Raw genomic sequence first — 57,052 nt, 5'->3', positions numbered from 1 at the left:
CCTTCCACCCCTCTTCCGCATGCACCGAAGGACGTCATCGGCGTCATGAACCTTCGCGGCTCGGTTATTCCAATTATCGATCTCGCCTACAAGCTTGGCATGAAGAGCACCGTTGCCAATGAGCGCAGCGCGATTGTCGTGGCAGAAGTTCATAACATGGTCATCGGCATGCTGGTGGACCGCGTTTCCGACATTCTGACCATTCCTGCAAGCCAGGTTCAGCCGGTTCCGGAAGTGTCCGCATCGTTCGACAAGTCCTTCTCCGAAGGCATCATTGCCAATGAGCATGGCATGATCTGCTTCCTCAACCTCGCCAAGATGTTCAAGGGCTCGGATCTGGACGATCTGGCCGCATAAGCACCAGGCTCCACAGGAACTTCACTATCAAAAACGCTGCCCGACAACGGGCGGCGTTTTTTTGTTTTCGCGAAATAAAATGAGAAAGTTATCGAATATAACTATAGACTAAAACTAATAAAAATATGAATAAATTCGATTGCTATCAATCTATACTTATTTTGACTAACTAATAAATCGAAAATTAATGCAGGTGATGTCTAATGCAACCTAGAAGACGTAAGAAGCTGATAACTCTACGAAACGCACGCGGCTACTGATGTGTACTGCCGCAGCATGACCGTTTATTGGGAGACCATATGCTTTGGCTTGGGAAAAACGCGGATGCCCGCCACGTTCTGGAAGCTCTATCGAGCTCTCAAGCCGTGATCGAGTTCGACCTAAAAGGTAACATCCTCCACGCGAACAAGAATTTCTGTTCCGCACTGGGGTATGAACTTTCCGAAATCGTTGGCAAGCATCACCGCATATTCTGCGACAAGGACTATGTCACCTCTCCAACATATGCCAATTTCTGGGCATCCCTCGCCAAAGGCAAATATGATGCCGGTGAGTACAAGCGCATCCGCAAGGATGGCAGCGAGGCATGGATCGAAGCGTCCTACAATCCGGTTTTCCGTGGCGGACGCCCCTACAAAGTCGTCAAGACTGCAACCGTCATTACCGAGAAAAAGGTCAGGGCTGCGGAAGACAACAGCAAATTGGAAGCGATTTCCCGCTCACAAGCAGTTATCGAATTCACACCGACGGGTGAAATCATCACCGCAAATGAGAATTTTTGCGGCACTCTGAGATACAGCCTCAACGAGATAGTGGGAAAACATCATAGAATTTTCTGCGACCCTGCCTACACCGCCTCTAGCAAATATCCAGAGTTCTGGAGCCGTCTAGCTGCGGGTGAGTTCATTTCCGATGAATTCGTACGTTTTGGAAAAAACGGTGAGGAGGTCTGGATTCAAGCCGCTTACAATCCGATTATCGACAGCAGCGGCAAAGTCCTCAAGGTCGTCAAATTCGCAACGGATGTCACGCCACGCATGAGCGCCATATCCACATTGGGCGAAGCGCTTCGCATGCTGGCAGATGGTGAGCTGCGCCAGCACCTCGACAAGCCCTTTGTTCCCAGCATGGAAAAGCTGAGGGCGGATTTCAACGACGTGATCGAAAAACTGCGCTCCACGATGCAGACCGTCGCGCACAATTCCGCAACCATTGCCTCCGGTTCGGCAGAAATCCGCACAGGTGCAGACCAACTGGCCACCCGCACAGAGCAGCAAGCGGCTTCGCTTGAAGAAACGGCGGCGGCACTGGAAGAGATTACCACGGCGGTCAAAGATTCGAGCATGCGGGCCGATGAGGCTGGAAAGCTTGTGGTCTCCACCAAGAAAAGCGCTGAAGTGTCAGGTGCTATCGTGCACCGCGCTATCGGAGCCATGGACGAGATTTCCCAATCTTCCGGCCAGATCACCAACATCATCGGCGTCATCGACGACATCGCCTTCCAGACCAACCTTTTGGCGCTGAACGCTGGCGTAGAAGCAGCAAGAGCGGGTGAGGCTGGCAAGGGCTTTGCGGTGGTTGCGCAGGAAGTGCGTGAGCTGGCGCAACGCTCGGCAAGTGCCGCTAAGGAAATCAAGAACCTCATCAACACCTCGCGCCAACAGGTCGCCAACGGTGTCAATCTTGTTGGCCAGACAGGCGATGCCCTGAAAGACATCGTCAATCAGGTCGGGCTCATTGAAATGAATGTTTCCGCTATCGTCGACGCATCAAAAGAACAGGCAAACGGCCTGGCTGAGATCAACGATGCGGTCAACCTGATGGACCAGGCGACGCAGAAAAATGCTGCGATGGTGGAAGAAACCACGGCGGCAAGCCATGGTCTGGCGCGTGAAGCAGAAAGTCTTCGTCAGCTGCTACTCCAGTTCAATGTGGGCAACGACACATCGCGCGCGTCACAATCCACGCCAGTTGCGCCACCAAAGGCGCCATCGAGGCCCAGACTGGCTGCTGCCTCCCGGGGATCTGCCGCGGCGGCTCCGCAATGGTCCGAGTTCTGAACCAACCGAACCCATAAAAAAAGGCGGCCTCAAAGCCGCCTTTTCCCGTTTTAAAGTGCCTGCACGATCAGGTGAACAGAACGAATGTCTTCTGTAGGGTGATCCAGATACCCCAGACGATCGGAATACCGACCACTGCCCAGGCAATCAGGGCCTTGGCGTCAAAGCCGCCCTTGCCGATGCCGAAGGAGCCTGTTGGACCGCTGCTGGCAGCACTCGTCTTGGCCTGAAGGGCTGCGACTTCCTCGTCGGACATGTACCACTTGTCTTCAAGCGGCTTGACCATGAGGTTGGCGATAAGACCCAGCACCAGCATTCCTGCCAGAATATACATCGTGAAATCGTAGACCTGGGCGCGCGGAATGCCCGCAGCGATCTGTGCTTCACGAATGTAGTTGACGACGACAGGACCAATGATACCCGCTGTTGCCCATGCCGTCAGCAGACGACCGTGGATCGCGCCGACAAACTGCGTGCCGAAGATATCGGCAAGGTAAGCCGGGATCGTCGCAAAGCCACCGCCATACATCGAAACGATGATGCAAAGCATGCCGACAAACAGCGCCTTGTTGCCAAGACCTGCAGCCCATGGCGACAGGGCGTAAAGGAAGATGCCCAGCGCAAAGAACGTGAAGTAGGTTGCCTTGCGGCCGATGCGGTCGGAAAGCGACGCCCAGAAGAAACGACCAGCAATGTTGAAGACAGACAGCAAACCAGTGAAGCCAGCCGCAATCGCTGCGATCTGACCCAGTTGCTCGGGCGTCAGATCTGCAAACTTCACGTCCGGAAGACCGATCAGCGAACCAGCGAAGATTTCCTGCAGCATGGGCGATGCCATGCCGAGAACGCCGATACCAGCCGAAACGTTGAGGCAGAGAACCAGCCAGATCATCCAGAACTGCTTCGTCTTGTGCGCGTTCTTGAGGTGCACGTGACGTGTGGTGATCATGGAGTTCTTGGCAGCAGGTGCAGTCCAGCCTTCAGGCTTCCAGCCAGCAGGAGGAATGCGGTAGCCAAATGCACCAGCCATCATGAACACGAAATAGATCGCCGCCATCACGAGGAAGGTTTCCCACACGCCGATGGAAACATCGGTGCGGAAATGGCGCATCAGTGCATCCGCAAGCGGTGCACCAATCATCGCGCCGCCACCAAAGCCCATGATGGCCATGCCGGTCGCCATGCCGCGACGGTCAGGGAACCACTTGATAAGGGTCGATACGGGGGAGATATAGCCAAGACCAAGGCCGATACCGCCGATGACACCGGCGCCGAACCACATCAGCCACAGCTGGTGCGTCATGATGCCGACAGCCGCAATGGCCATGCCACCGCACCAGCAGATAGCCGAGACGAAACCTGCCTTGCGCGGGCCAGCGCGTTCCAGCCAGCCGCCCCAGATGGCAGCCGAGCAGCCAAGCAGAACGAAGAATAGGGTGTAGATCCAGCCAAGGTCGCTGACGCGCCAGTCGCAGGTCGTCGTAAACAGTGCAGAGGCCAGATTGAGATCGGCGCAGGCAACTGTCGAGGTAATGCCGATGGCCTTGGTCAAAGGCAGCCAGAACACCGAGAAGCCATAAGCCATGCCGATGCAAAGGTGAATGGCAAGCGCTGCCGGTGGAACCAGCCAGCGGTTGAAGCCAGGTTTTGCGATAATTCTTTCGCGGTCCAGAAGACCTGCACCCGCAGCCCCCGGCGCGAATGTTTCGTTCGTCGCAGTCATTGTGTGTCCCTCCATTCACGACGTAAGGCCGTGAATTTCGATGTTGTTATTCGTCTCGTGGTCGGCCGCGCGGCCTGCAAGAACAAGCAGGCCACGCTGTTTTCCATCCGAAACAATGTCCCAAGCCCACAGACCGGATTGCGCGGGCGGCTCCTTCTTCGGGACGCTCACACGCAAAGGCCATTTGTGTTGCCGACAACAACACAGCAAATTGCATGCCAGATTATAAAGTCATACATTTCAATGGGATGAGAATAAAGCTATCAAGCCGTCAGACAACTTGTCCACGTTGCTGCGACAAAATGTCCATAATTCCGCTTGGATTTCGCCGTATTTGATGCCGCTGAAACGGGGCACCCGGCGTCAAATGGCCTGCGGGAGCCAGATGGTGAACACCGTGCCGGAGCTAGGCGCACTTTCCACACTGATCTCCCCGCCCTGGCGCGCAACCAGCATCTGACTAACGGAAAGACCAAGGCCGGTGCCTTCCTGTTGTTTGGTCGTGAAGAACGGATCGAAAATCCGGTTCACAACGTCTTCGGCCATTCCGACGCCCGTATCGGTGACAGTGACCGCCACGCCGCGAGAGCCATGACGTTCCTCATCCCGGCTTCCAAGCGTCAGCGTTCCGCCTTGCGGCATGGCATGGGCCGCATTGACGATGAGGTTGACCAGCACCTGCTGAAGCTCCGTGCGGTTCATTGCCAGAAGCCCGCTCGCTTCGTCTTTTCTGACAACGTCGATGCCTGCGCGACCCAGCACATGTTTGACCAGTGGCATGCAATCGGAGATGACCGCTTCGGGGCTTTGCCGCTCAACATAGCCTGCGAACTCTTCAGGCCGTGCAAATTGCAGCAATTTGCCAACAATACGGCTGATGCGATCGACCTGCTCGTCAATCAGATTGAACTCGGTCCTGGCAACATCCGCCTGCCCGCCCAGCATGCTGCGTGCGACTTCCAGATTGCCCTGAATGACGGCGATGGGATTGTTGATTTCATGCGCAACGCCTGCGGTGATCTCGCCAATCGTCGCCAGCTTTTCTGACATGACGAGCTGCTTCGTCGTCGCTTCAAGACGCAGATTGGCAAGTTCAAGCTCCTGCGTCCGCTCTCCCACGCGTCCGTTCAGCTCCTCGTTCCACGCCCTCAGCTCGCCCTCGCGCTGTTGCAGCCGTGCCAGCAACTCATCCAGATGCACCGCAACCTGCCCGATTTCATCGCCAGTCGGGGCCAAACCGGTACGAGCTCCCAGGTCGCCGTCATCAACCCTGGAGATTGTCTGCGTCATGCGCTCCAGCGGTTTGAAAATGCCGCGCGCCCATCGCAGGAAAACCGGAATACTGATGATGGTTATGCCAAGAAACGCAGCAATGACCGAACTCAAGGTTTCATATTTTGCACTGGCAAAGGGCGCCTCCAGAAAGCCGACATAGAGCATGCCGATGCGCTTGCCGTAACTATCCACCAGCGGTTCATAGGCGGAAATATACCAGTCGTTGACGACGAAGGCGCTGTCGAGCCATACCTGTCCAGCACCCAGCACGGCGCTACGCACAGCCTCCGACACGCGCGTTCCCAAAGCGCGGCGATTCTCAAACAGCCGAACATTGGTGCTGACGCGGACATCATCCAGAAAAAGTGTTGCGGTTCCCTGACTTCCCTCGGGCAAACTGGCTTGCCGATAGACGAGGTCATTGATCGTATCGATGAAATCAAGGTTCTGATTGAGAAGCCTGCCGCCAACCAGCACGCGCGCGGGAGCGCCCTCAAGACGCAGCGGGCTTGCCGCATGGATCATCATACCCCGCGTTTCAAACGTTCCGCCACCTTGCGTCTGTGGCGCAGACACAAGCTCGATACGCGCACGCTCCGCCAGCATCGGAGAAAGCGCGGCCATATCTTGCCCTGAGAAGACATCCAATGCGTAGGATGCCTTCCCACCAAGCGCGGTTGCCCGCACGGGCCAATCCACACGGGTATTCTGCGCCTCAGCTCCGGCACTTGCAGAGACATAGCCATTGCCATCCACAACCAGCAGAAAATCGAGCCCCAGCTTTTTACGTTTTTCTTCCAGAAGGCTCGCGAGCCGCGCAGCATCGCCAGTCTCGACGACATCGCGTAGCTCGGCCGAATTGGTAGTGGCTTCCAGTCGCTCTCCCGTATTTTCGAGAATTGTTGCCAGATATTGATGCGCGAGCGTAAGATCGCTGCTGACCTTGGTGATCAACAGCGCGTCGAACTTGCCACTCCACCGCGACATTGTAACACCGAGGAGAAGCGGCAAAATGACGAGCGTCGGCAAAAGGGCAATCGCCAGAAGCCGGAAACGAACCGATTTCAACGTTTCAAAAAGGGTTGAGATACCGTCTTTTCTAGCCATGCCAGGACGACATTTTGCGATCGATGGTCTTGCGGGAGATGCCGAGACGCCGCGATGCCTCATCCCTGTTGCCCGCCACGTCGCTCAAAACAGCTAAAATATGGCGGCGCTCGACATCTTCCAACGTGCCGGTTGGCGCAGCCACAGGTGCCGCACCTCGCAAATCCATCGGGAAGCGACCGAGAATGAGGCTGCGCTCAATGAAGTTGCGGAGCTCACGGACGTTGCCGGGCCAATGATAGGCCAGCAACATGGCACGCACCGTATCATCAATGGCAACCGGCGGCATGCCGAGCTGCCGCGAGAGCTTATGCATGAAGAGGTCAGTTAGCTCGATGACATCGCGCTCACGGTCGCGCAGTGGTGCGAGATAGATCTCCATCACGTTGATGCGGTAAAACAGATCCGCACGGAAGCGGCCCTTTTCCACATCCGCTGCCAGATCCGCATTGGTGGCGAAGATGAAGCGTATATCGACGGGCACTTCCCGCTCGGCACCAACAGGGCGCACCTTGCGATCCTCGATCACACGCAGGAGCTTGCTTTGCAAAGCGGGTGGCATCTCGCCAATTTCATCCAGAAACAGAGTTCCGCCCTGCGCGTGCAGAAACAAACCTTCCCGCCGCGTCTCGGCGCCGGTGAAAGCGCCTTTGACGTGACCGAACAATTCGGTTTCGAGCATATCGGCCGGAATGGCCGCGCAGTTGATCGGCACGAAAGGCTTGCCGGCGCGGTCGGATAGTTCATGAATGGAGCGCGCCAGCACCTCCTTGCCGGTGCCGGACTCCCCCGTTAGCAAAACCGAGGTCGGGAGCGGTGCCACACGGCTGATCATATCGCGCGTCTGCTGAATGGTCGCGGAACTGCCGACGAGCCGATCACGCAGGAAAAGATGATCTGAAGCTGTTTTCAATTGATATTTCAATGCGGAATTCTCACGCTGCAGATTGGAGCGGTCGAGAGTGCGTGAGATTGCATTGAGGATCTGATTGGAACGGAACGGCTTCAACACGAAATCTGCCGCACCGGCACGAATTGCCTGAATGGCCGTGTCGAGATCCGCAAAGGCCGTCATCAGAATGGCATCGGCGTAAAAGCCGATGGCCCTTTGTTCAGCCAGCCATTCCAACCCGGTTTTTTTTGGCATGATATTATCAAGAATGACGATATCGAAATGCCGCTCATCCATTTTCTTCGTCGCTTCAGCCGTGTCTGCGGCCTCATCCACGAAAGCGCAACGGACCTCGAGTGTCCGCATCAGAAAATTGCGCATTCCCGGCTCATCATCGACGATGAGAATAGAGGCTTTGGCAAGCCACGGCCCAAAATCAGTCTCAGACAATGCCACCCTCATCTCCGCGTTGACGTCATGCTGCATTGTGCTCTCCCGACACCCCGCATGGGGGTTCGTTGGCCGGGCCTAAGGACCGTTTCGAGTTGACGAATATCAAAGCTCTACGGGTTTGCAAAATGAATGATGGGTCCTGTCCAGCTATAAGCTTTCAGCACCATCGAGCGTGATGCGGTCAGGCCGCGTGAAAATCTCTAGATCCTCACCCCGCAACAGTGCCACCAGTGTCATTCCTGCCTCTTGCGCCGTTTCAATGGCCAGAGCAGTTGGCGCTGAAACCGCTGCCAGAACGGGGCTGCCGAGGATGGCCGCCTTCTGCACCATCTCGACCGAGATACGGCTTGTTACGACAACCGCTCCCTCGCTCCCTCTTTCGCCGTTGCGCAAGACAGCGCCTGCGAGCTTGTCCAATGCATTGTGCCGCCCAACGTCCTCGCGCGCTGCGATGAGACCCTTTGCAGGACTGTAAAAGGCAGCGCCATGCACCGCCCGCGTCTGGCGAAAGATGGGCTGCGCTCCCTGTAGCGCATCCATGGCAGCAACCAGATCATTCACACTGAGCGACATTTGATGATTGGACACATCCGCGACAGTCCGAACCGCCTGCTCTATCGACTCAATACCACACAACCCGCAGCCCACAGGCCCCGCCATCTGTCGGCGGCGCGTCCGCAATGCGTCCGCCTGCTCATCGAAGAGCGTAATCTGGACATCAAAACCCTTCTCGCTTCTGATCACATCGATGGCTTCAATCTGGCTGGCTTGAACGATAATGCCCTCCGTCAGGCTGAAGCCGACCGCGAAATCCTCAAGATCGACAGGCGATGCCATCATCACAGCATGGGTGGAGCCACCATAGGAGAAGGCGACAGGCACTTCTTCGGCGACATTGCGGTCACCAGTCGTTACCAGACCATCGCGCTTGGATATCCGCTTAACCGATTGATAGGCTGACAATGCCGACATGTTCAAACCTCTGTTGGCTGGAAGAAAGGGAATGAGGGTCGCTTTTGCTAAACTTCACGCGGTCAAAAAACCAGTATGTGTAGCCATTGCGCGAAAACTGACACGTCAAATGACCTGAAACCAATGGCCGACCCAAAATACAAAAAAGCGGCCCGAAGGCCGCTTGAGGTTTATTCGCTTGTGGACGGCATTCTTAAGAACCCGCCCGGTGCTTTCAAGCGGCGACGAGAACCTCATGAAGGTTCGTCAACTCATAAAGGTGTTTCTCGAGCTTGGTCAGGTGCTCGTGATGATGACTTCCGTCCTGAATTTCAGCACGCGCCGCATCGATGCGCTTCTGCAAATCATCAGGCGTGATGTCGTCGGCAGATGTTGCAGATTCGGCGAGCAGCGTGCAGCCGCTCTGAACGATGTCTGCGAAGCCACCGAAAACGACGTATTTATGCGTCTCGCCGGTTGCGGTCTTAAGCGTCACGAGGCCTGGCTTGATGGTGGTCATCACAGGCGCATGGTTCGGCAGAACTGTCATTTCGCCAAGCGTGGCCGGAATGACAACTTCAGTGACCGTCTCGGATACGAGCAGACGCTCGGGAGAAACAAGTTCGAATTTGAAAGTGTCGGCCATGGCTATTCACTTCTTCTTTGTTGCGCGACAGACAAGGGCGCGTGGTTGGCCGCGCGCCCTTTTGTTGGATTAGGCGACTTCAGCAGCCATCTTCTTTGCCTTTTCGATGGCTTCTTCCATCGAACCGACCATGTAGAAGGCAGCTTCTGGCAGGTGGTCATACTCGCCGTTAACGAGACCCTTGAAGCCCTTGATCGTGTCTTCGAGAGCAACCAGCTTACCAGGCGCGCCAGTGAAGATTTCGGCCACGAAGAACGGCTGGGACAGGAAGCGTTCGATCTTACGAGCGCGCGCAACGGCCAGACGGTCTTCTTCAGACAGTTCATCCATACCAAGGATGGCGATGATGTCCTGGAGAGCCTTGTAGCGCTGCAGGGTCATCTGAACCTTACGGGCAACTTCATAGTGCTCTTCGCCAACGATCAGCGGGTCGAGCATGCGCGACGTGGAGTCGAGCGGGTCAACAGCAGGGTAGATACCCTTTTCGGCGATCGAACGCGACAGAACCGTCGTTGCGTCCAAGTGGGCGAACGATGTTGCTGGCGCTGGGTCGGTCAAGTCGTCGGCAGGGACGTAAATGGCCTGAACCGAAGTGATAGAACCCTTCGTCGTTGTCGTGATGCGTTCCTGCATCTGGCCCATGTCGGTTGCCAGCGTTGGCTGATAACCCACAGCGGAAGGAATACGACCCAGAAGAGCCGACACTTCGGAACCAGCCTGCGTGAAGCGGAAGATGTTGTCCACGAAGAACAGAACGTCCTGGCCCTTGTCGCGGAAGTCTTCAGCGATGGTCAGACCGGTCAGAGCAACGCGAGCGCGCGCACCTGGCGGTTCGTTCATCTGGCCGTAAACGAGCGCAGCCTTGGAGCCTTCGCCGCCGCCATGCTTGTTCACGCCGGATTCGATCATTTCGTGGTAAAGGTCGTTGCCTTCGCGGGTACGTTCACCGACGCCAGCGAATACCGAGTAACCACCGTGCGCCTTGGCGACGTTGTTGATCAGTTCCATGATCAGAACGGTCTTGCCAACGCCAGCTCCGCCGAACAGACCGATCTTACCACCCTTTGCGTAAGGAGCGAGAAGGTCGACGACCTTAATGCCCGTTACCAGGATCTGGCCATCGGTGGACTGCTCAACATAGGAAGGCGCTTCCTGGTGGATAGCGCGCATGCCGGATGTGACCAGAGGACCTGCTTCGTCAACGGGCTCGCCGATGACGTTCATGATACGACCGAGCGTCTCAGGACCGACAGGCACAGTGATAGGAGCGCCCGTATCACGGACCGCCTGACCGCGAACCAGACCTTCGGTCGAGTCCATGGCGATTGTACGCACGACGTTTTCGCCGAGGTGCTGAGCGACTTCGAGAACCAGACGGTTGCCGTTGTTGTCAGTTTCAACCGCGTTCAGGATCGCAGGCAGGTCGCCTTCGAACGCCACGTCGACAACAGCGCCGATAACCTGCGTAACCTTGCCGGTCGCGCCAGTGATCGATGCGGTTTTCTTTGGGGTAGCTGCCTTAGCCATTATCCTTACCCTCTTTCCTTAACCTCAGAGCGCTTCCGCGCCCGAAATGATTTCAATCAGTTCCTTGGTGATCTGAGCCTGGCGCTGACGGTTATAGGAAAGCGTCAGCTTGTTGATCATTTCACCGGCGTTGCGCGTGGCATTATCCATCGCGCTCATCTTGGCACCCATTTCGCCAGCAACGTTTTCGAGCAGAGCCCGGAAAACCTGAACCGAAATGTTGCGCGGAATAAGGTCTTCCAGAATGGAAGCCGCATCCGGCTCGTATTCGTAAATCGCTGTCTTTGCAGACTGTTCGGCCTCGACCGCAGGAGCCGCAGCAGGAATGAGCTGCAGACCTGTCGGGATCTGGCTGATCACCGATTTGAACTCGGAATAGATCAGAGTGCAGACATCGAATTCACCGGCGTTGAAACGCGCAATGATCTTCTTTGCTATACCATCGGCATTCTCGAAACCGACCCGCTTCACCTCACGCAGTTCAATGCGCTCGATGATGTTGGATGCGAATTCGCGACGCAGGCTATCGTAGCCTTTTTTGCCGACAGTCATGATCTTGACCGTCTTGCCTTCTGCGATCAGCTTACGGGCACGATCACGGGCAAAGCGGGAAATCTGCGCATTGAAACCACCGCAAAGACCACGGTCGGCAGTGCAGACGACGAGCAGATGCACGTCGTCCTTGCCCGTACCGGTCATCAGAAGCGGAGCAACATCTGCCTCAACCGCCTGAGCGATATTGGCAAGAACGGCGCCCATGCGCTGCGAATAAGGCCGGGCGGCCTCCGCAGCTTCCTGGGCGCGCCGAAGCTTCGCCGCGGCGACCATTTTCATCGCCTTGGTAATCTTCTGCGTCGCCTTTACGGAGGCAATGCGGTTTTTCAGATCCTTTAGTGAAGGCATCCGTTATCCGTCCCAGTCACGAGTCTAATCAGGAGAAAGACTTGGCGAAGTTCTCAAGAGCAGTCTTCAACTTGCTCTTGGTGTCGTCGCTGACAGCCTTTTCCGTGCGGATTGTGTCGAGAATGTCCTTACCTTCCGAACGGAGGTAAGACAGCAGACCCTGCTCGAACTTGCTGATGTCGGAAACAGCGACCTTGTCCAGGTAACCGTTCACACCAGCGAAGATCACCGCAACCTGCTCTTCCGTCTTGAGCGGAGAGAACTGTGGCTGCTTGAGCAATTCCGTCAGACGTGCACCACGGTTCAGCAAGCGCTGTGTGGAGGCGTCAAGGTCGGAACCGAACTGGGCGAACGCTGCCATTTCGCGATACTGGGCAAGCTCGCCCTTGATCGAACCGGCAACCTGCTTCATGGCCTTGATCTGGGCGGCAGAACCAACGCGAGACACCGACAGACCGACGTTAACAGCCGGACGGATACCCTGATAGAACAGGTCGGTTTCAAGGAAGATCTGGCCGTCGGTGATCGAGATCACGTTGGTCGGAATAAACGCGGAAACGTCGTTACCCTGCGTTTCGATGACAGGCAGAGCTGTCAGCGAACCATTACCAGCATCGTCGCCCATCTTGGCGGCGCGCTCGAGAAGACGCGAGTGAAGGTAGAAAACGTCACCAGGGTAAGCTTCGCGGCCCGGAGGACGACGCAGAAGAAGCGACATCTGACGGTAGGCAACAGCCTGCTTGGAAAGGTCATCGTAACCGATCAGCGCGTGCTGGCCGTTGTCACGGAAATATTCGCCCATCGCGCAACCGGCAAATGGTGCCAGATACTGCATTGGAGCAGGATCGGAAGCCGTTGCAGCAACGATGATGGAGTACTGCAGAGCGCCACGCTCTTCCAGAACCTTCACGAACTGCGCAACAGTCGAACGCTTCTGACCGATGGCCACGTAAACGCAGTACAGCTTTTCGCTGTCAGGACCATTGTCGTGAATGGCCTTCTGGTTCAGGATCGTGTCCAGAATGATGGCTGTCTTGCCGGTCTGACGGTCACCGATGACAAGCTCGCGCTGGCCACGACCGACAGGAATGAGAGCATCGATAGCCTTGAGGCCTGTCGACATTGGCTCATGAACCGACTTACGCGGAATGATACCAGGAGCCTTCACGTCAACGCGCGAACGGCGCGTAGCGTTGATTGGGCCCTTGCCGTCAATCGGATTACCGAGAGCGTCGACAACGCGGCCGAGAAGCTCTGGACCAACAGGAACGTCAACGATAGCGCCGGTCCGCTTAACGGTGTCGCCTTCCTTGATGTCACGGTCAGAACCGAAAATAACAACACCAACGTTGTCGTTTTCGAGGTTCAGGGCCATGCCGCGAATGCCGCCTGGGAATTCGACCATTTCACCGGCCTGGACATTGTCGAGGCCGTAAACGCGCGCAATACCGTCACCGACGGAAAGCACCTGGCCGACTTCCGAGACTTCTGCCTCGTTGCCGAAATTTTTGATCTGGTCTTTTAGAATTGCGGAAATTTCCGCGGCGCGGATATCCATCAGCCAACCTCTTTCAGTGCAAGCTTAAGGGTGGAAAGTTTGGTGCGAAGAGACGTGTCTGTCTGGCGTGAACCAACCTTGACGATAAGACCGCCAAGAATGGATGGATCGATGGTCAAAGCGACCTTCACATCCTTACCAGTAACGCTCTTCAGCGCCGCCTTCAGTTCAGTTTCCTGCGCTTCATCCAGCGCATGGGCCGAGGTAACCTCGGCTGTAATCTCACCGCGATGTGCGGCAACGAATTCACGATAGGCAACGATCATGCCGGGAATGGCAAACAGACGGCGATTGCCAGCAACGACCTTTAGAAAATTTGCAGCAAGGCCGGAAATACCAGCCTTCTCTGTAATGGCAGCAATCGCACTCGACTGCTCCTTTGCCGAAAAGACCGGGCTCGTAACCAGTCGCTTCAGATCATCGCTCTCATTGAGCATGGCCTGAAACTTGTCGAGGTCGGCACCAACCGGTTCTACGACACCAGCTCCCAAGGCAAGCTCGAAAAGCGACGACGCATACCTTTCCGCTACACCGGATGTTCCATGGGAGGTATCTGCCACGGGCACTCTTTCCCTGCTAATCGTCCAAGAAAGGGGAGCTGATTCATCAGCTTTCCAAATTCTTGAAATCGTTTCAATTTCCCCGAAAAAGGCCGGAATTCCCCCCTGCCTTATCTCGATTTCGCGGTCCGTCTAGCATAGGACGCTGGGACTCGCAACACGCGTAGTAACGGAAACTGTCTTTTGGGCAAGAGGGTTGGCGTTTAATTTTCTGAGTTCCGGCAAAAAAGCACGTGAATAAGGACAAGTTCTCGTCAGGCAGCGTCTCAGACCAGTCCAAACACATAGATCAAAGGCAGTGCAGCGAGGAAAAGGTGGACAACCATAAGTAGGCAATTGCGCACAGTTGGGCCACCATCAGACAGAATCGACAGCACCGCTCCGAAGGTCGCCAGCGCAAAAGTCGCTCCAAATGCCAGGTAGACCATAGGCTGTGCCAGAAGAAGCGCACTTGCGCCAAAGCCCAGATAGGAGCCGCCAAGCGATGAGCGAAGCAGGACGAGACCGTCTCGGCGATCAGACATGTAGCTCAGGCCGAACATCCGAAAGGTCAGCCCCGGCGCAAACATCACGACAAGGCCGATGACCGCAGATATGGCAGCAGCCAAAAAGGCCAGTTGCTCACCAAACTCGGTCGGAAAATAGAATTCCATGTGGTCTCCCCAAATAGCGTTTTCCTGCCGCCTTATGGCATGCCGCATGGATGATCGGAAGAATCCTAGAGAAAACTTTGTGGATCGATGTCAACCTGGACATGGATCGAGCCGCGCTCTTTCGGTCCGCTGCCCAGCATGGCGCGCATGAAGGACTGCATGTCAGAATTTCTCTTGCCATGCACCAGCAGGCGGAACCGGTATCGCCCCCGGATCAGCGCAAGCGGCGCTTCGGCGGGCCCAAGCAACATGATGCCCGCAGCGGGCGGCGCCGCTGCGCGCAAGCCGCGCGCATGTGTTTCGGCCTCGCCGCGCGTATCGGCTGATACAATGACAGATGCGAGCCTGCCGAATGGCGGCAACAGCGCCTTTTCCCGCTCGATCACTTCCCGCTCATAAAAGGCGGCGGCATCGCCCGAAACGATGGCCTGCATGACGGGATGTTGTGGCTGGTATGTCTGTAAAAGACCATGGCTTTTGAGGCCGGTTCGGCCTGCGCGGCCCGTCACCTGCGAGAGAAGCTGAAACGTGCGCTCGGCAGCCCGTGGATCGCCATTGGCAAGCCCGATATCCGCGTCGACAATGCCGACCAGCGTCATCAAGGGAAAGTTATGTCCCTTGGCGACAAGCTGTGTGCCGATGACGATATCCGCCTCGCCTTTGACGATGGCTTCCAGTTCCAGCCGCAGGCGCTTGACGCCCATGAGATCGGAAGACAGCACGATGGTCCGCGCCTCAGGGAAGTGCTTTTCCACCTCCTCGGCAATACGCTCCACCCCGGGACCACAGGCCGCCAGGTGATCGAAGGTGCCACATTCCGGGCAATGATCCGGGGTTGGCTGGTTGTGGCCGCATTGGTGGCACTGAAGTTGGCTGCGAAACCGGTGCTCGACCAGCCAGCTGGAACATTGGGGGCACTGGAAGCGATGGCCGCAGACACGGCACAGCGTGAGCGGGGCGTAACCACGGCGGTTCAGAAACAGCAGGGATTGCTCACCCTTTTCCAGCGTCTTGGCAATGCCGCGCAACAGCACCGGCGATAGAAATCCACCTTTCTCCGGCGGGTGACGGCGCATATCGACCAGATGAAGATCCGGCATCGCCGCATCGCCAAACCGCGTGTGTAGATGGATGGTATTGTAGCGGCCCGATGTGCCATTGACCTGACTTTCCACCGATGGCGTGGCAGACACCAGCACCACGGGGAAATCGGCTATGCGCGCGCGCACCACCGCCATGTCCCGCGCATTGTAATAGACGCGGTCTTCCTGCTTGTAGGCAGGGTCGTGCTCTTCATCGACAATGATGAGGCCAAGATTATCGAAGGGCAGGAAAAGAGCCGAGCGCGCACCTGCGACCACCCGCACCTCACCCGTCACCGTCTGCCGCCAGACTTTCTCACGCATACGCGGTGAAATATCCGAATGCCATTCCGCCGGTTTGGAACCGAAGCGATCCTGAAAACGGTCAAGAAAGGACGCTGTCAGCGCGATTTCCGGCAGCAGAATCAACACCTGCTTGCCCTGCCTCAATGTCTCGGCAACGGCCTCGAAATAGACCTCGGTCTTGCCGGAACCCGTCACGCCATCAATCAACGAAACGGCAAAACCGCCCTTTCTCACATCCTCCAGAATTTCGGATGCGGCCTGCTTCTGCGGACCTTCCAGCCGGGGTTCGGTATAGTCAGGGTCCGGCTCTGCCACGACGGCGGGCGCGGGCAGAAAAACGGTTTCGAAAATGCCCTGCTTGGCCAGACCATCGATAACGCTGGTGGACACACCGGCTGCATTGGCAAGACCGCTTTTGGTCCAGGCGGTGCCTTCAGCCGCAAGGGAAAGCACCCGCTCTCGTGCTGGCGTCGAACGTTCCGGGCGCGCTTCCGTCAACCGCATGCCTTCGATCATCGGTTCGGGATCGAAGGCCGCAGGCGCACGCAGCGCCATGCGCGCCACCAGACCCGGCGGTGAGAGTGTGTAGGCCGCAACCCAGTCTATGAAACGGCGCATTTCCGCGCGCATGGGCGGGCAATCGAAGGTCTTTGTGATGGGCCGAAGCTTTTTGGGATCGACAGACGCCCCGTCGCTCTTATCCCAGACCACGCCAATGACCTGTCGCGGGCCCAGTGGCACCTGCACGATAGAACCAGGCTCGACGACCATATCCGCTGGCACCGCATAGCTGTAGGGTCCGGGCGCGGGCAATGGCACCAGAACGGGTACAGCCGACACAGGGTCAGCCAAGGCGGGCTTGCGCTGATCAAACAGCGCCCCGAACAGATCGGTCGATTCTTTTGCCATGATGCTGGCGACAATGCCCTCTGGAGGTGGAAAAGGGAACCTTTAGCGCAACGAACCGAAAATCGGAATCGATTTTCAAAGAGCGCTATCTTCCTTTTGGATGAGCCCACCTCATGCTTTTAACCAAATGCAGACAACGATCATATAGAGTCTGTTTGACATTATGGGATATACGCCTTGGAAGAAATCCTCACCTTTGCCGATCCGGAACTCCTAAGCGAGCGGCAAGCCTGGTTGTCATCGCTGGAGGGCGAACGGCGGCTGGCGGACAATACGCTGGAAGCCTATGAGCGCGATACACGCCAATATCTCATCTTCATGACGGGCTATATCGGCCATCCGACTCGCATCAAGGATATCACCAATCTGCGGCCCGTCGATCTTCGCGCCTTTCTGGCATCCCGGCGAAAGGAAGGTGCGGGCGCCCGCTCACTCGGCCGCCACCTCGCTGGCCTGCGGTCTTTCCTGCGCTATCTGGAAAAGAAGGGCATTGTGAATGCTGCGGGCGCAACCGCCATGCGCTCGCCAAAACAGCCCAAATCCTTGCCCAAACCGCTGACGGACCGTCAGGCGCTGGAAATCACCACAGCAGACGCACAATTGGCAGAGGAGCCATGGATTGCAGCGCGCAACGCAGCCGTTCTGGCGCTGCTCTATGGCTGCGGCCTGCGCATTTCAGAAGCACTCAATTTGACACCCGCCGATCTGACCTCGGGAACCCGCAGCCTGCGCGTGACGGGCAAGGGCAACAAGATGCGCATCGTGCCGCTTCTGCCGGTGGTTCTGGAGGCCGTGGAAGCGTATAGCAAACTCTGCCCCTATCACGTGGCCCCGAACGAGCCGCTGTTTCTTGGCGCGCGAGGCGGCAAGCTTCAGCCAGCGATCATCCAGCGGGAAATGCAGAAATTGCGCGGCGCATTCGGCCTGCCGGACAATGCCACGCCGCATGCCCTGCGCCATTCCTTCGCCACCCATCTTCTGGCGGGCGGAGGCGATCTGCGCACCATTCAGGAATTGTTGGGCCACGCCAGCCTTTCCACAACGCAGATCTATACGGGTGTCGATACGGCAAGATTGCTGGAGATTTACGATAACGCCCACCCTCGCGCTTAAGGCGAGGCTTGCTGGCGATGCTTAAGAGAAAAAGACCGGTAACCCATTGTTAACCAAGCACGTTAACCGTCCATGCAAATACACCCTCTTATAAGCGACGGCAGCAAATGTGGGTGATTCGATGATTGTTCTTTCCAGACCGCAAAACATGACATCGCTGCTGATGGGCCGCATCGGAGATGCGCTGCTGTGGCTGTTTGCATCCGTGCACGTCGTTGCCATCGCCGTCCTCGTCCTGACGCTCCTGTCGCTGACGGAGGCGCACGCTTCCGAACCAGCCATCACCTGCTCCGGCAGTGACATTCTCGCCGACATGCAGAGTAAAAATCCCGTAGCCTATGACGCGATTGTCGCCGAGGCCAACTCGGTGCCAAACGGCAAAGGCACATTCTGGAAAATTGAAAAGACGGGCGTTGAGCCATCCTGGCTGCTCGGCACCATGCATATCTCCGATCCCCGCGTGCTGGCCATGCCTGCGGGTGCCCAGGCCGCCTTCGATAAGGCCGCAACCGTCATTGTCGAATCCGATGAGATCACCGACGAAAAGCAGGCATCCGCCAAGCTTCTTGCCAAGCCCGAATTGATGATGTTTCTCGATGGCAAATCCATCACCGACCTGCTGCCGAAGGATGATGTTGCAAAGCTCGAAGCAGGCCTCAAAGAGCGCGGAATCCCGCTGAACGCGGTGATGAAAATGAAGCCGTGGATATTGTCGAGCTTCGTTGCGCTTCCCGCCTGCGAATTCGCCCGCAAGGCACGGGGCGCTAGCTTTCTGGACATGAAGCTTGCCAATGAAGCGCTTGCCGATGGCAAAGAGCTGGTAGGACTTGAGACCATTCTGGAGCAGATTCAGGCCCTGTCTGATCTGCCCATGGCCTTTCACGTTCAATCGCTGATCGACATGCTTGAACTGGGTGATCGCATGGAAGACGTCATGGCGACGATGATCGACCTCTACCTCAAAGGCGAGATAGCAATGATCATGCCGATGATGAAGAGCATCGATGACAATGTTGCCAAGCGCCAGAATGAGTATGATGCGTTTGAGCAACGCGTCATCAATGACCGGAACCATGTGATGGCAGATGGCGCCACGCCGCATCTGGAGAAAGGCAATGTGTTCATGGCTGTGGGCGCGCTGCACTTGCCCGGCAAGGTCGGTGTCGTGGAGCTTCTGCGTGAAAATGGCTTTACGCTGACTGTTGTTCAGTAAGGCATAATATTTCCGTAACCCACTGTAAAATTAGAATATTCTAATTTTGAAAATTCGCGCCGCATGCAACTTTCTCGCGCGCAATTCATTCCCCTTGCTAACGGCGCGCTTCGCGTTGCTGAACGCATGACTTTTTGTATGGGGAATAACCAATGGCAGAAGAGGAACCAGCCGGCCAAAAGCGTGTAGGCTTGACGGAGGGCGTCAATAAAACTGTTTTCATATGGTCGGTCGCGCTGACGCTGGCCTTCGTCATCGCCGGGGTTGTCGCGCCGGAAGGCTCGGCAGCCGTGTTCAGCGGGGCGCAGTCCTGGATCGTGACTGAGCTCGGCTGGGTCTATCTGCTATCGGTCGCCGTTTTTCTCATTTTCATGCTCTATCTGGGCTTTTCCAGCCACGGAAAAATCAAGCTCGGCCCGAACCATTCCGAACCCGATTACAGCTATGGCGCATGGTTTTCCATGCTGTTCGCAGCAGGCATGGGTATCGGCCTCGTATTCTTTGGCGTTGCAGAGCCGGTCAAGCATTTTACCACACCGCCGGTCGGGGATGCCGCAACGGTGGAAGCCGCCCGAACCGCCATGGAAATCAGCTATTTCCACTGGGGCCTGCACGCATGGGCGGTTTATGCCGTTATTGGTCTCTCGCTTGCCTATTTCTCTTTTCGCCATGGTCTGCCACTCACCATGCGCTCGGCGCTCTACCCACTGATCGGCGACCGGATCTACGGCCCGATCGGCAACGCAGTTGATATCTTCGCCGTCATCGGCACGCTCTTCGGCGTCGCGACATCGCTCGGCCTCGGAGTGCTGCAGGTCAACGCAGGCTTCAACCACATCCTCGGCTGGCCGATCAGTTTCTGGATCCAGTTGCCGCTGATTGTCGTGATTACGGGCATGGCGACACTCTCCGTCGCGACTGGTCTCGATAAGGGCATCAAGTTTCTGTCCAACCTGAACATGATGATGGCGGTCGCCCTCATGCTGTTCGTCTTTGTCATGGGACCAACGACGTTTCTTTTGCGCGCATTTGTGCAGAATCTCGGCGCCTATCTCGACCAGTTCGTTCTGCGCACCTTTTACATGTATGCCTATGCGCCTAATACGGGTCCAAGCGAATGGCTGGGTGACTGGACCTTGTTCTACTGGGGCTGGTGGATCGCATGGTCGCCCTTTGTCGGCATGTTCATTGCTCGCATCTCGCGGGGACGCACCATCAGAGAGTTTATCGCCGGAGTCTTGCTTGTTCCAACAGGCTTCAGCTTCGCATGGATGACGGTCTTCGGCGATACGGCGATTTCCATGCACCTGACCGGAGCAACCACTGCGGTATCAGAGGCGGTTGGACAGGATGTGACGCTGGCACTCTTCGTCTTCCTCGAACAATTCCCGTTCGGCGTTTACGTTTCGTGGTTTGCCATGGTGTTGATCGTGTTCTTCTTCGTCACAGGGGCTGATTCATCCGCTCTCGTCATCGATACGCTGACATCCGGCGGGCGCGACGACGGGCCGACGGCACGCCGTGTGTTCTGGGCCGTCGTCTCTGGCGTCATCGGCGCAATTCTCTTGTCGACCGGAGGGCTGGATGCGCTTCAAACGGCCTCCATTGCCGGGGCGCTACCCTTCACCTTCGTCATGCTGTTGATGTGTTGGGGCCTTTGGAAAGGGCTGCAACGTGAAGGCCTGCGTCAAAACGCATTGGTCCAGAGCCTGCGTCCCCGCCAGTCTGCCAACTGGCAGAGGCAGTTGCAGGGCATTCTCCACCACCCGGGCAAGGCTGAGACCGAAAACTTCTTGAGCAATACGGTCACGCCGGCGCTTGAAGCCGTGGCGCTTGAGCTTGAGAAGCGTTCCCTCGTGTCAAACGTGGACAAGGGAGAGGACAGAATGAAACTCACTGTCATGCCGGGCGAAACGGAAGAGTTCATCTATGGCATTCGCCTGCGCCGCTATGCAACGCCTGGCTACAGTTTCTTCGAAAGCCAGTCGAGTCGCAAGAAAGCCGAGTTTTACTATAGGGCAGAAGTGTTTCTTTCGGATGGCGGGCAGGATTACGATGTGATGGGCTTCACAAAAGAAGAGCTCATTCAGGACGTGCTGCTGCAATATGACCGGCACTTCCAGTATCTTCACGCCATCAGAAGCTGACGCTGGAATGAGATACGGCGCATAAAAAAGGCCGCAATCCCCAGGGATTGCGGCCTTTTCGTTAGAGTCAGAGCTTACATGTGGATTGGCTTGAAGAAGGTTGCGAGTGCTGCTTCCTTCACCGCCTCAGACATGGTCGGGTGTGCGTGGCAGGTGCGGCCCAGATCTTCCGAAGAACCGCCAAATTCCATCAGCACCGAGATTTCCTGGATCAGTTCGCCAGCGCCGAAGCTGACAATATGCCCGCCCAGAACGCGATCTGTTTCCTTGTCGGCGAGGATCTTCACGAAACCGTCCGTGACCTGCATGGCGCGTGCGCGACCATTGGCCGTGAAGGGGAACTTGCCGACCTTGTAGGCAATGCCTGCAGCCTTGAGTTCTTCTTCCGTCTTGCCGACCGAAGCGACTTCCGGCTGGGTGTAAACGACACCGGGAATGACATCGTAATTCACATGGCCATGCTGACCGGCGAGAATTTCTGCAAGCGCCACGCCTTCGTCTTCTGCCTTGTGCGCCAGCATCGGACCCTTGACCACGTCGCCGATGGCGTAAATGCCTTCGACATTGGTCTTGTAGTGGCCATCGATTTCAACGCGGTTACGGCTGTCGAGAACCACGCCGGCTTCGGCCAGACCTAGGCCTTCTGTGTAAGGCTTACGGCCTGTGGCAATCAATACGACGTTTGCGTCGAGCGTTTCAGCTGCGCCGCCCTTGACCGGCTCGAACACGACCTTGGCGCCATCGCCAGACTTTTCGACGGCAGTGACCTTCGCGCCCATCTTGAAATCGATGCCCTGCTTGGCAAACAGACGCTGTGCCTGCTTGGAAAGCTCGCCATCCATGCCAGCTAGGATGTTGTCGAGATATTCAACAACCGTGACCTTCGCGCCCAGACGCGACCAGACCGAGCCAAGCTCCAGGCCGATAACACCACCGCCAACAACGATCATCTTTTCCGGCACCTTAGACAGCGCAATGCCGCCGGTGGAGGACACGATAACCTGCTCATCAATATCGACCTGAACGCCCGGAATGCCTGCAATGTCGGAACCGGTTGCGATCACGATATTCTTGGTTTCGATTTCCTGCACGTCACCATTGTCGCTTGTGACGGAAACCTTGCCAGTGCCGACAACCTTGCCGAGACCCTGGAATGTGTCGATCTTGTTCTTCTTGAACAGGAATGCGACGCCATCGACATTGGCCTTCACCACGCCGTCCTTATGCGCCATCATCTTGTCGAGGTTCAGCGTAGGAGGTGAAACCTCAACGCCGAGGCTGTCCACACCATGGGCAACATGCGCGAAGACCTCGGATGCGTGCAGCAGGGCCTTGGACGGAATGCAGCCGACATTGAGGCAAGTGCCGCCATAGGTCGCACGCTTTTCGATTACGGCAACCTTCAGTCCGAGCTGCGCTGCCTTGACGGCGCAAACATATCCGCCGGGGCCGGTACCGATAACAACTACATCATAAGCCATTGTAATTTCCTTCGTTATTGGCGTCTATCTGCCGCCACTCACATTCAATATTGCCCCAGTGACATAAGATGCCTCTGGCGAGAGCAGGTATAAAACCGAATCTGCAATTTCACTGGCCGTTCCGGGGCGCTGCATAGGCACCAGATGGGCCAGATCTCTGGCGCGATCCGGCAAGCCGCCGGATGCGTGTATGTCCGTATCGATGATGCCGGGACGGATCGCATTGACGCGAATGCCCTCATTGGCGACTTCGCGAGCAAGGCCAATTGTGAATGTATCCACCGCGCCCTTCGAGGCAGCGTAATCCACATATTGGCCGGGGCTGCCCAGCACCGCTGCGGCGGAGGATATGTTGACGATGGAACCGCCCTTCCCACCATGCCGCGTGGACATGCGCTTGACCGCCTCGGATGCGCAGCGAATCTTGCCAATCACATTGATGGCGAACATGCGATCCAGTCGCTCACGCGAAAATTCGTCGACACGTGCTGTCACATCGACCACACCGGCATTGTTGACCAGCCCGTCTATACGGCCAAACTCAGTGTCAACCGCATTGTAAATAGCAGCAATGCCGTCTTCATGGCCTGTATCGCCTTGCACGATTCGGGCCACGCCGCCCTTGTCGACAATCTCGTTGGCAACGGCTTGCGCCGCCGCTTCGTTGGAAACGTAATTGATCAGAACACGCCAGCCGCGCTCAGCCGCTTTCAAAGCGACGGACGCGCCAATGCCACGGCTGCCACCGGTGACAACGAGAACGGGTCCATCGATCATGAGTTCAATCCTCCGGGCCGCAATATCAGGCAGCTTTTTCCGTTGCCAGCTTGATGCCGAGAGCAATGAAGACCACACCGCTGGTGCGATCGATCCATTGGCTGGCGCGACCGAAAGCGGCGCGCATGCGCGGCGTCGTCATGAACATGCTGACAGCGATGAACCAGACGATCAGGCAACTGGCCATGACAAGGCCATAACCGAATTTGATGGCGATGGGCGTGTGAGCTCCGACCACCGTCGAGAAAATGGACAGAAAGAAAAACACCGGCTTCGGGTTCAGCGCATTGGCAGCAAACCCCAGCGTGAACGCCTTGAATGCAGATTGCTCGCTGAGGCGCGGTTCATCACCTGCAGTCGTTGTGACTGTCATATCTGTCTTGCTGGCGCGCAATGACTTGACGCCGATATAGATCAGGTAAGCGACACCGAACCATTTGACGATGTTGAACAAGTAGACGGATTGGGAAATGATCAGCCCGAGCCCAAGGATGGTATAGGTCACATGGAACATCAACGATGTGCCGATGCCAAAGCTCGTGACGATGGCCTGGCGGCGTCCATGCACGATCGCCTGGCGCATGACCATGGCAAGGTCAGCGCCCGGAGACACAATCGCAAATGAGAAGATCGCCATCAGGGATGCGAGCTCGATCAGATATGGATGCATCAAACGCCCCCTAGAACAGCAACACGAACAGCATCAACAAAAGTCCGATCATCGAGCCGATCCAGACCAGAGACCTGATATATGGAATGCCTGCGAGATAGAGCGGGATATAGACGATGCGGCAGATGATCCATAGCCACGCACCGATCAGCGCCAGTCCAGCCGGATCGCCCGCCATGACCACGCCAAAGGCCAATGCGATGAATGCCGGGTAGGTTTCCCGGAAGTTTGCACTGGCACGTTCGGCTCTGCCCGCCAGCTTGCCCTCGACTGTTTTACCCTCGTCCCGGGGACCGGCATTCCACTGCGAACCGAACTCCTTCGTCGCGGCCATGGCCTGCAAGACGATATGGGCGATCAGAATAAGGACGCTTATCCCGACGAGCGGGAGAAAAGGGGACGCGGCAAGAAAAGTGGGCTGCATATGCAAGCTCCTGAAACAGTATCAGCGGGACTCCAGTTGAAACCCCGCTGATGGAAAAAGCAAGTTCGATCAGAGATCGAGAACCAGACGCTCCGGATCCTCAAGGCTTTCCTTGACGCGAACGAGGAATGTCACGGCTTCCTTGCCATCAACGATGCGGTGATCGTAGGAGAGCGCGAGATACATCATCGGACGGATCACGACCTGACCGCCAATGGCAACCGGACGATCCTGGATCTTGTGCATGCCCAGAATACCAGACTGTGGAGCGTTGAGGATCGGTGAGGACATCAGCGAACCATAGACACCACCATTGGTGATGGTGAAGGTGCCGCCCTGCATGTCTGCCATGCCCAGCGAACCATCGCGTGCTGCCTTGGCAAGACGACCCAGTTCCTTTTCAACGCCAGCGATGGAGCGCTGATCGGCATCGCGAATAACAGGGACAACAAGGCCCTTATCCGTGCCGACAGCCATGCCGACGTGACAATAGTTCTTGTAGATGATGTCGTTGCCATCGATTTCAGCGTTGACGGCTGGCAGTTCCTTCAGAGCGTGCGTCACAGCCTTTGTGAAGAAGCCCATGAAGCCCAGCTTGACGCCATGCTTCTTCTCGAACACGTCCTTGTAGCGATTGCGCAGTTCCATGACCGCAGTCATGTCCACTTCGTTATAGGTCGTCAGCATCGCGGCTGTGTTCTGTGCGTCCTTCAGGCGGCGCGCAATGGTCTGGCGCAGGCGTGTCATCTTCACGCGCTCTTCGCGAACAGCATCACCCTCGGAAGAGGCCGGACGTGGCGCGGAAACGGCAGCAGGTGCCGCGGCAGGAGCGGATGTACCCTTGGCAACAGCTGCCAGAACGTCACCCTTCAGAACCTGGCCACGTTTGCCGGAACCGTCAACCTGATCGGCCGACAGATTGTTTTCAGCCAACAGCTTTCCAGCAGCAGGCGCTGGTGGCATGGAGCTTGGTGCCGAAGAAACAGCGGCAGGTGCAGCAGCAGCCGGTGCAGCTTCTGGAGCCTTCGCTGGTGCAGCCGTTGGTGCGGACGGAGCAGCGCCGGCTGCACCCTCAGCGATCTGGCCGAGCAGCGCGTCAAGACCGACGGTCTCGCCGTTCTGTGCAACGATTTCTGTGAGAACGCCGGAAGCAGGCGCTGGGACTTCAACGGTAACCTTGTCGGTTTCCAGCTCTACCAGCGGCTCGTCAGCCTTGACGGTATCGCCAACCTTTTTGAACCAGGTGCCGACAGTCGCTTCGCTGACGGACTCGCCGAGGGTTGGTACGCGGATTTCAGTGGCCATGATCTAGTTCCGTTTCATCAAATATCGGTTGTGAAGGGTGCAGGCGGGAGAGTTTTCACTCTCCCAGCGCGTCTTCCAGGAATGCCGCGAGCTGCGCGAGGTGCTTGGACATCAGGCCCGTTGCTGGCGATGCCGCAGCCGGACGACCCGTGTAACGGACCTTCTGGTACTTCGCATCGATATGGGCGAGAACCCATTCCAGATAAGGGTCGATGAACGACCACGCACCCATGTTCTTCGGCTCTTCCTGGCACCAGACCATTTCGGCGTTGCGGAAGCGGGACAGCTCGTTGATGAGCGCCTTGGCCGGGAATGGATAGAGTTGCTCGATACGCAGCAGGTAGATGTCGTCGATGCCACGCTTCTCGCGCTCTTCCAGAAGGTCGTAATAGACCTTGCCGGTGCACAGCACGACGCGGCGGATCTTAGAATCCTTCTGCAGCTTGATCGGACCGTCCTTGATGACCTCAGCATCATCCCACAGCAGGCGGTGGAATGAGGATTCGCCAGCCAGCTCCGTCAGCGAAGACGTCGCGCGCTTGTGGCGCAGCAGGGACTTCGGCGTCATCAGGATCAGCGGCTTGCGGAAGTCGCGCTTCACCTGACGGCGCAGGATGTGGAAGTAGTTGGACGGCGTGGTCACGTTTGCGACCTGCATGTTGTCTTCTGCGCACATCTGCAACCAGCGTTCCAGACGGGCAGACGAGTGTTCTGGACCCTGACCTTCATAGCCATGCGGCAGAAGGCAGACGAGACCAGACATGCGGAGCCATTTGCGTTCACCCGACGAGATGAACTGGTCAAACACGACCTGCGCACCGTTGGCGAAGTCACCGAACTGGGCTTCCCAAAGCGTCAGCGCATTCGGGCGGGCCAGCGAGTAGCCGTATTCGAAACCAAGTACGGCTTCTTCTGACAGCATCGAGTTGATGACTTCGTAGCGGGCCTGTGTTGGCGCAAGATTAGCCAATGGAATGTAACGCTCTTCGGTCTCCTGATCGTAGAGAACGGAGTGGCGCTGCGAGAACGTGCCGCGCTCGCAATCCTGACCGGACAGGCGGATCTTGTGACCGTCGACGACCAGCGAGCCAAACGCCATGGCTTCAGCCATCGCCCAATCCAAACCTTCGCCGGTCTCGATCATCTGGGCGCGGTTTTCCATGAAGCGGTGAATGGTCTTGTGCGCCTTGAAGCCTTCAGGAATGGTCGCCAGCTTGCGACCAATTTCCTTCAACTGCTTCATAGGAGCGCCTGTCTTGCCACGACGCTGCTCATCGGCATTGTCGGCGGCACGAAGACCTGACCACTGGCCATCAAGCCAGTCAGCCTTGTTCGGCTTATAGCTCTGGCCTGCTTCGAATTCCTGCTCAAGATGGGCGCGCCAATCGGCCTTCATCTTTTCAAATTCGCCGTCTGTCAGAAGACCCTCAGCAATCAGACGCTCCGCATAGATCGTTGCGACAGTCTTGTGCGCGCGAATGACCTTGTACATCTTCGGCTGTGTGAATGAAGGCTCATCGCCTTCATTGTGGCCGAAGCGACGGTAGCAGAACATGTCGACAACGACAGGCTTGTGGAACTTCATGCGGTATTCGGTTGCAACCTTTGCCGCATAAACAACAGCTTCCGGGTCATCACCATTCACGTGGAAGATCGGTGCTTCGATCATCTTTGCTACGTCAGATGGGTACGGCGAAGACCGCGAGAAGCCGGGGTTCGTCGTAAATCCGATCTGGTTGTTGATGATAACATGCATGGTGCCGGCAACGCGGTGACCACGCAGTCCGGAAAGGCCCAGAATTTCAGCAACAACGCCCTGACCTGCAAAAGCAGCATCGCCATGCAGCAGCAATGGAAGAACCTTTGCGCGCTCCGACAGAGGAATGGTATCGCCATCCCAGACCTTTGCGAGTTGGTCCTGCTTGGCGCGGGCCTTGCCCATGACAACAGGGTTGACGATTTCAAGGTGGGACGGGTTGGCAGTCAGAGACAAGTGAACCTTGTTGCCATCGAACTCGCGGTCCGACGATGCACCAAGGTGATACTTCACGTCACCGGAACCTTCAACGTCATCAGGCTTGAACGAACCGCCCTTGAACTCATGGAACACCGCGCGGTGCGGCTTGCCCATAACGTTGGTCAAAACGTTGAGGCGACCACGGTGCGCCATGCCCAGAACAACCTCTTCGAGGCCTTCCTGACCACCGCGCTTGATGATCTGCTCCAACGCTGGAATCAGCGACTCGCTACCATCGAGACCAAAACGCTTGGTGCCCTTGAAGCGAACGTCCAGGAACTGCTCATAGCCTTCGCCTTCGATCAGCTTGGAAAGGATAGCCTTCTTGCCCTCGGCCGTGAACGCAACGCCCTTATCCGGACCTTCGATGCGTTCCTGGATCCAGCCCTTTTCTTCCGGGCTCGAAATATGCATGAATTCGACACCGAGCGTCGAGCAGTAGGTACGCTCAAGAATCTCGATCATCTCACGAACGGACGCGTATTCGAGGCCCAGAACGTTATCGATGAAAATCTTGCGGTCGTAATCGCTCTCTTCGAAGCCGTAGGACTTCGGTGACAATTCATCGTAATCTTCAACGGCGCTGGCAATGCCGAGCGGGTCGAGCTTGGCGTGCAAGTGGCCGCGCATGCGGTAAGCACGGATCATCATGATGGCGCGCACGCTGTCGCGCGTCGCTCTCAGCACCTCGGCTTCGCTCACGCCCTTGCCGGTTTCAGCACTCTTGGCTTCCGCCTTGGCCTGAACCTTCTTTTCGATGGCCTTTTCAACGGTGGCCCAGTTGCCATCCAGCGCCGAAATCAGCTCGCCATTAGCGGCGATCGGCCAGTTGGAGCGCTGCCAGGATGCACCCTGTGCGGCTCTCTTCACATCTTCGGGATTGTCGGAAAGCCCTTTGAAGAAGCTCTGCCACTCTGGAGAAACAGAGGATGGATCCTCCTCATACCGGGCGTAGAGCTGCTCGATATAGGCTGCATTCGCGCCGTCTAGAAACGACGTGATCTGAAACTGCTCGTTGGCGTCTTGCCTTGCCATGGTGTTTTCGCGGACGTATTCGCCCGCCTCCTCATCCCGTTGATGACCGTATCCGGTCTGCCGCCTTAGTCTCTGACGCTTTCGCGCCCATCATTCATGCGGCTTCGGGCAGGCTGCCGTGAACGACACCTGCCCGCTGCCAAACTCGTGATATCTCAGCCCTTGAGGACTTCGACCAGTGTCTTGCCAAGGCGTGCTGGGGATGGCGAAACCTTGATCCCAGCTGCTTCCATGGCAGCGATCTTGGATTCCGCGTCACCCTTGCCGCCGGAAACGACAGCACCGGCGTGGCCCATCGTGCGGCCCTTTGGTGCTGTACGACCAGCGATAAAGCCTGCCATTGGCTTCTTACGGCCCTTCTTGGCTTCGTCGATCAGGAACTGCGCTGCTTCTTCTTCCGCAGCACCACCGATTTCGCCGATCATGATGATCGACTGTGTGGCTTCGTCAGCAAGGAACATTTCCAGGATGTCGATGAACTCGGTGCCCTTGACCGGGTCGCCGCCAATGCCGACAGCCGTCGTCTGGCCGAGGCCTTCGTTCGATGTCTGGAACACGGCTTCGTAAGTCAGCGTGCCGGAGCGCGAAACGATACCAACCGAACCCTTGCGGAAGATGGAGCCCGGCATGATGCCGATCTTGCATTCTTCCGGTGTCATGATGCCTGGGCAGTTAGGGCCAAGCAGACGCGAGTTGGAACGGTCCAGCCGTGCCTTGACGCGAACCATGTCCATGACAGGAATGCCTTCGGTGATGCAGGTGATGAACGGAATTTCCGCTTCGATGGCTTCGATGATCGCATCTGCAGCGCCAGCTGGCGGAACGTAGATCACCGATGCGTCAGCGCCGGTCTTTTCCTTGGCTTCAGCAACCGTGGCATAGATCGGCAGGCTTTCGCCGTTGGAACCGGACCATGTTTCGCCACCCTTCTTGGGGTGAATACCACCGACCATCTGCGTGCCGTAATAAGCAAGCGCCTGTTCGGTGTGGAAGCTACCGGTCTTGCCGGTCAGACCCTGAACGAGGATCTTGGTGTCTTTATTGACGATAATCGACATCAATCTTGCCTATCTTTTTGGAGCAAAGCTTCAATGTTCTGAAGCCGTTTGACCATCTCTAAATTTGCATTGAGCAAAGCCTCATTGATCCGCATCATTTCCCCCATGTTCCTCTTCGAACGTCTTATGGACATCACGTAGATGACCATAATAAGCAGCAAAGGGATGAGGGCCGACGCGGACCCGAAAGACTCCGAATTCATCAAGCACCCTGAATGGCCGCAACGATCTTCTTGGCTGCATCGTCAAGGTCGTCAGCAGCCGTAATCGCAAGACCCGATTCGTTCAGGAGCTTCTTGCCGAGTTCGACATTGGTTCCTTCAAGACGCACGACGAGCGGAACCGTCAGACCGACTTCCTTCACCGCAGCGATAACGCCTTCGGCAATAACGTCGCACTTCATGATGCCACCGAAGATGTTGACGAGGATGCCCTCGACCTTCGGGTCAGCCGTGATGATCTTGAACGCAGCCGCAACCTTTTCCTTGCCAGCGCCACCGCCGACGTCGCAGAAGTTTGCAGGCTCTTTGCCGTACAGCTTGATGATGTCCATCGTTGCCATGGCAAGACCGGCACCATTGACCATGCAGCCGATGTTGCCATCGAGCGCTACATAGGCGAGGTCCCACTTGGAGGCTTCGATTTCCTTGGCATCTTCTTCGGTTTCATCGCGCAAAAGCTTGACGTCATCGTGGCGGAAAAGCGCGTTGCCATCGAAAGACATCTTGGCGTCGAGAACGCGCAGGTGGCCGTCCGTCATGACGATCAGCGGGTTGACTTCCAGAAGCGCCATGTCCTTCTCAACAAAGGCCTTGTAAAGCGCAGGGAACAGCGCCTTGGCGTCTTCTGCAGCAGCGCTGGAAAGCTCGAGTGCCTTGGAGATGGCAGCGATGTTTTCAGCCGTGACACCTGCTTCAGGCTCGATCGCAATCGTGTGGATCTTCTCAGGCGTGTCATGCGCAACAGCTTCGATGTCCATGCCGCCTTCCGTGGAAACCACGAATGCGACCTGGCCGACCGAGCGGTCTACCAGCAGCGAGCAATAGAGTTCGCGATCGATATCGGCGCCGTCTTCGATGTAGAGACGGTTGACCTGCTTGCCGGCATCGCCGGTCTGAGCGGTAACCAGCGTGTTGCCCAGCATGTCCTTGGCGTGAGAAACAACTTCCTCGATGGACTTGGCAAGGCGAACACCGCCCTTTGCGTCAGGGCCGAGTTCCTTGAACTTGCCCTTGCCGCGACCACCAGCGTGGATCTGGCTCTTGACGACATAAAGCGGGCCAGGAAGCTGCTTTGCGGCAGCTTCGGCTTCCTCAACCTTGAGAATAGCAACCCCTTCGGCCACTGGCGCACCATAGCCCTTCAGAAGCGCTTTGGCCTGATACTCATGAATATTCATGGATTAATCCCTGTTTGTAGCCACTTAGAGCGCTCTGCATCCTCAGATGCAGAAGGACGCTCTAAACTGTTGAATCTACGCAGCGCGCTTTAGGTAATCGATTTCGATTTCCGGGCCGATACGTCAGGCAATTACTTCAGCGACGGAGCAATGTTGATGCAGGCTTCGCAAAGACCAGCAACCGCGCCGACGGACTTCTGGAAGGCAGCTTCCTCGTCCTTGTTGAGTTCGATTTCGATGATGCGCTCGATACCGCCTGCACCGATGATTGTTGGTACGCCGACATACATGTCGTTGACGCCATACTGACCCGAGAGGTAGGCCGCAGCAGGCAGAACGCGCTTCTTGTCCTTGAGGTAGGATTCAGCCATTTCGATCGCGGACGCTGCAGGTGCGTAGTAGGCGGAACCGGTCTTGAGCAGGCCGACGATTTCCGCACCGCCATCACGTGTGCGCTGAACGATTTCTTCAAGACGCTCGGCTGTAAGCCAGCCCATCTTGACGAGGTCCGTCAAAGGAATGCCGCCGACCGTGGAGTAACGGGCCAAAGGCACCATGGTATCGCCGTGACCACCAAGAACGAATGCCGTCACGTCCTGAACGGAGACATTGAATTCTTCAGACAGGAACAGGCGGAAACGCGCGCTGTCGAGAACGCCAGCCATGCCGACGACCTTGTTCTTCGGCAGGCCGGAGAACTTCTGCAGAGCCCAGACCATCGCGTCGAGCGGGTTGGTGATGCAGATGACGAAAGCGTTCGGGGCATATTTCTTGATGCCAGCGCCGACCTGCTCCATGACCTTGAGGTTGATGCCGAGAAGATCGTCGCGGCTCATGCCTGGCTTGCGCGCCACGCCGGCAGTTACGATGCAAACATCCGCGCCTTCAATGGCAGCGTAATCGGACGCGCCGGTCAGCTTGGCATTGAAACCTTCGACCGGGCCAGACTGGGCAATATCCAGACCCTTACCCTGCGGAATGCCGTCAGCAATATCGAAGAGGACGATATCGCCCAGCTCCTTCAGGCTGGCCAAATGGGCCAGTGTGCCGCCGATCATGCCAGAACCAATAAGTGCAATCTTTTTGCGAGACATCGAATGCTTCCTCTCAAGCTTCAATTTAATTTCGCCGTCAATGCATGACAGCTCTAAATTGTCGCACTCGACTTATCGTTATTGGCCATAAATGGCAATAGATACTTTCGAGCGTAACATTTTCAATCGTTTAGATCATAAATAACTTACGTAAACGTAAGAAGTTATGTTACCAAATCGTCATGTTGCTGACGCTTCTCATTGTGCAGCGTAAGATAATCAGCACTCCGCATCTCAAACAGGCGCGACGCAGTCCGGTCAAATTCGAAACCTTCGGTACCTTTGCGCTTGCCCAGCAAGTCCTCAGGCATGGCAGCGGCAGACACGATCAGACGGACCGTTTGGTCGTAGAAGGCGTCAATCAGGATAATGAACCGCTTCGTTTCGTTGCGCCGGTCAGCGCTGAGCAAGGGCACGTGATCGAGAAAAACAGTGTCGAATCGGTGGGCAATTGCCAGGAAGTCGGACGCCCCAAGCGGCTTTTCACATAGGTCCGAGAACGAAAACCGCGCAACACGGCCCGCAGCAGCAGGAACGCGGACGGAGCGGCCCTTCACCTTGATCTCGGTAGGAGAGGTAACATGCCCCTTGGTCAAATGATCCCAGGCATCATCCATGGCCTGATCGGCCTCAGGCCCCAACGGCGTGACATAGACGGGCAGGCTCTTGATCTTCTCCATCCGATAATCGGTAGGGCTATCAAGCGTTACGACTTCGACATGTTGCTGCATCAGATCGATGAAAGGCAGAAACAGACTGCGGTTCAGCCCGTCCTTGTAGAGATTGTCCGGCAGCACATTCGATGTCGTCACCAGTGTGCAGCCATTGGCGAACAACTCGGTGAACAGCCGCGCGAGAATCATCGCATCGGTAATATCGGTGACGGAAAATTCGTCAAAGCACAACAGCTCTGCCTCGGCCAGCAATTGCGCAGCGACGGGCGGAATGGGGTCCGCCTGTTTCGTCTCGCCGTTTTTGAGTTGCTGACGGTGCGCATGGACGCGATTGTGCACATCGGCCATGAATTCATGAAAATGGCAGCGACGTTTCTTTTCAACGGGTGCCAGATGGAAGAACATATCCATGAGCATGGTCTTGCCACGCCCGACGCTGCCGTGAACGTAAAGGCCTTTTACCGACGCGGCAGGGCCCGCCTTCTTGGCGAACAGCCAGCCAAGAGCGCTTTTCTTCCTGGCGGGCTTGCGAATCTTAAGATCGGTCAGAATGCGATCAAGCCGCGTTGCCACATCCATCTGTGCCGTATCGGCTTTGAGGGTACCAGATGCGATCAATGCGTTGAGTTGCTCAACGACACTATGATGGTAATCGGGCAATGGCTTCATCAACGCGCCTCATGCGCGGACACCAGTGGCATCCGCGTGATCAAATTATCGGCTGAGGCTGAGCGGCTGACCGCTGTTCGTCGTGCCGTCATAACGGGTGTCGCCAGTCTTGTAGACGCGGCCGATCGTGTCGCCTGCCCGGTTCTTGAACTGAACCATCTTGGCCGAGACTTCCCATGACCCCATGGAGGACAATTCGCCGCTGCAACCGCGGGTGCCGCCACGAGAGCCGCTGCCCAGGTTCGTCAAGGTCAGGAACATGTCGCAGGTGGCGCCGCCATTGGACACACGCCAGTTACCGACCATGGCTTCCTTGGTCACATCCATTGCCGCCGCAGGCGGAGCCGATGCGACATTAACAGGTGCCGAGTTGGCTGGGGCGGTTGGGAATTGCGTCGATCCGCCTGGAGGCGGCAAGGCGCCCGACTGGACAGACGGCACGGGCTGGGCCTGAAGCGGCGGTGTATAGCCAGGATTGCCGCTCGCACCGCTATTGTTGTTGTAATCATAGGAGGTACGTTGGCAACCGGCCAGGCTCATAACGACCGCAAGACCCGTCACCACATATCTGAATTGCATCTCAAGCTCCCGATTCTCTGTCGTCCGGCAAGTACATGTCTACACAAAACGGCTGAATTATTACCAAAGCATTATTCAACACAAGCTGGTACCGCAAAAATTGCAATTTCAATCAATTTTTACGAAAACGTTCGGCCTTGTTATCGTCAAACAGGCCGCGATTGGAAATCGCGGCCTGTTGATGGGTATCCAATATGTTGCGCGGTCAGACCCGGCGCTCGACCATCATCTTCTTGATTTCGGCGATGGCCTTGGCTGGGTTCAAGCCCTTCGGGCAAGCCTGTGCACAGTTCATGATCGTATGGCAGCGGTAGAGGCGGAACGGATCTTCAAGATCGTCCAGACGCTCCCCTGTTGCCTCATCGCGGCTGTCAATCAACCAGCGATAGGCCTGAAGCAGAACAGCGGGACCGAGGTAACGGTCGCCGTTCCACCAATAGCTCGGACAGGAGGCGGAGCAGCAGGCGCATAGAATGCACTCGTAAAGACCGTCCAGCTTCTGGCGGTCGTCATGGCTCTGCTTCCATTCCTTGGCAGGGGTCGGAGACACCGTCTTCAACCACGGCTCGATAGAGCGGTGCTGCGCATAGAAGTTGGAAAGATCAGGAACGAGATCCTTCACGACTGGCATGTGCGGCAGCGGATAAACCTTAACGGTTCCCGTGATGTCATCCATGCCCTTGGTGCAGGCCAGCGTATTGGTGCCATCGATGTTCATCGCGCAGGAGCCGCAGATGCCCTCGCGACAGGAGCGACGCAGCGCCAAGGTCGGGTCGATATTATTCTTGATGTACAAGAGCGCATCGAGAACCATCGGGCCGCAATCGTCCACATCGATATAATAGGTATCGATGCGTGGATTCGCGTTATCGTCAGGGTTCCAGCGGTAAACGCGGTATTCGCGAACGTTTTTCGCGCCTGCCGGTTTTGGCCAGACCTTGCCTTCGGTCATCTGAGAGTTTTTGGGGAGAGTCAGTTCAACCATGTCCAATTCCTCTCTTAGTAGACGCGAGCTTTTGGAGCGATCTTCTGAAGATCGATGCCATCGGCGATCAGCTCGGTATGCACCGGGCGGTAGTCCAGCTTCACGTCACCTTCGGCATTGACCCATGCCAGCGTGTGCTTGCGCCAGTTGACGTCGTCACGGCCACCAAATGGACCATCAACGAAGTCTTCACGCGCATGGCTGCCACGGCTTTCCTTACGGGCTTCAGCGCCGTAAACCGTGGTGATGGCGTTTGCCATGAGGTTTTCGAGTTCGAGCGTTTCGACCAGATCGGAATTCCAAACCATAGAACGGTCTGTCACCTTGAGGTCCGGCAGTTCTTTCCAGATGGCGGAAAGGCGCTTGCAACCGCTCTCAAGTGATTCCTGCGTGCGGAACACGGCAGCGTCGTCCTGCATGGCGCGCTGCATCTTGTCACGCAACACGGCGGTTGGCGTGCCACCATTGGCATTGCGCAGACGATCGAAGCGCTCCATGATCTTGTCACAGGCAGCAACATTGAGCGACGGAATGGCGCTTGCGCGGTCAATCACTTCAGCTGCACGAATGGCAGCTGCGCGACCGAACACCACAAGGTCAATCAGTGAGTTGGAACCAAGGCGGTTTGCACCATGAACGGATGCGCAACCGGCTTCACCCACGGCCATGATGCCAGGGATGATGCGTTCTGGGTTTTCGCTGTCGGCGTTCAGCACTTCACCCCAGTAGTTGGTCGGAATACCGCCCATATTGTAGTGAACCGTCGGCAGAACCGGGATCGGCTCGCGCGTCACGTCCACGCCTGCGAAAATCTTGGCGCTTTCGGAAATGCCGGGAAGACGCTCATGCAGGATGGCCGGATCGAGGTGATCGAGATGAAGGAAGATGTGGTCCTTGTTCTTGCCAACGCCACGGCCTTCACGAATTTCCATGGTCATGCAGCGCGAGACAACATCACGCGAGGCGAGATCCTTGGCGGATGGCGCGTAACGCTCCATGAAGCGTTCGCCTTCGGAGTTGACGAGATAACCGCCCTCACCGCGTGCGCCTTCTGTAATCAGACAGCCAGCGCCGTAAATACCGGTAGGGTGGAACTGAACGAACTCCATATCCTGAAGCGGCAGACCGGCGCGGGCAATCATGCCGCCGCCATCACCGGTGCAGGTGTGAGCCGATGTCGCAGAGAAGTAGGCGCGACCATAACCGCCCGTCGCCAGAACAACCATCTTGGCCGAAAAGCGATGGATGGTTCCGTCATCGAGGTTCCAGGCGACAACGCCCGTGCAGCGGCTGCCATCCTCGGACATGATGAGGTCGAGCGCGAAATACTCGATGAAGAACTCGGCATTGTGGCGCAGGGACTGGCCATAAAGCGTGTGCAGAATGGCGTGGCCGGTACGGTCGGCAGCAGCGCAGGTGCGCTGAACTGGCGGGCCTTCGCCGTAATTCTGCATGTGGCCGCCGAATGGGCGCTGGTAAATCTTGCCTTCGGCGTTTCGCGAGAACGGCACGCCGTAATGCTCAAGCTCATAGACAGCCTTTGGAGCTTCCATGGCGAGGTACTGCATGGCGTCCACGTCGCCCAGCCAGTCGGAACCCTTGACGGTATCGTAAAGGTGCCACTGCCAGCTGTCTGGCGTCATGTTGTTGAGCGATGCGGCAATGCCGCCCTGCGCCGCAACGGTGTGGGAACGGGTCGGGAAGACCTTGGTGATGCAGGCTGTCTTGAAGCCCTGCTCGGCCATGCCGAGTGTCGCGCGAAGACCGGCACCGCCCGCGCCCACGACGATCACATCATAGGAATGGTCGACGTAGGTATAGGCCTTGCCGTTCTGAGAAGGTGAACTGATCGATGCCATGACGGTTATCCTGCAAATGCGATTTTCAGAACGGCGAAGAGACAGAGGCCGGCCATGATCACCGAGAAAAAGGTGTTGAGCATCAAAAGACCCAGCTTCATCATTTCCGCGTGCACATAGTCTTCAATGATGACCTGCATGCCCAGCTTCATGTGGATAATGCCGGAGACAACGACAAGAGCCATGATCACGCCAACAAGCGGATTGGACAGAGCCGAGACAACCTCTTCATAGGGTGCGCCGCCATACATGACGAGAAACACGACGAAGAAGATCATCAACGGAACGTTGGCAACCGCGGTCACGCGCTGACGCCAGAAATGCTCGGTGCCTTCCTTGGCAGAGCCGAGCCCGCGAACCTTGTTGAGAGGTGTACGCATATCCATGGTAATATCTCCTCAGCGCACGATCAGGGCAATCGCCCAGATCAGCGCGGTCAGACAGATCGAGGCCACGAAAGATGCCTTGGCAAGCTTTGTGGTAAAGTGTTTTTCAAATCCATGACCCAGGTCCCACATGAAGTGGCGAAGACCGCCCAGCATGTGATGCACAAGCGCCCAGGTATATCCAATCAGCACGATTTTTCCGATGATGGAGCTCATCGCCCACTGCACCCAGCTATAGGCATCAACGCCAGACGCCGTGGCGATCAGCCACCAGGCAACCAGAACCGTGCCGAAATAGAGCGCCGCGCCCGTGATACGGTGCACGATTGACGCCAACATTGTCGGGATCATCCGGTAGATTTCAAGATGCGGCGACAATGGCCGATTGTTTGTCGTATTCGCCATATAATCCTCACGGCGTTCCTGCACCACGAAACTCGGGCGCCCCAAACAACGCACATGACGGAATAATGTGCATTGCACCAGTCGCGACCTTTAATAGCACCGCGCCATCACCACAAGCGCAATCGGAGGGCCGAAACGAATTTAATCGATTGTGGCTTAAAGAATCTTTGAAATTTGATGGACCCAAAAACAATTTATCAGCATTTCCAGTCGAAGGCGCGGATTTTTTCTTACGTTTACGTAAGATAATTTGCACTTTTTCTGACGTCATGAGCACGAAAATCCGGAGATTGAAATTCATGTTATCAATCCGAATCGCCCCGATCATCCTAGCTGTCTTAGGCCCGATCATGGTCGCAAATCACGCCCAAGCGAGTGATAATGTCGAGTATGAGAAGAGTGGTCATAGTAGCAGGCAAAAGCAACAATCCTATTACGGCGGCAACGGAGCGCCGTCACATATCCGCACCGTCGGCACATATGCGGGCAGCGTCTACGCCATGCGCGCACGCAGAAACGGCACCTATGTGAGCGCAGACGGCGCCATCCAAAATACCGCGCGCACTACAGGTAATTGGACAAGCCCGGCGATCATTCGCATCAATGCGAGAACGATGGATGAGGCCTGTTCTTATGAAGCCGGTGTCTGCGTCATCCGGCCCTGATCACAGAGCGCTCATTGCGGATACAAACCGCCAGACGGTTGTTTTCTTCACATCGCTGTCTTCCAGCGCGCGCGTTACCGGCACCTCATAGGTCGCGCAGTTTTGCAGAAATGTTTTCGGAAGATAGGCCCGTCCCGGGTCTCCCACCAGAACGGCCTTGCCATTCAGCGTCAGCCTTGAAAACCAGGGGGTAAGGACCTCGGCGAAGGCTCGGTCATAGAACACATCACCCGCCAGCATCACATCTGCATCGATCTCGGTTCCGACGATATTATCCCCGCAAAACCCGATCTCGACTTCGTTTTCAGCCGCATTGAGGGCGATGGCCGCCTTTGCCCATGGGTCGATATCGACAGAGAGCACGCTCAGGGCTCCGGCTTTCGCAGCCGCGATGGCAACCAGACCGGAACCGCTGGCAAAATCCACGACGCGCTTTCCAGCAACCATTTCTGGATGATCGAGAATGTAACGGGCAAGCCCTTGCCCGCCAGCCCAGGCGAAGGCCCAGAATGGCGGCGGCAGGCCAATCTCCTGCAACTCGTCTTCCGTCTTCAGCCAGAGTTCATGCGCTTCGCTTGCCAGATGCAGCCGTATTTCAGGCACATGCGGCGGTGTCATGATGCTCGTATTGCTGCGGATAAAGACCTTCGGGTCGGTTTTCAATCCATTCAGTCCGGCGAACGGGGAGGCTTATCGAGCTTGCCCATGCGGCAGACCTCGAGATATTCCTCTTCGGTCACCGGCTGCACCGAGAGACGCATGGAGGTGACCAGCGCCATGTTCTCAAGATTGGGGTTGGCCTTCACATCCTTCAGCGAAACCGACTGTGGCACATCGCAAACGGCCTTGATGTGCACGCAGTCCCAGCGTGCGTCGCCTTCAGCCGTCGTATCCGGCTGCGATAATTCGCACACCTCGACAATGCCGACGACATCCAAGCCTTCATTGGAATGATAGAAGAAACCCTTGTCGCCAATCTTCATGGCACGCATGTTGTTGCGTGCCTGATAGTTGCGAACGCCGGTCCATTCCTCGCCCGCATCACCCTTTGCCTTCTGCTGCTCCCAGGACCACTTGAAGGGTTCGGATTTAAAAAGCCAGTAATTCGCCATGCTGCTCACGCTCCAGGATTGTTGAAGACCCAATTATAGGGCTTCACATCAACGCTCTCGAACAGACCGGCCTTGGCGTAAGGATCGGCATCGGCCAGAGCCTTGGCCGCGTCGATGTCGGCTGCCTCAACGATCACAAGGCTGCCATTGGGCTTGCCGTCGGCGTCCAGGAACGGACCGGCCATCTTCAAGGTACCCTCGGCGTTGAGCTTGTTCAGATGCTCTAGGTGAACAGGGCGAGTTTCCATGCGCACATGCAGGTGGTCGGGCTTGTCTTTGCAGATGAAGGCAAACAGCATTTTCGTTTCCTCTCGAAGAGCCTATTCGGTGGTAATAGGCCGTGACATCAATTGTTGAATGGCGGTTTTGATATCGAGCTTGCCGTCGATAATGGCTGCGACCGCGTCCGTTATGGGCATCTCCACACCAAGGTCGTCCGCAAGGCGCGAGGCGACAGATGCCGCATAGGCACCCTCCACCAGCCCGCCATGGAAGGAGGCCGGGTCTTGCCCCTGCCCCAGCCAGATGCCGAAGCGCAGGTTGCGTGATTGATGGCTGGTTGCGGTCAACACCAGATCGCCGAGACCGGAAAGGCCGCGAACCGTATCCGCCTCGCCGCCCATGGCAACACACAGCCGCGACATCTCCGCTAAGCCGCGCGAAATCAATGCAGCCCGCGCGGAATCGCCAAGCCCTGCGCCTTCAACAATGCCACCGGCAATGGCCAGAACATTCTTCAAGGCGCCGCCTAGCTGGACGCCGGTCCGGTCCGTCGACGCATAGAGCCGGAAGGTTCGCCCGGAGATCATCTGCGCCAGCTGCTCGGCCACGCTGGCATCAGCGGCGGCCACAGCCATGGCGGTTGGCAATCCCTTGGCGATATCGGCGGCAAAGCCGGGACCAGAGAGAACGCCGACCGGGTGATGTGGCAGCTCTCGCTCCAGCACATCTGTCAGCAAGTTGCCGGATGAACGGTCGATACCCTTGGCGCAGGTTACCACGACTGCATCCTTAGCCAAATAAGGACCGTAATGACGCGCGGCATCGGCTTGCGCCTGGGATGGCATGGCGAAGAGAACGATGTCGGCATCCCGCAGCACATCCGGCTCAGCAGAATATTGCAGGGCATCCGGCAGGGAAATGCCAGGAAGGGCCGCGTCATGCACACCATCAGCGGCCAGATCCGCCATCAACCCGGCATTGCGGCCCAGCAGCGTCACATCGTGGCGGTCTTCCAGCGCCACAACCACGGCAATGGCTGTGCCGAATGCGCCGGAGCCGATGACTACGATCTTTGCCCGCTTTTTCATGCCTTTGCCCCCCGCCTGCCAAATCCAACAAGCGTTTGCGCCTGCGCATCCAGCGGCCAGCGTGAGCGCGGTTGCACATCGAAACTGTCTGGCTCCATGCCAAGCGCCAATCGCTCAAGCCCCGCCCAGGCAATCATGGCCGCATTGTCAGTGCAAAGTTGCAGGGGCGGCGCGATGAAGCGGAACCTGTGATAGTCGCAAAGCTCCTGCAAGGTGCGGCGTATTTCCTGGTTGGCGGCAACGCCGCCCGCGACCACCAGAGCAGGACCGCCTTCAACCGCTGAAAATTCCTCCAGAAAGCGTTGCAGGCCGCGACCGATCCGGTCTTTCAACGTGCGCGACACCGCCTTTTGGAAGGACGCGCAGATATCGGCAATATCCTGCTCGGACAGCGGCGCAATGGCCGTGGCCGCCTGGCGAACGGCCGTCTTCAGACCGGAAAAGGAAAAGTCGAGGCGCGCTTCACCCACCATCGGGCGTGGCAGCGCAAAACGGTTGGCATTGCCACCAGCCGCCATTTTTTCCACCGCTGGCCCTCCGGGGTAAGGCAGACCCAACAGCTTTGCAGTCTTGTCGAAGGCTTCACCGAGGGCGTCGTCTATCGTCGTGCCCCACCGCTCATATTGGCCGACACCGCGCACCAGAATAAGCTGCGTATGCCCGCCGGAAACCAGCAGCATGAGATAGGGGAAGGACAGTCCATCGGTCAGCCGCGCCGTCAGCGCATGGCCTTCCAGATGGTTGATGGCGTAAAGCGGCTTGCCCGCAGCCATGGCAATGGCCTTGCCGGTCATCAACCCGACGATCAACCCGCCGATGAGACCGGGGCCGGAGGTGGTGGCAATGGCATCGACATCGGCAAGGGTCACGCCCGCCTCTGCCAACGCTTCCTCAACCAGCGTATCGAGCGCTTCCACATGGGCCCGCGCCGCAATTTCTGGTACAACGCCACCATAGGCGCTGTGTTCTTCCAGCTGCGACAAAACGACGTCAGAGATGATCTCACCCCGGCCGTCAGCGTGCCGAACCACAATAGATGCAGCGGTTTCGTCGCAACTGGTCTCAATGCCAAGGATTCGAAGAAAGGGGGTCATCGGTCGGTTCGTTGATTGCGGTGTTTCAGAAACTTGGGTACGAACACCTCCGGTAACAATGGATAGAAGCGGATGCAAACAAAACCTTTCCGAATCGGCACACGCGGCAGCCCCCTTGCGCTGGTGCAGGCCATCGAGACCCGTGACCGGCTGATGGCTGCCCACGGTCTGCCGCAGGATATGTTCGAAATCGTACCGCTCTCCACAAAGGGCGACCGCGTAACGGATCGTCCTCTGTCTGAAATCGGCGGCAAGGGGCTCTTCACAGAAGAACTGGAAAACCAGCTTCTATCGGGTGACCTCGATTTTGCGGTTCACTGCGCCAAGGACATGTCGACGCGGCTCCCGGAAGGATTGCATCTTTCTGCCTATCTTCCGCGCGAAGACGTTCGTGATGCCTTCATTGGCCGAACGGCACCGAAATTGATGGAGTTGCCCCACGCAGCCACTGTCGGCTCTGCCTCCCTTCGTCGCCAGTCGCTCATCCGTCGCCTGCGGCCTGATATCAACGTCATCATTTTCCGAGGACTGGTGGATACCCGCCTGCGCAAGCTGGAAGATGGTATGGCTGATGCAACATTGCTGGCGCTCGCTGGCCTCAACAGGCTTGGAAAGCAGACGGTCCCGACTGAGGTGCTGGATGCCAGAGAATTTCCACCAGCACCGGGCCAAGGCGCTATCGCGCTCGAAACCCGGATTGGCGATACGCGCATCGAGCAACTTCTGGCTCCCATCGATCACCGCGAAACCAGCGATGCCGTGACATGCGAACGGGCATTTCTGGCCGCACTGGATGGCTCCTGCCGCACGCCGATTGCCGGTTATGCGACCTGCGACGGCGATATGCTCCACTTCCACGGCCTTATTCTGACGCCAGACGGGCAGACCGAGCATGGCGTAGAGGTTTCCGGCAAACGCACGGACGCCGAAACCTTAGGGTTTACGGCAGGAGAAAAGGTGCGTGCAGCAGCAGGCACGAGCTTCTTCGAAAGCTGGACCTGACCATGCGCGTCGTCGTCACCCGCCCGGAAAAATCAGGGCTGAAGACGGCAGAGCTTTTGCGCGCACGCGGCCATGACCCCGTCCTATTGCCGTTGACAGCCCCCGTTTACGACACCGAAGCCGCGACTGCGGCTTTGGGCAAAGAATCGGCATATCTTGCAGTCACAAGTGCAGAGGCCATCCGCGCAGTTGTGAAGGCCGACGCCGATCTTTCGGCAAGTCTGCAAAAGCCTATCTTCGTTGTTGGACAAGCATCCGCAATGGCAGCACGCGATGCGGGCTTTCAAACCATCATCACCGGCGAGAGTGACGGCGCGGCGCTTGCGCAGTTGATCTCGGAGAAAACCCGAAACGATGCGAGCCAGCCCGGTACGATTTGCTATCTGGCAGGCTCGCCGCGAGACGCGAGCTTCGAACAGACGCTGAATGCTTTGAATGTGCCGTTTGAGACCGCCGAGATCTACCAGATGCGCCAGATTGCATGGCAACCATCACAGCTTAAGGCGCGCCTGATCGACCAGCCCAGCGACGCCGTTCTTTTCTATTCAAGCGAGGCGGTGCGGATATTTTTTGCGCTGTTGAAGGATGAGGGGCTTCTAGCCCCATTGCGCCAATCACGAATGATCTGCATCAGCGCCAAGGTGCTTTCCCACATTCCCGAGGCGTTCCGCAACGCGGCATATGCCAGCGCTGAGCCGAACGAGTCTCAGATGTTTGATCTTCTTGAACGAAAAGCGGGAACCTAATTCCCTTCTGCCCCTTTCCTTTGCCGTTATCACTGACTAGGTTTAATGAAATGCAGGCAGAATGAGGTTGTCATGGTAACGGGAAAACCGCCACGCCACTCCAAGTCCACCGCTGAGCCGGTCACCATTGACCTGGACGCAAAGGACGTGAAGGATATCGGCAAGGAAAAAGACACAGCATCTCTGGAAGCTCCGGTTACAACTGGATCTGAGGCGGACAAGACACCTCCGGCACCAGCAACTGTCGGGTCTGAAACGCAGGCTCCAAAGCCAGTCTGGGACGATGCCGCGAAAAAGCCGATCGAGCCGGAGCCCAATCTGCCCAAGGCTTCCGATGTTCCGAAGCCTGACGAGACGAAGGCAGAGCCGGTTGCAAAGGAACCCACTGAGAAGAAGAGCACTGTCCCACCCGTGACAGGCGCCTCTTTCAAATCCGACAAGACAAATACTCAGCCTCCCAAAGCCGAAGCTTCAAAGCCCGCGGCAGACAGCAAGCCATTCACAACGCCATCCTCCAACACAAAAAGCAGTGATGCCAGCCGTAGCGGCAGCAGCAGCTCCGGCCTTCTCGCTGCCGGCATCGTCGGCGGCCTGATTGCACTTCTGGCTGCTGGAAGCATGCAATATGCCGGCTATCTTCCTTCGTCTGCATCAGACACCAGTTCGTCGGAACTGCCAGCTCTCAAGGCAGAGGTTTCCAATCTGCGCCAGCAAATGGCGAGCGCACAGCCCGCCGCAGCAGACACATCTGCTCTAGAGACTCGCCTTGCAGCGCTGGAAAGCTCTACCGCATCCGGCGGCGGTGATGTCGCAGAGAAGCTGGCATTGCTTGAGGCAACTGTTTCGACGCTGCAATCGGAAAAGGCAGCGCAGGACACGGCCAACGCCGATCTGACGCGCCGTCTGGGTGAAGCGGAAACCAAGATCAACGAGCCCCGCGACGATATCGAGGTCGCGCGTGCCATTGCGTCAGCAGGCCTGAAAGCGGCCATTGATCGCGGTGGGCCGTTTCTGACGGAACTCGACACGCTCTCTCGCGTCACGCCGGATGATCCGGCAATTCAGTCGCTCAAGCCCTTTGCCGCTACAGGCGTTCCATCGCGGTCGGAGCTTACGCGCGAATTTCCTGATGTTGCCAATGCCATGCTGGCTTCGCTCGACCAGACAGACCCCAATCAAGGCATCATCGATCGGCTCGCGGAAAGTGCGCTGTCGCTCGTCAAGGTCCGGCCCGTGGGCAATGTCGAAGGTGAAGGCGCAGACGCCAAGATTGCCCGCATGGAAGACAAGCTCCGCAATGGCGACCTGAAGGGTGCCGCGCTGGAATGGGATGGACTGGCTGAACCTGCCAAGGCAGCTTCCACAGAGTTCAAGACATCGCTCGATGCCCGTATTCAGGTCGAAGATCTGGTAGGCGGCACGCTGACGCGCGCCATCAACAGCACCGGGCAGCAGGGGTAAGACATGGCAAAGATCATCAGTTTCGTCGTCATCGTCCTTGTGATCGGCTTTGGTTTCTCCTGGCTGGCAGATCGTCCCGGTGTGCTTTCCATCGTCTGGCAAGGCCAGCTGATCGAAATGAGCCTTATGGTGGCCGCCTCGATCATTGCGGCCCTCATCGCAACTGTCATGATTAGCTGGTGGGTTTTCAATGCTGTCTGGAATTCGCCACACGCCGCACGGCGCTATTTTCGTTCCCGCAAGCGGGATCGCGGTTACCAGGCACTGTCAACCGGCCTGATCGCGGCCGGTGCAGGCAATGCGCTTCTGGCCCGCAAGATGACCGCGCGCACGCAAGGACTTTTGAATGCAGATCAGGAGCCGCTGATCCATTTGCTGGAAGCACAGGCAGATCTCATCGAAGGGAAATATGACGCTGCCCGCCGCAAATTTGAGGCCATGGCGCAGGATCCGGAAACTCGCGAGCTTGGACTTCGCGGTCTCTACATGGAAGCCCGCCGCCAGGGTGCCAATGAGGCCGCACTGGAATATGCCGCAACTGCCGCAGAAAATGCGCCATACCTCCCCTGGGCGGCCCAGGCCACGCTGGAAAGCAAATCCCGCAATGGCGAGTGGGACGATGCGATCAGGCTGCTCGATCAACAGAAGGCGGCAGGCGTTCTGGAACGTGGCGACGCTGAGCGGCTGAAGGCCGTTCTGTTGACGGCAAAAGCGGAAGAAAAATTCGAAAGCGACCCAAAGGCTGCCCGTGAGGATGCCAAGCACGCACTGAAACTCGCCAAGGGGCTGGTCCCCGCCGCGCTTGTGGCAGCAAAGTCCTATCTGCGCGAAGATAATCTGCGCAAGGCGGCTTCCGTGCTTGAGCCAGTCTGGAAAATCGCACCTCACCCGCAGATTGCACAGCTTTACGTGCGTGCCCGCAGCGGTGACACCGCCGTCGACCGGTTGAAGCGGGCCGAGCGCCTCGAAAGCTTGAAGCCAAACAATGTCGAAGCACTCTTCATCGTGGCACAGGCTGCACTCGACGCGCAGGACTTCACCCGCGCCCGTGCGAAAGCCGAGGCCGCAGCGCGCATAGAGCCGCGCGAAAGCACCTTTCTGCTGCTTGCCGATATTGAAGAAGCAGAGACAGGCGATCAGGGTCGCATACGCCACTGGATGGCGCAGGCGCTGCGCGCGCCAAAGGACCACGCCTGGGTGGCGGATGGTGTCGTATCCGAAAAATGGCTTGCCGTTTCACCTGTCAACGGTCGTCTTGATGCGTTCGAGTGGAAGATACCGTTCGGCCAGATCGATGGTGCGGTTGAAGGAGTGACGGTAGACCATGCACTCTCATCCCTGCCTGAGATAGTCGTCAATGAAAAACAGAATAGCATCTCGGAAGTACCCGTTGTGGCCAAGCCCGCCGTCCCTGTTGCAGAGGCCCCGAAAGACAAACCGGTTACAGTGGTAACAGCTGATCGTGTGGACGAGGGTCAGCCCTCCATCGGCGAGGCAAAGCCCAAGCCAAAGGCGGAACCGGTCCCCTTCTTTGGCGGACTACCGGATGATCCCGGCGTCAAGAAGCCAGGGCGCCAGCCGGACGAGAAAACCCGCCTCAATTTGTTTTGATCGATTTCAAGGAAAATCATGTTCGATCGCATCCAGTCATTTTTCCAGAACCTTGGCCAGAGCGGATCGTCAAAGGACTTTGCTCCTGACGATTTGCGGGTGGCAGTCGCCGCACTCTGTTATCAGGTGATGGAAGCCGATGGCACGGTGTCCGACGTCGAGCGTCGGCGCTTGCGAGAACTGCTTCAGGAGCATTACCAGCTGAGTGCTGGCAACCTTGATGCCCTGATGGATGCGGGACGTGAGGCAGGAAGCGAGGCGGTCGATTACTACCGCTTCACAGCCGACATCAACCGCCATCTGGACGAAGACCAGCGCATCGAACTCATCGGCATTCTCTGGGATATCGTCTATGCGGATGGCGAGCGCAACGAGATGGAAGATCACGTCATCTGGCGCATTGCTGATCTCTTGGGAGTATCGGTCAGGGACCGCGTTTTGCAACGCCAGCAAGCGGCAACCCATGTGAATATTTCCGACGAAAATGAACATCAGAAGGATACTGTCTGACCGTCGTTGGCAATCCACGCATTTTAATTCACTGACGCGGACTACCGGTCACGCGGGCGCGACTGTATCGACAATTTGACGATTTCGTAACGGTGTAAAGGCACGAAAAGCCTTGCAAACCAACGACCACTTGCCGGTTGGCCTGCGAATGACTAAATGTCATCCAACAACGATATGGAGACATTGATGCTTGCCCTGTTTCAGACAATCGATCTGGCTTTGAACCTTTATACCTGGGTGCTGATTCTCAGTGCCATTTTCTCCTGGCTCTATGCCTTCAATGTCATCAATTCTTCGAACCAGTTCGTCAGTGCGATTGGCAGCTTTCTGTACAACGTCACAGAGCCGGCACTCAGACCCATTCGTCGCGTCCTGCCAAATTTGGGTGGCATCGATATTTCGCCGATCATCCTGCTGCTTCTGATTTTCTTTATCCGCTCACTGATGTGGAATACGATCTATCCGCTGGTCGCCTAAATCGTCTCTATCGGCATAAAAAATCCTCCGGATCGATTCGATCCGGAGGATTTGTCATTTGAACTGATGTTTGAAAGCTTAAATCAGGCCTGCGACTTGTAGCGCTCGATGGCTTCAACGATGAGCTTCTTGGCGACGTCGACATTCTGCCAACCGCCCATCTTCACCCACTTGCCGGGCTCCAGATCCTTGTAGTGCTCAAAGAAGTGCTCGATCTGCTTCAGTGTAATCTCAGGCAGGTCAGTGTAGTTCTGCACCTTATCGTAGCGCTGCGTCAGCTTTGGAGCCGGAACAGCAAGGATCTTCTCGTCCTTGCCGCCGTCGTCTTCCATGATCATCACGCCGATTGGGCGAACATTGATCACGCAGCCAGGAACCAGCGGACGGGTGTTGCAGATCAACACGTCGATTGGATCGCCATCTTCAGACAGGGTGTGCGGCACGAAGCCATAGTTACCCGGATAGGTCATCGGGGTGTAGAGAAAGCGGTCAACGACCAGCGCGCCTGCTTCCTTGTCCATCTCGTACTTGATCGGGTGGCCACCAACAGGAACCTCCACGATCACATTGATATCGTCTGGCGGGTTCTTGCCGATAGAAATAGCATCGATACGCATTCGGTTTCCCTCGATTAGGTGGGTTGAACTGCCATGTCGATACTGGGAAAGTCGACGCTTTGCAACATAAGCATCAACTACAAGCGCGATTATTGCACGATCCGCGCTTCTGAAACGGGCTCTGTGAAGAGCCCGTCGAGCGACAACAATCGAGAGATATCAAAGATCGATGATGGTACCGCGACCGTCATTCCATACGCGCATGTTCTGCTGCTCGCGGTGACGCGGGTTGACGGGGATGGGGGCCGGTTTGAGGCGCGCAGAGAACAGGCGCACCGCGCTGAACACTGCGAGGACACCAACCAGCGCGACCGTCAAGGAGGCGGTGAAGAGTGCGGCCAAAGCCAGAATTGCGATGCTGGAAGCCGCGAAGAAGAATGTACGAATGCCCTGCATGATCCAAACCTTTCTGTCCAGACGAATGTGGCCCTTCTTTGCGCTGCTTGCAAGAGGATGCACACCGCCTATCTGCTTGCGATTGTCACAAAAGGTTGACACAAGTGCGGCATGGCCGATTTTTATTTCAGCAATACTGTCCGCCCACGTCGATCGCTTCTGTCGGTGCCCGCTATAAACCTGCGCGCACTTGCAAAGCTGACCTCGCTTGATTGCGATGGCGTGATTTTCGATCTGGAAGATTCCGTCGCACCTGACATGAAGGATGAGGCCCGCGCCAATCTTCTGACGGTCTTTGCGCAAACGCCCCGCCCAGCCTATGAGACCATGATCCGCATCAACCCCCTCTCCACCGGGGCGGGGAAAAGTGACCTGATGTCGGCTCTCACTTGCGCGCCGGATGCCATCCTGCTTCCAAAGGTGGAGCAGCTTTCGCACATTCAGGATGTGGCCGATGCGCTGGCAGAGGCCGATGCCCCTGAAGGCCTCAAGATCTGGGCGATGATCGAAACCCCGAAGGGCGTGCTGAACGTCGCGTCCATTGCCGAAGCTTCACACACGCAAGGTTCACGGCTTGGCGGCTTCGTGGTTGGCCTCAATGATCTGCGCAAGGAAACCCGCGTTCCGCTCGATCCTGCCCGCACCTATCTGGTACCGTGGCTGATGCAGACGGTGCTGGCCGCCCGCGCCTACGGCCTTGAGGTCATCGACAGCGTTTGCAACGAATTCCGGGACCTTTATGCATTCGCCTCTGAATGCGAGCAGGGCCGTGCCATGGGTTTTGACGGCAAGATGCTAATCCATCCGGCCCAGATCGAGGCGGCCAACCGGGCATTTGCGCCCGATGAGCAGGCATTGGCGGAGGCGCGCGAGGTGATTGCCGCTTTTGCAGATCCCGAATCTGTGGGATTGAACGTCATCAACTCCAATGGACGGATGATCGAGCGACTGCATGTCGAGCCGGCTGAACGGCTGGTGGCCATGGCCGAGATCATCGCCCGAAGAAAGGCAGAGAAAGCATGAAAGTCTATCGTTTCATCACCGGCCCTGACGACTCCAAGTTTTGTCATCGCGTCACCGAAGCACTCAACAAGGGTTGGGAACTTGCGGGATCACCGACCTACGCCTTCAATGCGGCAACCGGCGTCATGCACTGCGGACAGCCGGTGATTAAGACCGTTGAAGGCAAGGAATATCACCCGGATATGAAGCTGGGCGAGCAATAGGCTTCAATCTGGCAACAAGAGCGATGGATCAACGATCCGTCGCTTCCTCATCCGCACCTTCCTCGATGCGCTCCATGTCGTCATCCGAGAGACCGAAATGATGGCCGATTTCGTGGATCAGCACATGGGTGATGATATCGCCCAGCGTCTCCTCATTTTCGGCCCAGTAATCCAGGATGGGCCGACGATAGAGGATGATCCGGTTGACCATCTCGCCGGTATCCATGGTGAAGCGTTCTGAAATGCCACGGCCTTCGAATAGGCCGAGCAGATCGAATGGCGTCTCGAGCGCCATATCCTCGAACACCTCATCGGTCGGGAAATCCGCGATCTCGATGATCAGGTCCTTGGTCAGGGCGCGAAACTCGTCGGGCAAATGGCCATATGCCTCAATGGCAAGCGATTCAAACGCTGAAAGTGTCGGCGCGTGGCGATCCCGCCAATCGTCGGTTTTATCAATGCGGGCCATTTCTGCTCCTTGTTGAGAGGCCCATATAAACCCTTGCCAATCAAAATTCGAGGCCTGTTTGCCACAACTGTGAAAATCCAATGAGATTCTCGCCCGAAACCCACGTTTTCAACCTCTGGACGACCTTGACAGAAATAGGCTTCTCGCGTATCCCGCAACCAAATTGAGGGCGTATTCCGTCTTCCGTTCACATCGCTTTGTAAAAAGCGGTTTCACCGGCTTGGGTTTCAAGAGGCATTGAAGCTTCGCAATCCAGGCTACTCGACTGATAAAAAGACGGCCAGACCGCATTTGCGGGCAGAGCCGGAACGAACATGAAAGGGTAAAAAATGTTCGCAGTCATCAAGACCGGCGGTAAGCAGTACCGTGTAGCGGCCAACGACGTGCTCACAATTGAAAAGTTGGAAGCAGAAGCTGGCGCAACAGTAGAATTCACCGAAGTTCTCGTGATCGGCGTTGGCGCTGACGCACAGTTCGGCGCTCCTTTCGTTGCTGGTGCAACGGTCAAGGCTGAAGTTGTCGAACACAATCGCGGCAAGAAGGTCATCGCCTTCAAGAAGCGTCGTCGTCAGAACTCCAAGCGTACGCGCGGTCATCGTCAGCATCACACCGTCGTCCGTATCACGGACATCGTTGCAGCCTAATCGGCGCGACACGGGAAACTAGGTTTTAAAGGAGAAATCCAATGGCACATAAAAAAGCTGGTGGTTCATCGCGTAACGGTCGCGATTCGAATTCCAAGCGCCTTGGCGTGAAGAAGTTCGGCGGCGAAGCCGTCATTCCAGGCAACATTATTCTGCGTCAGCGCGGAACTCAGTGGCATCCAGGCGCCAATGTTGGCCTTGGCAAGGACCACACGATTTTCGCACTGACAGCCGGCAACGTGTCCTTCCGCTCGAAGGCAAACGGCCGCGTATACGTGTCTGTGGCACCGAAAGCCGAAGCAGCAGAATAAGCCGGTCGCGTCATATGCAGCCGGTGTCCCAATGACCCGGCTGAGACGTAACAGGTTCAGTCATAAAAAAGGGGAGTTGGGGCACCACCCAACTCCCCTTTTTTCTTAACCTCATGGAGGGACTGAACCATGCAAGCTGAATTGTTAAGGGAAGACCAATCACGGTCACCCGAAGAGCGGCCAAGGCCGGACCGGTCAAGGACCGATTGCCCCGTCTTATTATCGCAAAGGCTCGTTTTGCGCGCGCCTCACGAAGAAGACATGGACGCCCTTGCCCATCTTGCCAACAACGCCAATATTGCGACCATGGTGTCGCGTATGCCGCATCCGTACACGGCCAAAGATGCCGCGGATTTCGTGCGACGTGCGAAAGTGGGCGAGATTGGCAAGTGCGTCTATGCCATTACCCGCATGGACAACGGCGAATTTCTGGGTTGCTGCGGGCTTGAACAGCACGACGACCAGAAGACGCTCGAAATGGGTTACTGGCTGGGCGAACCCCACTGGAACAAGGGCTACACCACAGAAGCCGCCCATGCCCTGATCGACATGGCTTTCCGCACACGCGACATCGAGCAGATCGATGCGCGTTGCCGCGTCACCAACATTGCCTCGCGCCGCGTTATACAAAAGTGCGGTTTCCAGCTTCAAGGTTCCGGCATGGTCGCCTCATTGGCGCTCGGCGGCATGGTGCCTGTCGAATGGTACCGGCTGGACCGCAAGACATGGGTTTCGCTGCGAAGCTGGGGAGACACACGATGAGTATGGTTCACGCGACACAGCCACAACACCCCGCGACCAAGGGCCCGACGATCAAGACAGGTCGGCTCGTCCTGCGTCCACAACAGCTTTCCGACGCAGGAAGCATTGCCGAGGCATTGAGCGACTTTCAGGTTGCGCGGATGTTGAGACGCATTCCCGCACCCTACCATAGGCAGGATGCGCTGGAATGGTTGATCATGCGAACGGTCGGCACCGCGCCGGGGTGGGATTTTGCCATCACCTGCGCCGATGATACCCTTATCGGCGTTGTTTCCGTGGAAGAACGGGATGGCGAATGGCAACTCGGCTACTGGTTGAACCCTGCGCATTGGGGCAAGGGTTATATGACGGAAGCGGCATCGGCCGTCACGGAGCGTTTCTTCCAGCACATGCCCGATGAGACCCTTTATTCCGGCGTGTTTGCCGATAATGCGGCCTCGCTGCGCGTTCAGGATAAGCTCGGCTTTCGGGTCATCGGCTGCCATGAAATCTATGCTGCCTCCCGCTCGACCATGGTCACCCACATCGATACGGCTGTGACGGCGCAAACATTTCGCCCGTCCCAAGCATAGATAACACCAACAAGGCCGGTTTTCGTGAACCGGCCTTGCCCTAGAGGCTCTCAAAAATACGATAATCTTTGACCTTGAGGGCTCGCCCATATATTTGGAGCAGCAGATCCTTTTTTTAAAGCAAGCCCGCACATTGACTGCTGGAATTGCCACTAAGCTGACAGAACGGCCACGACGATGAAATTTCTCGATGAAGCAAAAGTCTATATCAGATCCGGTGATGGCGGCGCAGGTGCCGTTTCCTTCCGCCGTGAAAAGTTCATCGAATTCGGCGGCCCCGATGGCGGTGATGGCGGGCGCGGCGGCGATGTGTGGGTAGAGGTCGTCAATGGCCTCAACACGCTGATTGATTTCCGCTTCCAGCAGCATTTCAAGGCCACCATCGGCCAGCACGGCATGGGCCAGGGACGCACAGGCGCCAAAGGTGCCAGTGTGGTGTTGCGGGTACCGGTTGGCACGCAGATTTTTGAAGAAGACAATGAAACGCTGATTATTGACCTGACCAAGGAAGGCCAGCGTTTTCGCTTGGCTGCCGGCGGTAATGGCGGCTTCGGCAATGCCTATTTCAAGTCCTCCACCAACCAAGCGCCCACGCACGCCAATCCGGGCCTTGCTGGTGAGGAGAAGATGATATGGCTTCGCCTGAAGCTGATTGCCGATGCGGGTCTGGTCGGCCTTCCCAATGCGGGAAAGTCCACATTTCTTGCCACGGTAACCCGGGCGCGCCCGAAAATCGCGAACTATCCCTTCACCACCTTGCACCCGAACCTGGGTGTTGCCACGATTGACGGGCGCGAATTCGTTCTGGCCGATATTCCAGGCCTGATCGAAGGCGCGCATGAAGGCGTTGGTATTGGCGACCGTTTCCTTGGTCACGTTGAGCGCACCCGTGTTCTGCTGCACCTGGTTTCCGCTCAGGAAGAGAATGTCGGCAAGGCTTACAAGACCGTCAAACGTGAGCTTGCTGCCTATGGCGGTGGGTTGACCGACAAGCCGGAAATCGTAGCCCTTTCCCAGATCGATGTGCTGGACGAAAAGGAATTGAAGAAGAAGGCGAAGGAACTGGAGAAGGCCTGTGGCCGCCCACCGCTTCTTCTGTCTGCTGCTGCCCATATCGGCATGGTCGAAACCCTTCGCGAGCTGCGCGATATCATCGTGTCCGATAGCCGTGGCGGCGATACCGCCATGCCAGACCGCTCCATGCCGGTTGAAGACGAGCTAGAGGATGGAGACGACCGCCTATGACACCGGTGCGAAAGCCGCTCGGTAGCCATCACCGCATTGTCATCAAGATCGGCTCTGCCCTTCTCGTTGACCGTGCCAGTGGCCTGAAAAAGGAATGGCTGGACGCGATCTGCGAGGATATAGCAGCGCTGAAAGCCAATGGCGCCGATGTTCAGGTCGTATCATCAGGCGCCATCGCCCTTGGTCGCACCGTGCTTGGCCTTCCCTCCGGCGCACTTAAGCTTGAGGAAAGCCAGGCTGCGGCGGCAGTGGGTCAGATCGCTCTGGCCCGTGCATGGTCTGAAAACCTTTCGAAGCACGAGATTGTCGCAGGTCAGATCCTGCTGACCCTTTCCGACACCGAAGAGCGCCGCCGCTATCTCAACGCCCGTGCGACGATCAATCAGCTGCTGAAAATCGGTGCTATTCCGATCATCAATGAAAACGACACGGTCGCGACCACGGAAATTCGCTATGGCGACAATGATCGCCTGGCGGCACGCGTTGCGACGATGACCGGCGCAGATCTCCTGATCTTGCTCTCGGATATTGACGGCCTCTATACGGCACCGCCGCATCTTGATCCCGATGCGCAGTTTCTGGAAACGATTGCCGAAATCACCCCCGACATCGAAGCCATGGCTGGCGGGGCAGCGTCGGAACTTTCGCGTGGCGGCATGCGCACCAAGATCGATGCAGGCAAGATTGCAACGGCTGCCGGTTGCGGCATGATCATCGCCTCCGGCAAGACGCTCAACCCGCTCAAGGCTATTGAAAACGGAACGCGCTCGTCGTGGTTTGCGCCTTCGGGGACGCCTGTTACGGCCCGCAAGACTTGGATTGCCGGGCAGCTTCAGCCTGTCGGGGAATTGCATGTGGATGCTGGCGCTGAAAAAGCGCTCTACGATGGCAAAAGCCTCCTGCCCGCCGGTGTGACGCTGGTGAAGGGCAATTTCGGTCGTGGAGATGCAGTTGTCATCATCGGTTCGCAAGGTCGGGAAATCGCCCGTGGCCTTGCAGGCTACGATGATGACGAGGCACGGCAGATCAATGGCCACAAGTCCACCGAGATCGAAGCGATCCTCGGTTATGTCGGTCGTGCCGCGATGATCCATCGCGACGATCTGGTGATGACGGGTGCGTCCGTCAAAGTGAAATATGCAAATAAGGATGAGGTCGATGCCTGAACAGGCCGTGAAGCAGAGCCATGATATCGAAACGCTGATGATGTCCATCGGCGCTCAGGCAAAAGCTGCTTCCCGACCGTTGTCCATTGCCAGCACCGATCAGAAAAACCGGGCTTTGCTGGCCATGGCATCCGCAATCGAGGCTTCCGAAGCAAAGATCCTCGACGCCAATACCAAGGACGTTGCTGCCGCAGAAATTGCGGGCGTTGCCGCTTCCTTCATCGACCGTTTGAAACTAGATGCTTCGCGCATCGCCGCAATTGCCGAGGGCATTCTCTCCATCGCGGCACTGCCAAACCCCGTTGGTGAGGTGATTGCGGCATGGGATCGGCCCAACGGTTTGAAAATCGAACGTGTCCGCACGCCGCTCGGCGTCATCGGCGTGATCTATGAAAGCCGCCCAAATGTAACGGCTGATGCAGGTGCGCTCTGCCTCAAAGCTGGCAATGCAGTGATTCTGCGCGGCGGTTCGGACTCGCAATATTCATCGCGCGCCATTCACGCCTGCCTTGTGGAAGGTCTGAAGATTGCGGGCCTTCCAGAGCATGCCATTCAACTCGTTCCGGTAACCGATCGCGCGGCTGTCGGCAGCCTTTTGGGCGGACTTGGCGGCACGGTGGACGTCATCGTGCCCCGTGGTGGCAAGAGCCTCGTTGCGCGTGTTCAGTCTGAAGCGCGGGTGCCTGTCTTTGCGCATCTTGAAGGCATCTGCCACGTCTATGTCGATAAGTCAGCCGATCTCGATATGGCGCGCAAGGTGGTGCTGAACTCCAAGATGCGCCGCACCGGCATTTGTGGCTCAGCGGAAACCTTGCTCATCGATAGCGCGGCCGTGCCCACGCATCTTGCGCCGCTGGTCAAGGTGCTGGTCGACGGCGGCTGTGAGGTTCGTGGATCGCAGGCCGTGCTGGATGCGGTCAGCGGCATTACGGCTGCGACTGAGGAAGACTGGCGCACGGAATATCTGGACGCGATCATTTCTGTGGCTGTGGTTGATGGCATCTCCGGTGCCATTGCCCATATCGGCACCTATTCCTCCAACCACACCGAAGCTGTGATCGCTGAAGACCCTGAAGTCGTTGAACGTTTCTTCAACGAGATCGATTCGGCCATCCTGCTTCACAACGCCTCGACGCAATTTGCCGATGGTGGCGAGTTTGGCATGGGCGCGGAAATCGGTATTGCCACGGGCAAGATGCACGCGCGCGGGCCTGTCGGTGTGGAGCAACTGACATCCTTCAAATACCGCGTGCATGGCACCGGCCAGACACGGACCTGATATTGACCGCGGATCATGGCCTCGAAAAGCGCTACCTGACCATGCCGCATACAGAGCGCGGCATGGTGATCGGCCTGTTCGGCGGTTCGTTCAACCCGCCCCATGCGGGCCATGCGCTGGTTGCA

The 57,052-nt window shown here is 57.0% G+C and carries 56 protein-coding genes (2 of these 56 running past the window's edge); 22 read left to right on the top strand and 34 right to left on the bottom strand.

All coding sequences use genetic code 11. From position 1 onward, the window contains the following. Window positions 1-357, top strand: the 3' portion of a protein-coding gene (locus ACQZ51_RS16180) for a chemotaxis protein CheW (protein WP_042620080.1). Its footprint begins 120 nt before the window's first position; only the last 357 of its 477 coding nucleotides appear in the window; its start codon lies off the left edge, out of view; its stop codon occupies window positions 355-357. A gap of 299 nt (window positions 358-656) precedes the next feature. Next, complete coding sequence (locus ACQZ51_RS16175) at window positions 657-2,417, top strand: methyl-accepting chemotaxis protein (RefSeq protein WP_448778679.1); 1,761 nt, start codon at window positions 657-659, stop codon at window positions 2,415-2,417. Between the two features lie 67 nt (window positions 2,418-2,484). On the opposite strand, the gene ACQZ51_RS16170 is transcribed toward ACQZ51_RS16175, so the two are convergent. The 11 genes from ACQZ51_RS16170 to ACQZ51_RS16120 all read right to left on the bottom strand — a co-directional run bounded on the left by ACQZ51_RS16170 (window position 2,485) and on the right by ACQZ51_RS16120 (window position 16,962). Further along, a complete protein-coding gene (locus tag ACQZ51_RS16170) occupies window positions 2,485-4,140 on the bottom strand; it encodes an OFA family MFS transporter (RefSeq protein WP_448778677.1) in 1,656 nt (551 codons plus the stop codon). A 363-nt stretch (window positions 4,141-4,503) separates the two neighbouring features. Continuing rightward, window positions 4,504-6,522, bottom strand: coding sequence for a sensor histidine kinase (locus ACQZ51_RS16165; protein ID WP_448778675.1), 2,019 nt, complete (start codon window positions 6,520-6,522; stop codon window positions 4,504-4,506). Next, complete coding sequence (locus ACQZ51_RS16160) at window positions 6,515-7,900, bottom strand: sigma-54-dependent transcriptional regulator (protein WP_448778673.1); 1,386 nt, start codon at window positions 7,898-7,900, stop codon at window positions 6,515-6,517. Before ACQZ51_RS16160 ends, ACQZ51_RS16165 begins: the two co-directional genes overlap by 8 nt. Window positions 7,901-8,014: 114 nt before the next feature. After that, window positions 8,015-8,839: a formate dehydrogenase accessory sulfurtransferase FdhD gene (gene fdhD, locus ACQZ51_RS16155; RefSeq protein ID WP_448778671.1), complete on the bottom strand. Its 825-nt coding sequence runs from the start codon at window positions 8,837-8,839 to the stop codon at window positions 8,015-8,017. A gap of 214 nt (window positions 8,840-9,053) precedes the next feature. Further along, entirely contained in the window at window positions 9,054-9,464 is a 411-nt protein-coding gene (locus ACQZ51_RS16150) for a F0F1 ATP synthase subunit epsilon (RefSeq protein ID WP_448778670.1), read from the bottom strand. A 69-nt stretch (window positions 9,465-9,533) separates the two neighbouring features. Next, window positions 9,534-10,991: a F0F1 ATP synthase subunit beta gene (atpD, locus tag ACQZ51_RS16145; protein ID WP_448778669.1), complete on the bottom strand. Its 1,458-nt coding sequence runs from the start codon at window positions 10,989-10,991 to the stop codon at window positions 9,534-9,536. 24 nt (window positions 10,992-11,015) lie between these two features. Beyond that, entirely contained in the window at window positions 11,016-11,894 is an 879-nt protein-coding gene (locus ACQZ51_RS16140) for a F0F1 ATP synthase subunit gamma (RefSeq protein ID WP_042620072.1), read from the bottom strand. A gap of 28 nt (window positions 11,895-11,922) precedes the next feature. Next, a complete protein-coding gene (gene atpA / locus ACQZ51_RS16135; protein WP_448778667.1) occupies window positions 11,923-13,452 on the bottom strand; it encodes a F0F1 ATP synthase subunit alpha in 1,530 nt (509 codons plus the stop codon). Beyond that, window positions 13,452-14,018 carry a F0F1 ATP synthase subunit delta gene (locus tag ACQZ51_RS16130; protein ID WP_202905942.1) on the bottom strand — a complete coding sequence of 189 codons (567 nt, stop codon included), beginning with the start codon at window positions 14,016-14,018 and terminating at the stop codon, window positions 13,452-13,454. The genes atpA and ACQZ51_RS16130 overlap by 1 nt, the downstream gene beginning before the upstream one ends. A gap of 260 nt (window positions 14,019-14,278) precedes the next feature. Further along, complete coding sequence (locus ACQZ51_RS16125; RefSeq protein WP_448778665.1) at window positions 14,279-14,665, bottom strand: AGROH133_08824 family phage infection protein; 387 nt, start codon at window positions 14,663-14,665, stop codon at window positions 14,279-14,281. Window positions 14,666-14,730: 65 nt separating this feature from the next. Beyond that, complete coding sequence (locus tag ACQZ51_RS16120) at window positions 14,731-16,962, bottom strand: primosomal protein N' (RefSeq protein ID WP_448778663.1); 2,232 nt, start codon at window positions 16,960-16,962, stop codon at window positions 14,731-14,733. Window positions 16,963-17,139: 177 nt separating this feature from the next. Between ACQZ51_RS16120 and ACQZ51_RS16115 the strand changes: the two genes are divergently transcribed. The 3 genes from ACQZ51_RS16115 to ACQZ51_RS16105 all read left to right on the top strand — a co-directional run bounded on the left by ACQZ51_RS16115 (window position 17,140) and on the right by ACQZ51_RS16105 (window position 21,435). Continuing rightward, the gene (locus tag ACQZ51_RS16115; protein WP_448778662.1) at window positions 17,140-18,075 is read left to right on the top strand and encodes a tyrosine recombinase XerC; all 936 of its coding nucleotides are present in this window, start codon (window positions 17,140-17,142) and stop codon (window positions 18,073-18,075) included. Window positions 18,076-18,196: 121 nt separating this feature from the next. Continuing rightward, entirely contained in the window at window positions 18,197-19,288 is a 1,092-nt protein-coding gene (locus tag ACQZ51_RS16110) for a TraB/GumN family protein (protein WP_448778660.1), read from the top strand. A gap of 152 nt (window positions 19,289-19,440) precedes the next feature. After that, a complete protein-coding gene (locus ACQZ51_RS16105) occupies window positions 19,441-21,435 on the top strand; it encodes a BCCT family transporter (protein WP_448778658.1) in 1,995 nt (664 codons plus the stop codon). A gap of 74 nt (window positions 21,436-21,509) precedes the next feature. Here ACQZ51_RS16105 and lpdA read toward each other — a convergent pair whose 3' ends face one another. From lpdA to sdhC, 15 genes are all read right to left on the bottom strand, one after another. Further along, window positions 21,510-22,916: a dihydrolipoyl dehydrogenase gene (gene lpdA, locus ACQZ51_RS16100; protein WP_448778656.1), complete on the bottom strand. Its 1,407-nt coding sequence runs from the start codon at window positions 22,914-22,916 to the stop codon at window positions 21,510-21,512. A 24-nt stretch (window positions 22,917-22,940) separates the two neighbouring features. Beyond that, window positions 22,941-23,693 carry an SDR family oxidoreductase gene (locus tag ACQZ51_RS16095; protein ID WP_448778654.1) on the bottom strand — a complete coding sequence of 251 codons (753 nt, stop codon included), beginning with the start codon at window positions 23,691-23,693 and terminating at the stop codon, window positions 22,941-22,943. A gap of 25 nt (window positions 23,694-23,718) precedes the next feature. Continuing rightward, window positions 23,719-24,363 carry a LysE family translocator gene (locus ACQZ51_RS16090; RefSeq protein WP_448778653.1) on the bottom strand — a complete coding sequence of 215 codons (645 nt, stop codon included), beginning with the start codon at window positions 24,361-24,363 and terminating at the stop codon, window positions 23,719-23,721. Window positions 24,364-24,373: 10 nt separating this feature from the next. Then, the gene (locus tag ACQZ51_RS16085; protein ID WP_448778651.1) at window positions 24,374-24,787 is read right to left on the bottom strand and encodes an MAPEG family protein; all 414 of its coding nucleotides are present in this window, start codon (window positions 24,785-24,787) and stop codon (window positions 24,374-24,376) included. 69 nt (window positions 24,788-24,856) lie between these two features. Beyond that, on the bottom strand, window positions 24,857-26,092 hold the full coding sequence (gene odhB, locus ACQZ51_RS16080; RefSeq protein ID WP_448778649.1) for a 2-oxoglutarate dehydrogenase complex dihydrolipoyllysine-residue succinyltransferase: 1,236 nt from the start codon (window positions 26,090-26,092) through the stop codon (window positions 24,857-24,859). 55 nt (window positions 26,093-26,147) lie between these two features. Next, window positions 26,148-29,144, bottom strand: a complete 2,997-nt coding sequence (locus ACQZ51_RS16075) for a 2-oxoglutarate dehydrogenase E1 component (RefSeq protein ID WP_448778648.1) — start codon at window positions 29,142-29,144, stop codon at window positions 26,148-26,150. Between the two features lie 155 nt (window positions 29,145-29,299). Next, window positions 29,300-30,202 carry a succinate--CoA ligase subunit alpha gene (gene sucD / locus ACQZ51_RS16070; RefSeq protein WP_192065366.1) on the bottom strand — a complete coding sequence of 301 codons (903 nt, stop codon included), beginning with the start codon at window positions 30,200-30,202 and terminating at the stop codon, window positions 29,300-29,302. A 202-nt stretch (window positions 30,203-30,404) separates the two neighbouring features. Next, complete coding sequence (gene sucC / locus ACQZ51_RS16065; protein WP_448778646.1) at window positions 30,405-31,601, bottom strand: ADP-forming succinate--CoA ligase subunit beta; 1,197 nt, start codon at window positions 31,599-31,601, stop codon at window positions 30,405-30,407. 131 nt (window positions 31,602-31,732) lie between these two features. Then, on the bottom strand, window positions 31,733-32,695 hold the full coding sequence (gene mdh, locus ACQZ51_RS16060) for a malate dehydrogenase (protein WP_042620056.1): 963 nt from the start codon (window positions 32,693-32,695) through the stop codon (window positions 31,733-31,735). A gap of 164 nt (window positions 32,696-32,859) precedes the next feature. Beyond that, window positions 32,860-34,038 carry a cell division protein ZapE gene (gene zapE / locus ACQZ51_RS16055; RefSeq protein ID WP_448778644.1) on the bottom strand — a complete coding sequence of 393 codons (1,179 nt, stop codon included), beginning with the start codon at window positions 34,036-34,038 and terminating at the stop codon, window positions 32,860-32,862. A gap of 45 nt (window positions 34,039-34,083) precedes the next feature. Beyond that, the gene (locus ACQZ51_RS16050) at window positions 34,084-34,617 is read right to left on the bottom strand and encodes a protease inhibitor Inh/omp19 family protein (protein WP_448778643.1); all 534 of its coding nucleotides are present in this window, start codon (window positions 34,615-34,617) and stop codon (window positions 34,084-34,086) included. A 205-nt stretch (window positions 34,618-34,822) separates the two neighbouring features. Continuing rightward, on the bottom strand, window positions 34,823-35,602 hold the full coding sequence (locus ACQZ51_RS16045; RefSeq protein WP_448778642.1) for a succinate dehydrogenase iron-sulfur subunit: 780 nt from the start codon (window positions 35,600-35,602) through the stop codon (window positions 34,823-34,825). A gap of 14 nt (window positions 35,603-35,616) precedes the next feature. After that, complete coding sequence (gene sdhA, locus ACQZ51_RS16040; RefSeq protein ID WP_042620052.1) at window positions 35,617-37,461, bottom strand: succinate dehydrogenase flavoprotein subunit; 1,845 nt, start codon at window positions 37,459-37,461, stop codon at window positions 35,617-35,619. 5 nt (window positions 37,462-37,466) lie between these two features. Next, the gene (gene sdhD, locus ACQZ51_RS16035) at window positions 37,467-37,847 is read right to left on the bottom strand and encodes a succinate dehydrogenase, hydrophobic membrane anchor protein (RefSeq protein WP_192065361.1); all 381 of its coding nucleotides are present in this window, start codon (window positions 37,845-37,847) and stop codon (window positions 37,467-37,469) included. A gap of 12 nt (window positions 37,848-37,859) precedes the next feature. Continuing rightward, a complete protein-coding gene (sdhC, locus tag ACQZ51_RS16030; protein WP_042620050.1) occupies window positions 37,860-38,252 on the bottom strand; it encodes a succinate dehydrogenase, cytochrome b556 subunit in 393 nt (130 codons plus the stop codon). A gap of 65 nt (window positions 38,253-38,317) precedes the next feature. Here sdhC and ACQZ51_RS16025 point away from each other — a divergent pair, with 65 nt between their 5' ends. Beyond that, entirely contained in the window at window positions 38,318-38,917 is a 600-nt protein-coding gene (locus ACQZ51_RS16025) for a hypothetical protein (protein ID WP_448778640.1), read from the top strand. Here ACQZ51_RS16025 and ACQZ51_RS16020 read toward each other — a convergent pair whose 3' ends face one another. From ACQZ51_RS16020 to tsaD, 5 genes are read right to left on the bottom strand one after another with little or no spacing between them, the layout of a single operon-like run. After that, window positions 38,918-39,580 carry a class I SAM-dependent methyltransferase gene (locus ACQZ51_RS16020; protein WP_448778638.1) on the bottom strand — a complete coding sequence of 221 codons (663 nt, stop codon included), beginning with the start codon at window positions 39,578-39,580 and terminating at the stop codon, window positions 38,918-38,920. Window positions 39,581-39,585: 5 nt separating this feature from the next. Continuing rightward, complete coding sequence (locus ACQZ51_RS16015; protein ID WP_448778637.1) at window positions 39,586-40,029, bottom strand: EVE domain-containing protein; 444 nt, start codon at window positions 40,027-40,029, stop codon at window positions 39,586-39,588. A 5-nt stretch (window positions 40,030-40,034) separates the two neighbouring features. After that, on the bottom strand, window positions 40,035-40,328 hold the full coding sequence (locus ACQZ51_RS16010) for a YciI-like protein (RefSeq protein ID WP_183896282.1): 294 nt from the start codon (window positions 40,326-40,328) through the stop codon (window positions 40,035-40,037). Between the two features lie 21 nt (window positions 40,329-40,349). After that, entirely contained in the window at window positions 40,350-41,339 is a 990-nt protein-coding gene (locus tag ACQZ51_RS16005) for an NAD(P)H-dependent glycerol-3-phosphate dehydrogenase (protein ID WP_448778635.1), read from the bottom strand. Then, window positions 41,336-42,433: a tRNA (adenosine(37)-N6)-threonylcarbamoyltransferase complex transferase subunit TsaD gene (tsaD, locus tag ACQZ51_RS16000; RefSeq protein WP_448778634.1), complete on the bottom strand. Its 1,098-nt coding sequence runs from the start codon at window positions 42,431-42,433 to the stop codon at window positions 41,336-41,338. The genes ACQZ51_RS16005 and tsaD overlap by 4 nt, the downstream gene beginning before the upstream one ends. Window positions 42,434-42,505: 72 nt before the next feature. On the opposite strand from tsaD, the gene hemC reads away from it, so the two are divergent. The 6 genes from hemC to ACQZ51_RS15970 all read left to right on the top strand — a co-directional run bounded on the left by hemC (window position 42,506) and on the right by ACQZ51_RS15970 (window position 48,240). Next, window positions 42,506-43,435 carry a hydroxymethylbilane synthase gene (hemC, locus tag ACQZ51_RS15995; protein ID WP_448778632.1) on the top strand — a complete coding sequence of 310 codons (930 nt, stop codon included), beginning with the start codon at window positions 42,506-42,508 and terminating at the stop codon, window positions 43,433-43,435. 2 nt (window positions 43,436-43,437) lie between these two features. Beyond that, window positions 43,438-44,181 carry a uroporphyrinogen-III synthase gene (locus ACQZ51_RS15990; protein ID WP_448778630.1) on the top strand — a complete coding sequence of 248 codons (744 nt, stop codon included), beginning with the start codon at window positions 43,438-43,440 and terminating at the stop codon, window positions 44,179-44,181. 72 nt (window positions 44,182-44,253) lie between these two features. Then, the gene (locus ACQZ51_RS15985; RefSeq protein ID WP_448778628.1) at window positions 44,254-45,642 is read left to right on the top strand and encodes a COG4223 family protein; all 1,389 of its coding nucleotides are present in this window, start codon (window positions 44,254-44,256) and stop codon (window positions 45,640-45,642) included. 3 nt (window positions 45,643-45,645) lie between these two features. Then, complete coding sequence (locus ACQZ51_RS15980) at window positions 45,646-47,253, top strand: heme biosynthesis HemY N-terminal domain-containing protein (RefSeq protein WP_448778626.1); 1,608 nt, start codon at window positions 45,646-45,648, stop codon at window positions 47,251-47,253. Window positions 47,254-47,271: 18 nt separating this feature from the next. Continuing rightward, a complete protein-coding gene (locus ACQZ51_RS15975; RefSeq protein ID WP_243258048.1) occupies window positions 47,272-47,763 on the top strand; it encodes a tellurite resistance TerB family protein in 492 nt (163 codons plus the stop codon). Window positions 47,764-47,919: 156 nt separating this feature from the next. Further along, window positions 47,920-48,240 carry a YggT family protein gene (locus ACQZ51_RS15970; RefSeq protein ID WP_042620038.1) on the top strand — a complete coding sequence of 107 codons (321 nt, stop codon included), beginning with the start codon at window positions 47,920-47,922 and terminating at the stop codon, window positions 48,238-48,240. An 83-nt stretch (window positions 48,241-48,323) separates the two neighbouring features. Here ACQZ51_RS15970 and ppa read toward each other — a convergent pair whose 3' ends face one another. Together ppa and ACQZ51_RS15960 are read right to left on the bottom strand one after the other, a co-directional pair. Further along, a complete protein-coding gene (gene ppa / locus ACQZ51_RS15965) occupies window positions 48,324-48,857 on the bottom strand; it encodes an inorganic diphosphatase (RefSeq protein WP_042620037.1) in 534 nt (177 codons plus the stop codon). A 159-nt stretch (window positions 48,858-49,016) separates the two neighbouring features. Further along, the gene (locus ACQZ51_RS15960) at window positions 49,017-49,253 is read right to left on the bottom strand and encodes a hypothetical protein (RefSeq protein ID WP_042620121.1); all 237 of its coding nucleotides are present in this window, start codon (window positions 49,251-49,253) and stop codon (window positions 49,017-49,019) included. Window positions 49,254-49,364: 111 nt separating this feature from the next. On the opposite strand from ACQZ51_RS15960, the gene ACQZ51_RS15955 reads away from it, so the two are divergent. Next, on the top strand, window positions 49,365-50,276 hold the full coding sequence (locus ACQZ51_RS15955; protein ID WP_448778623.1) for an HpcH/HpaI aldolase/citrate lyase family protein: 912 nt from the start codon (window positions 49,365-49,367) through the stop codon (window positions 50,274-50,276). Next, window positions 50,273-50,479: a DUF1737 domain-containing protein gene (locus ACQZ51_RS15950; protein ID WP_042620035.1), complete on the top strand. Its 207-nt coding sequence runs from the start codon at window positions 50,273-50,275 to the stop codon at window positions 50,477-50,479. The genes ACQZ51_RS15955 and ACQZ51_RS15950 overlap by 4 nt, the downstream gene beginning before the upstream one ends. A 28-nt stretch (window positions 50,480-50,507) precedes the next feature. On the opposite strand, the gene ACQZ51_RS15945 is transcribed toward ACQZ51_RS15950, so the two are convergent. Then, window positions 50,508-50,948: a metallopeptidase family protein gene (locus tag ACQZ51_RS15945; protein WP_042620034.1), complete on the bottom strand. Its 441-nt coding sequence runs from the start codon at window positions 50,946-50,948 to the stop codon at window positions 50,508-50,510. A 329-nt stretch (window positions 50,949-51,277) separates the two neighbouring features. On the opposite strand from ACQZ51_RS15945, the gene rplU reads away from it, so the two are divergent. From rplU to ACQZ51_RS15905, 8 genes are all read left to right on the top strand, one after another. Continuing rightward, window positions 51,278-51,592: a 50S ribosomal protein L21 gene (gene rplU / locus ACQZ51_RS15940; RefSeq protein ID WP_042620033.1), complete on the top strand. Its 315-nt coding sequence runs from the start codon at window positions 51,278-51,280 to the stop codon at window positions 51,590-51,592. A 41-nt stretch (window positions 51,593-51,633) separates the two neighbouring features. Beyond that, a complete protein-coding gene (gene rpmA, locus ACQZ51_RS15935; RefSeq protein ID WP_042620032.1) occupies window positions 51,634-51,903 on the top strand; it encodes a 50S ribosomal protein L27 in 270 nt (89 codons plus the stop codon). 129 nt (window positions 51,904-52,032) lie between these two features. Continuing rightward, window positions 52,033-52,665, top strand: coding sequence for a GNAT family N-acetyltransferase (locus ACQZ51_RS15930; RefSeq protein WP_448778620.1), 633 nt, complete (start codon window positions 52,033-52,035; stop codon window positions 52,663-52,665). Next, complete coding sequence (locus ACQZ51_RS15925) at window positions 52,662-53,237, top strand: GNAT family N-acetyltransferase (protein ID WP_448778618.1); 576 nt, start codon at window positions 52,662-52,664, stop codon at window positions 53,235-53,237. Before ACQZ51_RS15930 ends, ACQZ51_RS15925 begins: the two co-directional genes overlap by 4 nt. Before the next feature lie 177 nt (window positions 53,238-53,414). Next, window positions 53,415-54,482: a GTPase ObgE gene (obgE, locus tag ACQZ51_RS15920; protein ID WP_042620029.1), complete on the top strand. Its 1,068-nt coding sequence runs from the start codon at window positions 53,415-53,417 to the stop codon at window positions 54,480-54,482. After that, window positions 54,479-55,648: a glutamate 5-kinase gene (proB, locus tag ACQZ51_RS15915; protein WP_448778616.1), complete on the top strand. Its 1,170-nt coding sequence runs from the start codon at window positions 54,479-54,481 to the stop codon at window positions 55,646-55,648. Before obgE ends, proB begins: the two co-directional genes overlap by 4 nt. Further along, complete coding sequence (locus ACQZ51_RS15910; protein ID WP_448778614.1) at window positions 55,641-56,927, top strand: glutamate-5-semialdehyde dehydrogenase; 1,287 nt, start codon at window positions 55,641-55,643, stop codon at window positions 56,925-56,927. The genes proB and ACQZ51_RS15910 overlap by 8 nt, the downstream gene beginning before the upstream one ends. Window positions 56,928-56,968: 41 nt before the next feature. Continuing rightward, a protein-coding gene (locus ACQZ51_RS15905) for a nicotinate-nucleotide adenylyltransferase (protein WP_448778793.1) crosses the window boundary here: on the top strand, window positions 56,969-57,052 show its 5' end (the start). It continues 501 nt past the right edge of the window; the window shows 84 of its 585 coding nt (coding positions 1-84); its start codon is at window positions 56,969-56,971; the stop codon falls past the right edge of the window.

This window comes from Agrobacterium sp. CG674 (genome assembly GCF_053521645.1).
This window is presented reverse-complemented; position numbering and strand designations above follow the sequence as displayed.

Bases quoted from the DNA above. Each gene is read 5' to 3' on its own strand.
- ACQZ51_RS16175 (WP_448778679.1), top strand. From the start codon at position 657: ATGCTTTGGCTTGGGAAAAACGCGGATGCCCGCCACGTTCTGGAAGCT.
- ACQZ51_RS16170 (WP_448778677.1), bottom strand. From the start codon at position 4,140: ATGACTGCGACGAACGAAACATTCGCGCCGGGGGCTGCGGGTGCAGGT.
- ACQZ51_RS16165 (WP_448778675.1), bottom strand. From the start codon at position 6,522: ATGGCTAGAAAAGACGGTATCTCAACCCTTTTTGAAACGTTGAAATCG.
- ACQZ51_RS16160 (WP_448778673.1), bottom strand. From the start codon at position 7,900: ATGCAGCATGACGTCAACGCGGAGATGAGGGTGGCATTGTCTGAGACT.
- fdhD (WP_448778671.1), bottom strand. From the start codon at position 8,839: ATGTCGGCATTGTCAGCCTATCAATCGGTTAAGCGGATATCCAAGCGC.
- ACQZ51_RS16150 (WP_448778670.1), bottom strand. From the start codon at position 9,464: ATGGCCGACACTTTCAAATTCGAACTTGTTTCTCCCGAGCGTCTGCTC.
- atpD (WP_448778669.1), bottom strand. From the start codon at position 10,991: ATGGCTAAGGCAGCTACCCCAAAGAAAACCGCATCGATCACTGGCGCG.
- ACQZ51_RS16140 (WP_042620072.1), bottom strand. From the start codon at position 11,894: ATGCCTTCACTAAAGGATCTGAAAAACCGCATTGCCTCCGTAAAGGCG.
- atpA (WP_448778667.1), bottom strand. From the start codon at position 13,452: ATGGATATCCGCGCCGCGGAAATTTCCGCAATTCTAAAAGACCAGATC.
- ACQZ51_RS16125 (WP_448778665.1), bottom strand. From the start codon at position 14,665: ATGGAATTCTATTTTCCGACCGAGTTTGGTGAGCAACTGGCCTTTTTG.
- ACQZ51_RS16120 (WP_448778663.1), bottom strand. From the start codon at position 16,962: ATGGCAAAAGAATCGACCGATCTGTTCGGGGCGCTGTTTGATCAGCGC.
- ACQZ51_RS16110 (WP_448778660.1), top strand. From the start codon at position 18,197: ATGATTGTTCTTTCCAGACCGCAAAACATGACATCGCTGCTGATGGGC.
- ACQZ51_RS16105 (WP_448778658.1), top strand. From the start codon at position 19,441: ATGGCAGAAGAGGAACCAGCCGGCCAAAAGCGTGTAGGCTTGACGGAG.
- lpdA (WP_448778656.1), bottom strand. From the start codon at position 22,916: ATGGCTTATGATGTAGTTGTTATCGGTACCGGCCCCGGCGGATATGTT.
- ACQZ51_RS16095 (WP_448778654.1), bottom strand. From the start codon at position 23,693: ATGATCGATGGACCCGTTCTCGTTGTCACCGGTGGCAGCCGTGGCATT.
- ACQZ51_RS16090 (WP_448778653.1), bottom strand. From the start codon at position 24,363: ATGCATCCATATCTGATCGAGCTCGCATCCCTGATGGCGATCTTCTCA.
- ACQZ51_RS16085 (WP_448778651.1), bottom strand. From the start codon at position 24,787: ATGCAGCCCACTTTTCTTGCCGCGTCCCCTTTTCTCCCGCTCGTCGGG.
- odhB (WP_448778649.1), bottom strand. From the start codon at position 26,092: ATGGCCACTGAAATCCGCGTACCAACCCTCGGCGAGTCCGTCAGCGAA.
- ACQZ51_RS16075 (WP_448778648.1), bottom strand. From the start codon at position 29,144: ATGGCAAGGCAAGACGCCAACGAGCAGTTTCAGATCACGTCGTTTCTA.
- sucD (WP_192065366.1), bottom strand. From the start codon at position 30,202: ATGTCGATTATCGTCAATAAAGACACCAAGATCCTCGTTCAGGGTCTG.
- sucC (WP_448778646.1), bottom strand. From the start codon at position 31,601: ATGAATATTCATGAGTATCAGGCCAAAGCGCTTCTGAAGGGCTATGGT.
- mdh (WP_042620056.1), bottom strand. From the start codon at position 32,695: ATGTCTCGCAAAAAGATTGCACTTATTGGTTCTGGCATGATCGGCGGC.
- zapE (WP_448778644.1), bottom strand. From the start codon at position 34,038: ATGAAGCCATTGCCCGATTACCATCATAGTGTCGTTGAGCAACTCAAC.
- ACQZ51_RS16050 (WP_448778643.1), bottom strand. From the start codon at position 34,617: ATGCAATTCAGATATGTGGTGACGGGTCTTGCGGTCGTTATGAGCCTG.
- ACQZ51_RS16045 (WP_448778642.1), bottom strand. From the start codon at position 35,602: ATGGTTGAACTGACTCTCCCCAAAAACTCTCAGATGACCGAAGGCAAG.
- sdhA (WP_042620052.1), bottom strand. From the start codon at position 37,461: ATGGCATCGATCAGTTCACCTTCTCAGAACGGCAAGGCCTATACCTAC.
- sdhD (WP_192065361.1), bottom strand. From the start codon at position 37,847: ATGGATATGCGTACACCTCTCAACAAGGTTCGCGGGCTCGGCTCTGCC.
- sdhC (WP_042620050.1), bottom strand. From the start codon at position 38,252: ATGGCGAATACGACAAACAATCGGCCATTGTCGCCGCATCTTGAAATC.
- ACQZ51_RS16025 (WP_448778640.1), top strand. From the start codon at position 38,318: ATGTGCATTGCACCAGTCGCGACCTTTAATAGCACCGCGCCATCACCA.
- ACQZ51_RS16015 (WP_448778637.1), bottom strand. From the start codon at position 40,029: ATGGCGAATTACTGGCTTTTTAAATCCGAACCCTTCAAGTGGTCCTGG.
- ACQZ51_RS16010 (WP_183896282.1), bottom strand. From the start codon at position 40,328: ATGCTGTTTGCCTTCATCTGCAAAGACAAGCCCGACCACCTGCATGTG.
- ACQZ51_RS16005 (WP_448778635.1), bottom strand. From the start codon at position 41,339: ATGAAAAAGCGGGCAAAGATCGTAGTCATCGGCTCCGGCGCATTCGGC.
- tsaD (WP_448778634.1), bottom strand. From the start codon at position 42,433: ATGACCCCCTTTCTTCGAATCCTTGGCATTGAGACCAGTTGCGACGAA.
- hemC (WP_448778632.1), top strand. From the start codon at position 42,506: ATGCAAACAAAACCTTTCCGAATCGGCACACGCGGCAGCCCCCTTGCG.
- ACQZ51_RS15990 (WP_448778630.1), top strand. From the start codon at position 43,438: ATGCGCGTCGTCGTCACCCGCCCGGAAAAATCAGGGCTGAAGACGGCA.
- ACQZ51_RS15985 (WP_448778628.1), top strand. From the start codon at position 44,254: ATGGTAACGGGAAAACCGCCACGCCACTCCAAGTCCACCGCTGAGCCG.
- ACQZ51_RS15980 (WP_448778626.1), top strand. From the start codon at position 45,646: ATGGCAAAGATCATCAGTTTCGTCGTCATCGTCCTTGTGATCGGCTTT.
- ACQZ51_RS15975 (WP_243258048.1), top strand. From the start codon at position 47,272: ATGTTCGATCGCATCCAGTCATTTTTCCAGAACCTTGGCCAGAGCGGA.
- ACQZ51_RS15970 (WP_042620038.1), top strand. From the start codon at position 47,920: ATGTCATCCAACAACGATATGGAGACATTGATGCTTGCCCTGTTTCAG.
- ppa (WP_042620037.1), bottom strand. From the start codon at position 48,857: ATGCGTATCGATGCTATTTCTATCGGCAAGAACCCGCCAGACGATATC.
- ACQZ51_RS15960 (WP_042620121.1), bottom strand. From the start codon at position 49,253: ATGCAGGGCATTCGTACATTCTTCTTCGCGGCTTCCAGCATCGCAATT.
- ACQZ51_RS15955 (WP_448778623.1), top strand. From the start codon at position 49,365: ATGGCCGATTTTTATTTCAGCAATACTGTCCGCCCACGTCGATCGCTT.
- ACQZ51_RS15950 (WP_042620035.1), top strand. From the start codon at position 50,273: ATGAAAGTCTATCGTTTCATCACCGGCCCTGACGACTCCAAGTTTTGT.
- ACQZ51_RS15945 (WP_042620034.1), bottom strand. From the start codon at position 50,948: ATGGCCCGCATTGATAAAACCGACGATTGGCGGGATCGCCACGCGCCG.
- rplU (WP_042620033.1), top strand. From the start codon at position 51,278: ATGTTCGCAGTCATCAAGACCGGCGGTAAGCAGTACCGTGTAGCGGCC.
- rpmA (WP_042620032.1), top strand. From the start codon at position 51,634: ATGGCACATAAAAAAGCTGGTGGTTCATCGCGTAACGGTCGCGATTCG.
- ACQZ51_RS15930 (WP_448778620.1), top strand. From the start codon at position 52,033: ATGCAAGCTGAATTGTTAAGGGAAGACCAATCACGGTCACCCGAAGAG.
- ACQZ51_RS15925 (WP_448778618.1), top strand. From the start codon at position 52,662: ATGAGTATGGTTCACGCGACACAGCCACAACACCCCGCGACCAAGGGC.
- obgE (WP_042620029.1), top strand. From the start codon at position 53,415: ATGAAATTTCTCGATGAAGCAAAAGTCTATATCAGATCCGGTGATGGC.
- proB (WP_448778616.1), top strand. From the start codon at position 54,479: ATGACACCGGTGCGAAAGCCGCTCGGTAGCCATCACCGCATTGTCATC.
- ACQZ51_RS15910 (WP_448778614.1), top strand. From the start codon at position 55,641: ATGCCTGAACAGGCCGTGAAGCAGAGCCATGATATCGAAACGCTGATG.